This window comes from Flagellimonas oceanensis (genome assembly GCF_003992595.1).
In the GTDB taxonomy this organism is placed as follows: Bacteria; Bacteroidota; Bacteroidia; order Flavobacteriales; family Flavobacteriaceae; genus Flagellimonas; species Flagellimonas oceanensis.
Map to the genome: position 1 here is coordinate 173,015 of NZ_RZNA01000049.1, position 57,671 is coordinate 230,685.

49 protein-coding genes (2 of these 49 running past the window's edge) are annotated in these 57,671 nt (G+C 39.7%); 29 read left to right on the top strand and 20 right to left on the bottom strand.

Going from position 1 to position 57,671, the window contains the following annotated elements; genetic code table 11:
- From EO132_RS16665 to EO132_RS16710, 10 genes are all read left to right on the top strand, one after another.
- Positions 1-626 carry the 3' portion of a glycosyltransferase gene (locus tag EO132_RS16665; RefSeq protein ID WP_127138948.1) on the top strand. 385 nt of this gene lie to the left of the window's left edge, so the window shows 626 of its 1,011 coding nt (coding positions 386-1,011); its start codon lies beyond the left edge, outside the window; it ends in the stop codon at positions 624-626.
- A gap of 55 nt (positions 627-681) precedes the next feature.
- Positions 682-2,139 (top strand): lipopolysaccharide biosynthesis protein, encoded by a 1,458-nt coding sequence (locus EO132_RS16670; protein ID WP_205780379.1) that lies wholly within the window; start codon positions 682-684, stop codon positions 2,137-2,139.
- A complete protein-coding gene (locus EO132_RS16675; RefSeq protein ID WP_127138950.1) occupies positions 2,136-3,209 on the top strand; it encodes a glycosyltransferase family 4 protein in 1,074 nt (357 codons plus the stop codon). Before EO132_RS16670 ends, EO132_RS16675 begins: the two co-directional genes overlap by 4 nt.
- Entirely contained in the window at positions 3,206-4,405 is a 1,200-nt protein-coding gene (locus tag EO132_RS16680; protein WP_127138951.1) for an O-antigen ligase family protein, read from the top strand. Before EO132_RS16675 ends, EO132_RS16680 begins: the two co-directional genes overlap by 4 nt.
- On the top strand, positions 4,402-5,925 hold the full coding sequence (locus tag EO132_RS16685; RefSeq protein WP_127138952.1) for a DUF2264 domain-containing protein: 1,524 nt from the start codon (positions 4,402-4,404) through the stop codon (positions 5,923-5,925). Before EO132_RS16680 ends, EO132_RS16685 begins: the two co-directional genes overlap by 4 nt.
- 176 nt (positions 5,926-6,101) lie before the next feature.
- Positions 6,102-6,563 carry a serine O-acetyltransferase gene (locus tag EO132_RS16690; RefSeq protein WP_235856493.1) on the top strand — a complete coding sequence of 154 codons (462 nt, stop codon included), beginning with the start codon at positions 6,102-6,104 and terminating at the stop codon, positions 6,561-6,563.
- A gap of 4 nt (positions 6,564-6,567) precedes the next feature.
- The gene (locus EO132_RS16695) at positions 6,568-7,629 is read left to right on the top strand and encodes a glycosyltransferase (RefSeq protein WP_127138954.1); all 1,062 of its coding nucleotides are present in this window, start codon (positions 6,568-6,570) and stop codon (positions 7,627-7,629) included.
- Between the two features lie 7 nt (positions 7,630-7,636).
- Positions 7,637-8,782: a glycosyltransferase gene (locus EO132_RS16700; RefSeq protein ID WP_127138955.1), complete on the top strand. Its 1,146-nt coding sequence runs from the start codon at positions 7,637-7,639 to the stop codon at positions 8,780-8,782.
- A 10-nt stretch (positions 8,783-8,792) separates the two neighbouring features.
- Positions 8,793-10,694: an asparagine synthase (glutamine-hydrolyzing) gene (asnB, locus tag EO132_RS16705; protein WP_127138956.1), complete on the top strand. Its 1,902-nt coding sequence runs from the start codon at positions 8,793-8,795 to the stop codon at positions 10,692-10,694.
- Positions 10,695-10,712: 18 nt separating this feature from the next.
- Positions 10,713-11,846: a glycosyltransferase family 4 protein gene (locus tag EO132_RS16710; RefSeq protein WP_127138957.1), complete on the top strand. Its 1,134-nt coding sequence runs from the start codon at positions 10,713-10,715 to the stop codon at positions 11,844-11,846.
- Between the two features lie 30 nt (positions 11,847-11,876).
- Here EO132_RS16710 and EO132_RS16715 read toward each other — a convergent pair whose 3' ends face one another.
- The gene (locus EO132_RS16715; RefSeq protein WP_127138958.1) at positions 11,877-12,725 is read right to left on the bottom strand and encodes a formyltransferase family protein; all 849 of its coding nucleotides are present in this window, start codon (positions 12,723-12,725) and stop codon (positions 11,877-11,879) included.
- 111 nt (positions 12,726-12,836) lie between these two features.
- On the opposite strand from EO132_RS16715, the gene EO132_RS16720 reads away from it, so the two are divergent.
- The 8 genes from EO132_RS16720 to EO132_RS16755 all read left to right on the top strand — a co-directional run bounded on the left by EO132_RS16720 (position 12,837) and on the right by EO132_RS16755 (position 20,501).
- Positions 12,837-13,925, top strand: a complete 1,089-nt coding sequence (locus tag EO132_RS16720; RefSeq protein WP_127138959.1) for a hypothetical protein — start codon at positions 12,837-12,839, stop codon at positions 13,923-13,925.
- Positions 13,912-14,601 (top strand): sugar transferase, encoded by a 690-nt coding sequence (locus EO132_RS16725; RefSeq protein ID WP_127138960.1) that lies wholly within the window; start codon positions 13,912-13,914, stop codon positions 14,599-14,601. The genes EO132_RS16720 and EO132_RS16725 overlap by 14 nt, the downstream gene beginning before the upstream one ends.
- A 5-nt stretch (positions 14,602-14,606) precedes the next feature.
- The gene (locus tag EO132_RS16730; RefSeq protein WP_127138961.1) at positions 14,607-15,674 is read left to right on the top strand and encodes a GNAT family N-acetyltransferase; all 1,068 of its coding nucleotides are present in this window, start codon (positions 14,607-14,609) and stop codon (positions 15,672-15,674) included.
- Between the two features lie 223 nt (positions 15,675-15,897).
- Positions 15,898-16,866 carry an ATP-grasp domain-containing protein gene (locus tag EO132_RS16735; protein ID WP_127138962.1) on the top strand — a complete coding sequence of 323 codons (969 nt, stop codon included), beginning with the start codon at positions 15,898-15,900 and terminating at the stop codon, positions 16,864-16,866.
- The gene (locus EO132_RS16740) at positions 16,850-17,509 is read left to right on the top strand and encodes an HAD family hydrolase (protein WP_127138963.1); all 660 of its coding nucleotides are present in this window, start codon (positions 16,850-16,852) and stop codon (positions 17,507-17,509) included. Before EO132_RS16735 ends, EO132_RS16740 begins: the two co-directional genes overlap by 17 nt.
- Before the next feature lie 125 nt (positions 17,510-17,634).
- Positions 17,635-18,723 carry a hypothetical protein gene (locus tag EO132_RS16745; RefSeq protein WP_127138964.1) on the top strand — a complete coding sequence of 363 codons (1,089 nt, stop codon included), beginning with the start codon at positions 17,635-17,637 and terminating at the stop codon, positions 18,721-18,723.
- Between the two features lie 18 nt (positions 18,724-18,741).
- Positions 18,742-20,235, top strand: a complete 1,494-nt coding sequence (locus EO132_RS16750) for an amino acid adenylation domain-containing protein (protein WP_127138965.1) — start codon at positions 18,742-18,744, stop codon at positions 20,233-20,235.
- A 23-nt stretch (positions 20,236-20,258) separates the two neighbouring features.
- Positions 20,259-20,501, top strand: coding sequence for an acyl carrier protein (locus EO132_RS16755; RefSeq protein ID WP_127138966.1), 243 nt, complete (start codon positions 20,259-20,261; stop codon positions 20,499-20,501).
- Between the two features lie 28 nt (positions 20,502-20,529).
- Here EO132_RS16755 and EO132_RS16760 read toward each other — a convergent pair whose 3' ends face one another.
- The 11 genes from EO132_RS16760 to EO132_RS16810 form a co-directional block, all read right to left on the bottom strand.
- Positions 20,530-21,516 (bottom strand): hypothetical protein, encoded by a 987-nt coding sequence (locus EO132_RS16760; protein WP_127138967.1) that lies wholly within the window; start codon positions 21,514-21,516, stop codon positions 20,530-20,532.
- 3 nt (positions 21,517-21,519) lie between these two features.
- Positions 21,520-22,812, bottom strand: a complete 1,293-nt coding sequence (locus EO132_RS16765; RefSeq protein ID WP_313781236.1) for an MBOAT family O-acyltransferase — start codon at positions 22,810-22,812, stop codon at positions 21,520-21,522.
- A gap of 497 nt (positions 22,813-23,309) precedes the next feature.
- A complete protein-coding gene (locus EO132_RS16770; protein WP_235856494.1) occupies positions 23,310-24,488 on the bottom strand; it encodes an OmpA family protein in 1,179 nt (392 codons plus the stop codon).
- 114 nt (positions 24,489-24,602) lie between these two features.
- A complete protein-coding gene (locus tag EO132_RS16775; RefSeq protein ID WP_127138969.1) occupies positions 24,603-25,040 on the bottom strand; it encodes a hypothetical protein in 438 nt (145 codons plus the stop codon).
- Between the two features lie 26 nt (positions 25,041-25,066).
- Positions 25,067-26,209, bottom strand: coding sequence for an N-acetyl-alpha-D-glucosaminyl L-malate synthase BshA (gene bshA, locus EO132_RS16780; RefSeq protein WP_127138970.1), 1,143 nt, complete (start codon positions 26,207-26,209; stop codon positions 25,067-25,069).
- A 29-nt stretch (positions 26,210-26,238) separates the two neighbouring features.
- On the bottom strand, positions 26,239-29,151 hold the full coding sequence (locus EO132_RS16785; protein WP_127138971.1) for a glycoside hydrolase family 3 N-terminal domain-containing protein: 2,913 nt from the start codon (positions 29,149-29,151) through the stop codon (positions 26,239-26,241).
- 92 nt (positions 29,152-29,243) lie between these two features.
- On the bottom strand, positions 29,244-29,726 hold the full coding sequence (locus tag EO132_RS16790) for an ABC transporter ATPase (RefSeq protein WP_127138972.1): 483 nt from the start codon (positions 29,724-29,726) through the stop codon (positions 29,244-29,246).
- 56 nt (positions 29,727-29,782) lie between these two features.
- Positions 29,783-30,574: a (Fe-S)-binding protein gene (locus tag EO132_RS16795; protein WP_127138973.1), complete on the bottom strand. Its 792-nt coding sequence runs from the start codon at positions 30,572-30,574 to the stop codon at positions 29,783-29,785.
- Positions 30,575-30,584: 10 nt separating this feature from the next.
- Positions 30,585-31,910, bottom strand: a complete 1,326-nt coding sequence (locus tag EO132_RS16800) for a 4Fe-4S dicluster domain-containing protein (protein ID WP_127138974.1) — start codon at positions 31,908-31,910, stop codon at positions 30,585-30,587.
- On the bottom strand, positions 31,911-32,894 hold the full coding sequence (locus EO132_RS16805) for an MlaD family protein (protein WP_127138975.1): 984 nt from the start codon (positions 32,892-32,894) through the stop codon (positions 31,911-31,913). It abuts the gene before it with no gap.
- A gap of 66 nt (positions 32,895-32,960) precedes the next feature.
- The gene (locus EO132_RS16810; RefSeq protein ID WP_127138976.1) at positions 32,961-34,139 is read right to left on the bottom strand and encodes an N-acetylmuramoyl-L-alanine amidase family protein; all 1,179 of its coding nucleotides are present in this window, start codon (positions 34,137-34,139) and stop codon (positions 32,961-32,963) included.
- Between the two features lie 129 nt (positions 34,140-34,268).
- Here EO132_RS16810 and EO132_RS16815 point away from each other — a divergent pair, with 129 nt between their 5' ends.
- Together EO132_RS16815 and EO132_RS16820 are read left to right on the top strand one after the other, a co-directional pair.
- Complete coding sequence (locus tag EO132_RS16815; RefSeq protein WP_127138977.1) at positions 34,269-36,959, top strand: putative LPS assembly protein LptD; 2,691 nt, start codon at positions 34,269-34,271, stop codon at positions 36,957-36,959.
- 46 nt (positions 36,960-37,005) lie between these two features.
- Positions 37,006-37,386, top strand: a complete 381-nt coding sequence (locus tag EO132_RS16820) for a RidA family protein (protein ID WP_127138978.1) — start codon at positions 37,006-37,008, stop codon at positions 37,384-37,386.
- Here EO132_RS16820 and EO132_RS16825 read toward each other — a convergent pair.
- The 4 genes from EO132_RS16825 to EO132_RS16840 all read right to left on the bottom strand — a co-directional run bounded on the left by EO132_RS16825 (position 37,379) and on the right by EO132_RS16840 (position 44,934).
- A complete protein-coding gene (locus EO132_RS16825; protein WP_127138979.1) occupies positions 37,379-38,230 on the bottom strand; it encodes an N-acetylglucosamine kinase in 852 nt (283 codons plus the stop codon). The genes EO132_RS16820 and EO132_RS16825 overlap by 8 nt on opposite strands.
- 73 nt (positions 38,231-38,303) lie before the next feature.
- Positions 38,304-39,305 (bottom strand): type I glyceraldehyde-3-phosphate dehydrogenase, encoded by a 1,002-nt coding sequence (gene gap, locus EO132_RS16830; RefSeq protein ID WP_127138980.1) that lies wholly within the window; start codon positions 39,303-39,305, stop codon positions 38,304-38,306.
- A gap of 22 nt (positions 39,306-39,327) precedes the next feature.
- Positions 39,328-40,314, bottom strand: coding sequence for a 6-phosphofructokinase (gene pfkA / locus EO132_RS16835; protein WP_127138981.1), 987 nt, complete (start codon positions 40,312-40,314; stop codon positions 39,328-39,330).
- A gap of 144 nt (positions 40,315-40,458) precedes the next feature.
- Entirely contained in the window at positions 40,459-44,934 is a 4,476-nt protein-coding gene (locus tag EO132_RS16840) for a translocation/assembly module TamB domain-containing protein (protein ID WP_470299672.1), read from the bottom strand.
- 48 nt (positions 44,935-44,982) lie between these two features.
- Between EO132_RS16840 and tsaD the strand changes: the two genes are divergently transcribed.
- The 5 genes from tsaD to EO132_RS16865 all read left to right on the top strand — a co-directional run bounded on the left by tsaD (position 44,983) and on the right by EO132_RS16865 (position 49,750).
- Positions 44,983-46,014, top strand: a complete 1,032-nt coding sequence (tsaD, locus tag EO132_RS16845; protein WP_127138983.1) for a tRNA (adenosine(37)-N6)-threonylcarbamoyltransferase complex transferase subunit TsaD — start codon at positions 44,983-44,985, stop codon at positions 46,012-46,014.
- A 14-nt stretch (positions 46,015-46,028) separates the two neighbouring features.
- Complete coding sequence (locus EO132_RS16850) at positions 46,029-46,736, top strand: 16S rRNA (uracil(1498)-N(3))-methyltransferase (RefSeq protein WP_127138984.1); 708 nt, start codon at positions 46,029-46,031, stop codon at positions 46,734-46,736.
- A gap of 67 nt (positions 46,737-46,803) precedes the next feature.
- On the top strand, positions 46,804-47,454 hold the full coding sequence (locus tag EO132_RS16855) for a DUF4159 domain-containing protein (RefSeq protein WP_127138985.1): 651 nt from the start codon (positions 46,804-46,806) through the stop codon (positions 47,452-47,454).
- Between the two features lie 3 nt (positions 47,455-47,457).
- Positions 47,458-48,558, top strand: coding sequence for an AI-2E family transporter (locus EO132_RS16860; RefSeq protein WP_127138986.1), 1,101 nt, complete (start codon positions 47,458-47,460; stop codon positions 48,556-48,558).
- Positions 48,559-48,565: 7 nt separating this feature from the next.
- Positions 48,566-49,750: a class I SAM-dependent methyltransferase gene (locus EO132_RS16865; RefSeq protein WP_127138987.1), complete on the top strand. Its 1,185-nt coding sequence runs from the start codon at positions 48,566-48,568 to the stop codon at positions 49,748-49,750.
- Here EO132_RS16865 and EO132_RS16870 read toward each other — a convergent pair.
- From EO132_RS16870 to EO132_RS16885, 4 genes are read right to left on the bottom strand one after another with little or no spacing between them, the layout of a single operon-like run.
- Entirely contained in the window at positions 49,747-50,673 is a 927-nt protein-coding gene (locus tag EO132_RS16870; RefSeq protein ID WP_127138988.1) for an alpha/beta hydrolase, read from the bottom strand. The two genes, EO132_RS16865 and EO132_RS16870, sit on opposite strands and share 4 nt — an antisense overlap.
- A gap of 17 nt (positions 50,674-50,690) precedes the next feature.
- Positions 50,691-51,413: a M15 family metallopeptidase gene (locus EO132_RS16875; protein ID WP_127138989.1), complete on the bottom strand. Its 723-nt coding sequence runs from the start codon at positions 51,411-51,413 to the stop codon at positions 50,691-50,693.
- A gap of 6 nt (positions 51,414-51,419) precedes the next feature.
- The gene (locus tag EO132_RS16880; protein ID WP_127138990.1) at positions 51,420-52,139 is read right to left on the bottom strand and encodes a carboxylesterase family protein; all 720 of its coding nucleotides are present in this window, start codon (positions 52,137-52,139) and stop codon (positions 51,420-51,422) included.
- A 12-nt stretch (positions 52,140-52,151) separates the two neighbouring features.
- Positions 52,152-52,673 carry a 5' nucleotidase, NT5C type gene (locus EO132_RS16885; RefSeq protein ID WP_127138991.1) on the bottom strand — a complete coding sequence of 174 codons (522 nt, stop codon included), beginning with the start codon at positions 52,671-52,673 and terminating at the stop codon, positions 52,152-52,154.
- Between the two features lie 208 nt (positions 52,674-52,881).
- Here EO132_RS16885 and EO132_RS16890 point away from each other — a divergent pair, with 208 nt between their 5' ends.
- From EO132_RS16890 to EO132_RS16905, 4 genes are all read left to right on the top strand, one after another.
- On the top strand, positions 52,882-53,760 hold the full coding sequence (locus EO132_RS16890) for an aminotransferase class IV (RefSeq protein ID WP_127138992.1): 879 nt from the start codon (positions 52,882-52,884) through the stop codon (positions 53,758-53,760).
- A 21-nt stretch (positions 53,761-53,781) separates the two neighbouring features.
- Positions 53,782-55,071 carry a M20/M25/M40 family metallo-hydrolase gene (locus EO132_RS16895; RefSeq protein ID WP_127138993.1) on the top strand — a complete coding sequence of 430 codons (1,290 nt, stop codon included), beginning with the start codon at positions 53,782-53,784 and terminating at the stop codon, positions 55,069-55,071.
- Between the two features lie 161 nt (positions 55,072-55,232).
- Positions 55,233-57,434: a peptidase domain-containing ABC transporter gene (locus tag EO132_RS16900; protein WP_127138994.1), complete on the top strand. Its 2,202-nt coding sequence runs from the start codon at positions 55,233-55,235 to the stop codon at positions 57,432-57,434.
- Positions 57,424-57,671 carry the beginning of an HlyD family secretion protein gene (locus EO132_RS16905; protein WP_127138995.1) on the top strand. The gene runs 1,093 nt beyond the window's last position, so 248 of the gene's 1,341 nt are visible here — the first part of the coding sequence; the start codon lies at positions 57,424-57,426; the stop codon falls past the right edge of the window. The genes EO132_RS16900 and EO132_RS16905 overlap by 11 nt, the downstream gene beginning before the upstream one ends.

Sequence of the window (57,671 nt, forward strand, 5' to 3'; positions counted from 1 at the left end):
GGACAACCCAATTGGACAAAGTGGATACCTGCTTTGATTTTTCTAAAAGAATTGAGGATAGGGAAGTTGCAATGGAACGTATTATTGGAGAACGGCTATTTGCGGTTTGGAGAAGAATTTATCATCGAAGTTTGATTGAAGACCGATTTTTTATTCCATATAAAATTCATCAGGATGTGTTCTATACCATAGACACTATAAATATGGTGGAAAGGATAGGGTATTTAGACTCTCCCCTATATATCTATAATATGGGAAATAACGACAGTATTATAAGAGGAAAATACACCCAAAATAAACTCAACGCAAGAGATGCTGCTATGTATGTAATCGAAAAAACAAGGCATAGTAATGAAACCATTAGAAAAAATTCAAAAAAGTATTTGGTCCAATTTTTAACCTTCCACTACAATAATCTTTTTTTGAACAAAGAATTGGACAAAGATGGCAACATTCGTAGAGAAATAAGGGAGACAATTCGCACGGAGGCCCCCAAAATATCAATGTATGGGACTCTGATTGAAGTTTTGCCATTTTGGTGTTACTCCTTGTTCCTTCATTTGAATATATTTCGAATAGAAGCACAGATAAAATTGATTAAACTCGTAAGGAATGTCCAGGGTTAAAAATGCCATTAAGAATATTAAGTTCAGTATGTTCTTCTACATACTGTTCTTATTTGTGCAATTTTTTTCACGCAAAATATTTTTAGATGGACTGGGAGATGAATTTATTGGCTTGACAGGAACGCTTCAAAGCTTTCTAAAGTTTTTAAATCTTGCTGAGCTTGGTATTGGAGCTGCAGTTGGATATACGCTGTACAAACCATTGTTTGATGATGATAGAAAATCTATAAACCAGCTCATCACATTATTTGGCTTTTTATACCAAAAGATTGGTTTTATCATTCTTGGAGCAGGTGTGGTCCTTTCTCTATTTTTTCCCTTGATCTTTGACGACCTTTCCGTTGGTTTGTGGATACCTTATTACGCATTTTATACTTTTTTGGCCGGATTGCTCTTGAACTTCTTCTTCAATTATCATCTTTTTTTATTGGAAGCCGACCAAAAAAACTACATAATAACTTCCTATGCCCAGTCTATAAACCTAATAAAAATAATACTTCAGGCAGTAACGGTTTTATATTTCAAAAACATCTTTTTATGGATTACACTCGAATTATTGTATCATATTTCATTTAGTTTTTTCTTAAGAAAAAGGGTGTTCAAGGAATATCCATGGTTAGAAAGCAGCACCCATTCTGGAAAATCATTATTGAAAGTATACCCTGAACTCATCAAAAAAGTAAAGCAAATCTCTATACATAAGCTTGGAGGCTTTGTGACTAATGGTACTGATCAAATTTTAATCTTCTCATTCATAAGCGTTGAAATGGTGGCTTTTTATGGCAATTATCAACTGATTTTCAGCAGGCTACTGCAATTAGTAAATACCACCTTTGCCGGTACAGCAGCTGGAATCGGTAACCTTGTTGCAGAAAACGACAAGACCAACATAAAAAAGGTGTTTTGGGAAATGATGTCACTACGCTTTTTTATTGCGGGCACCCTATTCATGATTCTTTTTTATCTAGTTGAACCATTTATTGTCTTTTGGCTAGGAGAAAAGTATGTGTTAAAGCCAATGGTCCTAACAATTTTTTTGACCAACATGTTCATATCACAAATACGTGTTCCCGTCGATCATTTTAAAGACGCCTATGGGCTTTTTCAGGATATAGGAGCACCCATAGTTCAAAGCATTATTAACTTGACCTCTTCCATAATTTTGTTACACTATTTTGAATTAGCGGGGGTATTAATGGGTACTTTAATAGCTTTTTCCTTAGTAATTATGATTTGGCGTCCATATTATTTGTACAAACATGGTTTCAAAGAAAGTGTTTGGAATTATTGGATAGGGTTTTTCAGATTAACCATATCATTTATTATTTCATTATTTATTTCCAGATATTTAATATCCAATTACATTATATTACAATCCTCAACTCTTTTTGAATTAATGATTTATGGAATTAAATCATTTTTTACTGTTTTCCTAATCTATTTTCCCTGTATTTATCTATTAAACAAAGGGTTCAGAAATGTGATGGTAAGATTAAAAAAACTATTTAAATGAAAATTCATTTTATTATTTCTTCACTTAGAGGTGGTGGTGCGGAAAGAGTCTCTGCACTTCTAGCAAATGATTTTATCAAAAAAAATATATCCGTTACGTTTATCACGTTTAATCAAGGGGACCAATATGAATTAAACAATAAAATCAAAAGAGTAAAGCTTCATCATGGAAATATTCCCAATCATACAGTCAGAAGCTTATTTAATCTTTTAAGCTTCTATCGAAAAAAGGAAAATAGACCGGATTTAATCCTTTCATTCATAACTCTTACCAACTTGATATCCATCTTAACCGCCAAATTATATCGGATAAAAATAATAGGTTGTGAGCACAATAGTCATTTAAGGAATACCTTTCAAACTGACAAATTCACAAAAAAATATATTTATAGGTCTGCTGACGCTATTACTGTATTAACCAATTTTGATGTCCCTTATTATCGGAAATATAATGCAAATGTTGTGGTTATGCCAAATCCTGCAACCTTTAAAGGTTTACAAAAAAACACTCATGCTAGGGACAAAGTCATTTTAGCAGTAGGCTCTTTAAACAGGTATAAGACCAAAGGGTTTGATCAAATGATGTATATAGTAAAACCTATATTTCAAAAATTTCCAGAATGGAAACTTAAAATACTTGGCAAGGGAGATGAAGAAATGAAAACTTTAAAAACAATTGCAAATGAATTAAATATTTCCAATCATGTTGAGTTTATGGGATTTAGGAAGGATGTCAATAAAATCATGCAAAGTTCAGATATATTTATTCTCCCATCAAGGTACGAAGGATTACCAATGGTACTTGTAGAAGCAATGTCTCAGGGAATGGCTTGTATTGCTTTTGATTGTGTTACCGGCCCTGGAGATATTATACATGATCAAGTAGATGGCATTTTAGTTGAAGACCAAAATCAAGAGAAAATGACTTCGGAAATTCAAATGCTTATCTCTGACCCTGATCTAAGGAAAAAATTGGCTAATAATGCTATCAAAAATGTTGAACGCTTTCATATAGATAAAATAACTGAGCGATGGTTTGAATTATTTCATGAGATTATTCAGCGAGCATGAAAAGATTAGGAAAATTAATATTTGTTTACGCTTTCATATTTAATACATCTGGTGTTCAACGGTTCATTGGTTTAAATTATTCGCTTGTACTAGCCCAGTTAATAGCATACCTGAATTTATTTTTACTGCTTTTTGCAGCACTACAATTTATTAAAGAGAAAGGTGATTCATCTATTACAGTTAATTCTTGGCTGGTTTATAATTTCATATATTATGTGTTAGGGCTTTTGGCTTCCATAAGGTATAATTATTTTGAGTATATACCGATGACCGTAGTTCAATTAGTATATCTTTTTTCTTTTCTAATATTTTTCAAAAAGAAAAGTAATCGAGATGGTTTTCTAAATACCATGATACTTGCTTTTTTCCTTTACAATGTTTTAACAATTTTTCTTTTCCATATTGGCTATGATGCCGGGTCTAATACATTTTTGCCTTTTGGCGTAAATAGGGCTGAAGGAATGATCGGGGATGCAAACAATAGTGCTTTAATATCTATTATTGGGTATATCTTCTTATACACACACTATTATCCAAAAATTAAAATTTTGAGATATTCAGCATTGATACTAACGATCTATTCATTATTCATTACCTTTTCAACAACAGGACTATTCATTTTTGTAGTGGTAATTGCCATTCTTAATAATAAGTTCTTTACAAAAGAACGACTTTTATTTAGTGTAATTCTTATACCTCTTATCTATATATGCCTCATTAATATAACTTTTTTAGTTGAACCACTGAACCTTAAAGAGTTACAAATGATGAAAGTTAAGAATATAGAAAACCTATTGTCTTTTAATTTTAATCAAGTAGATAGCTCTGGTAGAGATGATTTAGTGTTACAAACAATGGGATATATTTACGACAATCCGTTTACGGGTTACGGTATTGGATTTGGTTCAGAAACAAGAAGCCATAACACATTCATTAATATATGGGCAGATTCAGGAATTTTGGCATTATTGACTTTTGTAGGTGTCACCCTCCTCCATTTTTTCAGGGCTTTTAAACTAAAAATTTACGAAAAACCATTAGTATTCTCCATTTTGATGACTCTTTTAATTTTCATGTTTAGTCTTCAAACGGTTATCAATCAACCATACATTATCGTACTCTATATTTATTTAGGATACTTTATTGATGAAAAAATACGTTATTCCAATCCCTCTATACATAATCAAGAATTATGAAGCAATTGATTTCAAAAATCAGTAATAGAAACTTATTTAAGTTACTAATATTGTCAGCTTTTCTTCTTTTGGGTTTATTTTTTTTGTACATAAAAACTCGTATAAAACCTGTAGAAGGATGGGATGTGAGGATTAGCATATTGAAAGAGCAAAAAACAAAAGACCAACATATCAAAGACTATTTTTTAGCAAGCAGGAATCAACATTCTAATTTTGAACGTTACAACCATTTGTTTAACTATTTCGTTGATGGTTATTTGTCATACAAAACAACTAGTGGAGCTCTAACTTATTACACTGGGGAAATAAGTACTCGAGGAAGAAAAATAAATGCTCTTGAAGGATTTGCACGATTTTTTCCTTTGGCTTCTGTATGGTTTTCAACAGGTAAAGATTACTTAACCGTGGATAATAAGAATATCAATTTAAAAGAAATTATAAGAGAAGCTATTTTATCGGGAACAGACCCAAACAATCCAGATTATTGGGGAACCATACAGAACAAAGATCAACGGATTGTAGAAGCAGCGGATATTGCTTTAGGGCTTTGGCTAAGTAAAGATCAGATATGGGTAACATATTCCGACAATGAAAAGTATCAGGTGATTGACTGGTTAAGTCAAGCTTTGGATAGAGAAATTGTCGACAACAACTGGAATCTTTTTCCCATTACAATTTATAAAGTAATGGAAAGTCTAGGTTTTAAAGATTATACTATTTCTGACAAGATTAATGCATTGTACCATAGATACAAAAAGAAACATTATTTAGGCTCAGGCTGGTTTGACGACCCCCCAAAAGGGATAGATTATTACAATGCATGGTCTATACATTACAGTCTTTTTTGGATCGATCAAATAGACCCTGAATATGATCATACTTTTATTAAAAACTCACACGCCGAATTTCTGTCATTTTACAAATACTTTTTTGGGGAAAAAGGTTTCCCTATTATGGGCAGGAGTGTTTGTTATCGATTAGCAGCTCCAGGCCCAATGCTTTCAGGAGCACTTCTTGTGCCCGAGGAAATTTCGCCAGGTCTTGCTTTTAGATCATTTGATTTAACTTGGAGGCATTTTATTGCTAACGGAGCACTGGAAAATGGTAAAGTTACACAGGGTATTTACCGAGATGATCTTAGCCTATTGGATTCTTATTCAGGTGCTGGAAGTTGCCTGTGGTCATTACGATCATTTATAATCGCAATTTACGTTAACCAACATGTCCCATTGTGGAATGCAGATGAGGAAAAATTGCCCGTAGAGGTTGCTGATTACTCGTTAGAGAACCCGACTATTGGTTGGCTGATACAAGGAAATCAAGGAACAGGCAACATAACACTGAAAATATTAGCAAATAAAAGTCATAATCGTATCTCCTTAAAACAATATTCTTTAAAGAATCAGTTAAAAGAAATCTTTTTTCAAAGACCTTTTAGACCAAAAAACCAAGATATGCTCTACAAAAATCACACATACTCAACTCAAGATCTGCCTTATCATTCTACTGATAAAAAATAGCATTACTACTTAAATTTAATGCTAAACCACTAATCATATAAGCCATGATCACATCCAAGAAAGAATACCTTCAATATTTAGAATTAGACCGGAAGGCTCTTGGTTTAAATCAACCAAATTTTAAAAGCAAATTAATAGGTCTTATTGTTCCCAACCATATCTATAAATTCCAAAGATTGTTGCGAAAAAAAGAGTATTTTCTAAATTGTAAAAAAGGTGTTTTCAATAAGCTTCGGCTCCAAGTGATTAAACTACGTTACAGAAGGATTGCATTGAAATTGGGGTTTTCCATCCCGGAAAATGTATTCGGTCCTGGCCTTGCCATTGTACATTACGGAACCATAGTGGTCAATAGAAATGCAAAAATCGGGAATAATTGTAGAATTCATGCCTGTACCAATATCGGTGCATCAGGAGGTGGGCAAAAAGCACCTGTAATAGGAGACAATGTCTATATAGGTCCGGGAGCTAAAATATATGGGGATATCACAATTGCCAATAATATAGCGATTGGTGCAAATGCCACCGTTTTTAAAGACTTTAAAGAACCAGGGATGATGATAGCAGGAAACCCGGCCAAAGAAATCAAAAGAATTGATATTTCAAGAATCATTAAACATATCCCTGAAAAAAGCTAAACCTATGTCCCACTCTCCAATAAAAATTGTTTTTGTAATACCTTCTTTAGTCGCCGGTGGGGCAGAAAAGGTTATTTCTTTCATTTCCCAGCATTTGAATGAAAAAGAATTCGAAACTACCCTATTGGTACTCTCTGGGCAATCGGAACAATCTTATACAATTAAAAAAATCGATGTAATATACTTGGGGCAGGACCGCGTATTATATTCTATTCCAAAGATTGTCCAAGTTTTGAGAAAGTTAAGTCCCAATATTGTGATGAGTTCAATATCACACTTAAATACTGCCATGGCAATTATATCCCCACTGTTCCGAAAAACAAAATTTGTAGGTAGGGAAGCCACTATTTTAAGCGCAAGAAAGAAAACAAAAAAAAGGTTTTACCCAAAAAGCTTAACCAAATACGCCTATAAAAGGCTTAATACCATTGTCTGCCAATCAAAAGATATGGCACAGGATATGGTCAATAATTTTTCCGTACCTAAACATAAAATTCAAGTCATAAACAACCCGATTTCCAACTACGGGGACATTAAACCCGAAACAAATAATCCATTTCTTAAATTCATTACCGTAGGCAGACTGGTCGAAATCAAAGGACACCTTAGAATCCTTAACATATTATCAAAACTGGATGAAGAGTTTGAATATACAATCATAGGTAATGGAAATCTTAGGGATGAGATTTTTTCAAGGGCAGAGTCTTTGGGCCTAAAGGACAAGATCACACACATTCCTTACACAAACGAAGTGAACAAATATCTTATGGAAAATGATTATTTCTTACAAGGTTCATATGTAGAAGGGTTTCCCAACGCACTATTGGAAAGCTGTGTGGTAGGAACGCCGGTAATTGCCTTTGATGTACCGGGAGGCACCAAGGAAATCGTCGAAAACGGTATAAACGGATGGTTGGTTAACACCGAGGAGGAATACATAGCAAAACTTGAAAAAAAAATAGATTGGGATCCCGAGGGTATACGAGAATCCGTTTTAAGAAAATTTAGTACGGATAAAATTATAAATGAGTATGAAGTTCTATTCAAAAGACTAGTTCAATCTTAGCTATACGATGACTAAAAAAAACCTCAGTATTTTAGACATAAGCCTAACAAGCGGTGGTGCAGAAAAAGTTATAAGCCTTTTGCTGAAAGAATTGATCAAGGATTACAATGTAACCTTATTTCTTTTTTACAACGAAATTCATTTTGATATTCCAAAGGAAGTAAACACAGTAATCTTCAACAAAAAAGGCCCTAAACAACCTGTACATTTAAAATTTTTCCATGCTATAAGTTTCTTGTTCAAATACAACAAGATGCTAAGGAAAGAGAAGATACAATATGCCATTTCCTTTTTGGCCTTTCCAAACCTCGTCAATGGTATTTTGTCGATATTCAACCCTTCCATCAAAATGTTTGTGAGTGAAAGGGGGTTTCCCTCGGATAACACAACAAGTAAATTATCACTATACATTTCCAAGGTGTTTTACCCAATGCTATATAACAGATGCTACAAACTGTTTTCAAATTCCGAATATATAAATCAGGATTTAAAAAAGAACTTCGGAATAAAAATTCCTATGGAAGTTATTTATAACCCCATAGATCTTCCGGAAAATACAATTGACCCAAAAAAATATCAAGAGCACACAAATACCTTAAAGGTTATAAATGTTGGAAGTATAAACACCCGGAAAAACCAGGAAATGATAATTAAAGCCTTGTCTAGTTTGAGCAGCAATGGTTTTAATCTGACCATATTAGGAGATGGACCTCTAAAAGAAAACTTGAAAGAACTTTCAGAAAAATATAATATCGAGGATAAAGTTGAGTTAAAAGGAAAGGTTAAAAATGTAAATGAACACTTGGTCAAAAGTGATTGTTTTGTATTGTCCTCCTATACCGAGGGATTCCCTAATGCACTTTTGGAAGCAATTGCTGCTGGCTTACCAAGTATTTCCACCAACTGCTTGTCGGGCCCTCTTGAGCTATTGAACAACAATGAAGATGTTGATATCATGCAAGGCTCCTTTTACAAAGCAAAATATGGGATTCTTGTTAACAATAATGATGTGGAAGGATTAACCAAGGCTTTGAATTATCTAAAAGAAAATCCAACAGAATTAGAAAAATACAGTCAATTAAGCCTCATCAGGGCTAAAGAATATGAATTAGGTAGTATTTATGCCAAATTCAATCAATTTATAATCAACTAACCAAAGGTATATGTGCGGAATAAATGGAATAATAACCGAACAGATAACTGCCGAAAATGATATGAAAACCATCTTGGCCAAAATGAACAATCTTATTATTCATAGAGGCCCGGATGAAGATGGTTTTTTTACCGAAGCCAATGATTCATTTTCTTTGGGAATGGCAATGAGACGTCTATCCATTATTGACCTGGCATCTGGTAAGCAACCCATTTTTTCGGATGACAAACAGATTGTAATCGTATTTAATGGTGAAATTTATAACTACCGTGAGTTAAAATCTGAACTCATAGAAAAAGGGGCAACCTTTAAAACAACCAGTGACACGGAAGTAATCTTGAAACTTTATGAATTGGAGGGCACAGCATCTTTTAAGAAGCTCGATGGTATGTTTGCATTTAGCATCTATGATAAAAACACTAACAAACTATATATAGCACGAGACTTCTTTGGAGAAAAACCCTTGTATTATACTGCGATGCAGAATCGTTTTATATGGGCGTCCGAATTAAAATCCATTGTTAACTTATTAGATTCCAAACCCGAAATATCAGCGAAAGGATTAAATCTTTTCCTTAGACTTACATATGTGCCCGCACCTCATACCATTTATAATGGTGTTTATAAATTGGAGGCCAATCATTTTATGGAGTATGACTTTAATACTCATCGCTATACCATAAAACCTATTAACAACGAACCAGAACCAAATCCTCAGAACATTTCATTTGATGATGCCAAGAAGAAAGTTAGGCAAATGGTTTATGATAGTGTTGATAGTAGATCCGTTTCAGATGTTCCTTTAGGAACTTTTTTATCAGGTGGTGTGGATTCTTCCATAGTTTCTCTATGTCTATCGCAAGCTACTGGTAAAAAAATAGAAACTTTTTCCATCGGTTTCAAAAAAACCCGTTTTGATGAGACAGATAAATCACAACTGGTAGCAAAACTTATTAATAGTAACCACCATGAATTTATAATAGATGAGGATGATCTAAAAGACAACATTCACGAGATATTGATAAATTTTGACGAACCATTTTCCGATACAGCTTCTCTCCCAACCTATTTGGTTTCTAAAAAAACAAGGGATTATGTAACTGTGGCACTAACTGGAGATGGAGGAGATGAAGTATTTGGCGGTTATAACAAATATTACATTGGAAAAATGAATAGCAGGTATACTAAATTGATTCCAAAAGGTATACATGAGCCAATTCGTAAAATGGCCAATTCGTTGTTGACCACAAAAGAGGACATTCGCGGAAAAAGATTCAAAATAAGAAAGCTACTGAATAGTATCGACTATGAAGGTGAATTTTATTGGGACATTATATCCTTGGCCAATACCCAAAATTTGTTGGAAGAAATCATGTTACCCAATCTTTTCGATTCCAATCTGTTTTCCGAATACAAAGAGAAACTCAACATAGACAAAGCAACGAGTCTTACCGACTATAGACAAATTGATAAGATTGTGAGTTTGGAAGGCGGTATGCTCCCGAAAGTTGACCGTACGAGTATGCTAAACTCACTTGAATGCAGAGCGCCTTTTTTAAATAGGGAATTATGGGAATTTGCCAACACACTTCCTGAAAACTATTTAATGAAAGGGTGGAATAAAAAGTATATTCTCAAAGAGGCCTTTAAGGATCAGTTCCCAGATAAGTTTTTAGAAAAGAGTAAAAGTGGATTCGGATCTCCGGTCGGAGACTGGCTTAGGCAAAGTCTTCGTAAAGAATTGGAAAGTTATATCGAAAAAGACAGATTAAAACTTCAAGCAATTTTTAAACTTGAGGAAATCACAAAATTGGTCCAAGATCATTTATCGGGGAAAAAGGACAATACGTTTCGGGTTTGGGCCTTTTACTGCTTTCAAAAATGGTATTGGAACACTTACATGAACATTTAAAACAAAAAAACATTCTGCATGACCAAACGTATTTTAATTATTTGTTCATACGATCTTTCTCTTACTCATTTTAGAGGTGACTTTATAAAAGATCTGATCAAAGCAGGGTATACTGTATTTACAGCCGCGCCTGAAATGACGGTAGAAGTAACCGAAAAATTAAACGAAATCGGGGCTATTCCTTTGGAGTACCAACTTCAAAGAACCGGAATGAACCCTTTCAAGGACTTGAGTTCCATTTTGGAACTAAAAAAGCTAATACAGGAGCATAACATTGACTTGGTCTTCCCTTATACCATTAAACCGGTAATATACGGTTCTATGGCCGCCAATATGGCTAAAATTCCTACGATTTCATTGATTACAGGTTTAGGTTTCACTTTTAGTGGTATGTCTCAAAGGGCAAGATTATTGCAAAAGGTTACTGAAACATTGTACAAGCTTTCTATTAGAAAGAACAAATTGATTGTTTTTCAAAATACGGATGATTATAAACTCTTTTGGGATAGGAATATAATTTCCAAAGATCAAAAAGTGGATTTTGTAGGGGGATCTGGTGTTAACCTGGATTCGTACCCAACAAGGGTAAACAACAATACCTCTAAAAAAATTATTTTTGTGATGGTTGCTCGGTTAATAAGGGAAAAAGGTATCCATCTATTTGTCGAGGCAGCACAAGTTCTTAAGGAATCCTACCATAACGCAGAATTCCATGTTATTGGCGCTCCCGATGTATCACCTTCAGCCATTTCCATGGACAGGTTGAACAAATTGCACGAAAAACAAATCATAGTGTATCATGGTAGACAAAACAATGTAGCTGAATTTTTATATAATTCAGATGTTTTTGTTTTACCCACATTTTACCGAGAAGGAATTCCTAGATCTATTTTAGAAGCGTTGTCTGTCGGTTTGCCAGTAATCACAACGGATTCTCCAGGGTGTAAGGAGACTGTTGTAAATGAAGAAAACGGTAGATTGATTACACCGAATGATTTTGATTCTTTACTAGTGGCTATGCGAAATTTACTCGAAAACACTTCACAAATTCGTGAAATGGGCATTAAAAGCCGAGAATTAGCTGAAAAGAAATTTGACGTTAAAATCATCAATAAGAAATTGATTGGTCTTATTGATAGCGTTTTGGATTAAACTAACACAAAAGAATGAGAATAATAATTCCTAATCCAAAATAGACTTAAATCGGTTCAATTTGATTAGACCATCTTTTGTTTTAACGAGAATTTTGTTATCATATTCCAAATAAACCGAACTGGGTTTCAGTTGTTTCACTTTTTCCAATAATGGCTGATGGACAACTTCTTCTGCACCAAATATTTTATATTTTTTATTGCCAAATTGTGCGTAACATCCTTGTGACTCAATACCAAAACTTCTAATCTTTTTTAATATTAGTTCAGTATTCATCGTGATAAAGTCGATAGACTGCTTTTCAATTGTTCTATTGAAATATGTTTTACCCTCAGGTTGGGGAATACCCGAATAAACAAAATCCTTTTCAGTCAATAATTGCCAGCCTTCCCTAAACACCTCGCCTTCAAGTTCCATAGACAAATGATAAATTAATCCGAGGTCAAGATCAGGAGTTAGAGATACTTTTTTTTGATGAATGATATTTCCGGTATCAATACCGTCATCAATAAAATGCATAGTTGCGCCATAAAACTCATAATTAAGATAAAAAACTCCATTTAAAGGAGTTTTTCCCTGTAAATGAGGTAGGTACGTCGGATGTATATTGATTAAAACTTGATTTTTCTTAAATCGATTTACAGGAAAAATGATAGGACATCCATTAGAAATTAAAATATCAAATTCTGAATTGATCAAATTGATAAGTACTTCTTCTTTATCGGAAACACTAAATGCTTCATAATAAATTTTATTATCAAGCAACTCCTTCTCCAAATAGCTTCCCTTTAAGGCAAAAACCTTTTCAAAATTTAAACCTAAAGAAATTGCAGATTTGTAAACATGTGTTCTAGATCCAATAAAAACGTATTTTTTCATCAAATAATGGTTTGTATAAAAAAACAATCTTACAACCGATTTTCCAACATTTCATCCTATTAAATTTTAAAGTTAAAAGCAATCCTTTTTTTTTGTGTAAAACACTAAGTAATGAAAAAGGAAATCATTGGCTACGGCTCATTTTTTCATAAAATTGATGAAACACAGATTAAAGAGTCCAGTACCATTACTTTTTTTCAAGACCATAAGCTATTCTACACTGGCAGACATGCCATAAAGTTTATTATTGAAACTATCAATGAAACAAAAGATGTCGAAACCATTTGGTTGCCCAAATACTATTGTCAACATGTTACCGCTTGGATAAAACATAATTACAATAATGTTGGGTTTTATGATATTGACCCTTTTCAAATAAATCACATCGTTCAACTAGACCCAAGTCTTTTTCAAAACCCCAATGATATTGTACTGTTAAATAATTTCTGGGGGATTTTTAATTATGACTTACCTAATAACCCAACAAGAGCAATTATATTGGAAGATCATTCTCATGGCTGGTTGAGCAATAGTTGTATAAATAGTTCTGCCGATATATGTATTACCTCTCTAAGAAAAACCTTGCCTGTTCCTTTAGGAGCAATGGCTTGGGTTCCGAAAGGGAGCAGTTTAAAAATAAACTGGGGAGATAATAGCACAAATGTTTCGGAAAAAACTACTCAAACATTTATAATTAATGCTTGGAATTCTATAGATAAAGCAATGGAGCTAAAGTCCAATTGTAGTATTGAAGAAAATAAACAAGAATATCTCGAGTTATATTCTTTGGCAGAAAATTATCTCCATAACCAATATGAGATAATTCCCGTAACAATTGAACATAGAGATTATATCAACGCCTATCTTACAAAAGACTATCAATCATACAAAACTGAAAATCTTAATTATTTACACTCAAGAATAAGTACTTTTAAAGACCTGGACATTCTTTGGCAAGATGGCAATACAACGTTTGGCCTTAATGTTCCATTTGAACGAAGAACCGATTTTGACAGACTTAAATCACATTTGATTGAACATAAAATATACCCTTCGGAATTATGGCCCGGTAACTCGGTTGACACTAAGTTCAAATACTTAATGAATATCCATGTTGATTTTAGATACAACAAAACTGATTTGGATTATTTGATGGAAACTCTTTCACATTTTTTTAGGTTTAAAAATGAATTGGTATAAAAATTATTTTAAACGTGCTATTGATTTCATAGCATCCCTATTTGGTTTATTGATCTTATCCCCTATCGTTCTAATAGTGGCAATACTCTTGGGAATCGATTTTAAGGGGAGTCCATTTTTTAAGCAAAATAGGCCAGGTAAAAACGAAAGAATATTTGGAATCGTCAAGTTCAAGACCATGAACGATAAAAAAGATGAGCAAGGGAACTTGCTACCAGACAACGAACGGATTACACCTTTAGGTAAATTTATACGCAAAACATCTCTTGATGAAATTCCACAGTTGATCAATGTCTTAAAAGGCGATATGAGCTTGGTTGGCCCCAGGCCTTTAAGAACTTTCTATCTTCCTTATTACAACCAAACAGAAAAGATGAGGCATCACGTAAGACCCGGAATTACTGGTCTTGCTCAAGTTTCGGGGCGAAATTTTTTAACTTGGGAAGAAAAATTCGCCTACGATATAACCTATGTCCAGAATCTAAGTTTTCTTTTGGATATGAAAATTTTATTTAAAACCTTCAGAAAAGCTTTTTTTGATAAAGATGTTGCAGATGACCCCAATGCTCATGTTGAGAATTTTGACATCTACCGAACAAAGCAACGCCAACAGAAAAATGAAGAAGAAAACATTGATGCTGAAGAATATATTAAAACCAACACAATCAACCAATAAGTTATATGAAGGCCAAACAACTAAGCGTATTCAAGATAAATACAGAAAGTGAAGTTCACACCTTCAAAAACTTCATTGACAAAATTAACACGGATAATCCATTTTACAAACCTGAACTTTTTAAGGAAGCAGGTCATATGGATGGTGAAATACACTACTTCATATATTTTGAAGAAGAAGTTCCATTAGTACTCATGTGTTTTTATTTAAGGCCTATTTTTATTAATGGTAACCTTTCCGAATATAAAGATGTTAGCAGCCCTTATGGTTATAGTGGACCTTTGTTTAAAAAAAATCTCAATCTGGATACAATCGAGAATTTCTGGGAATTAGTGGACAACTGGTACAAGGGTAATAAAGTAGTAACCGAATTCATTAGGTTCTCTCTCGATGGTAACCATTTAGGATATACCGGAGCAGCTATTTCAACGCTTGATAATGTGATGGGAAGGATTTTAACTGAAGAAGAGCAATGGCAAAGCTTTAAACCTAAAGTCAGGAATAATTACAGAAAAGCGCAAAAAGAGGAATTGAAATTTGAAATGTTCTATGGAAATATTCCAGATGAAATCATGGACGATTTCTATAACATTTACATTAGTACTATGAGAAGAAATAAAGCAACCGACTATTATTTCTTTCCTAAATGTTACTTTTCACAATACCTCGAAAACAATCCAGAAAACGCGACTATTGCAATGGTGTTCAAAAACAATATTCCTATTTCTACAGAGTTTATTTTATTATCAAAGGATACTGTATTCTCTTATTTGGGTGGAACTAATTCGGAATATTTTCATACCAGACCCAACGACTTTTTGAAAATAGAAGTAATGGATTGGGGAAGAAAGAATGGCAAGAAATTTTATGTCTTGGGAGGTGGAAGACAAAATGGCGACCCTTTGTATAAGTACAAGAAAAACTTCTTTCCAAAAGAAAACGACATTATATATTATACCGGAAGAAAAGTTTTGCTTCCAGAAGTATACAGAGAAATTGTAGAGAGTATCTCCAAAAACAGTGAAAACCTAGAAAAAATTGAAGAAGGTTACTTTCCTATTTATAGATCTTAGAACTTTAAAAATGAAAGTAAATTTGGAACGGCTACGTCTAAAACAGCATAATATTCGTAACTATATCATAGTAGCAAAATTTTTATTATCCATTTTAATTGACCAAGTCAATGATATGGAAAATACTGTACCCTATAATTTTAACATTAGTTAAATTAGTTTGCACGGAGCAGATAACCATTACAACACAAAATAAACCAGAACTTACAACTTTTCCCCAATAATGAACATCTTAATTACATCTGCAGGAAGACGGGTTTCATTACTCCAAGCATTTCAAAAAGAGTTAAAAAAAATTACACCGGATGGTAAAGTTTATGCCGCTGACGCCAACCCTATCCTATCTGCCGCATGTAGAGTTTCCGATGACTTTTTTATGGTGCCTAGACTTGATGACGAATCCTATGTTTCCACATTGATAGAAAACTGTAAACAAAGAAACATAGGTCTTGTAGTGCCTACAATAGACCACGAACTAATGTTACTTGCGGAAAATAAAGAGAGGTTCTTGGAAAATGGGATAACGGTATTGGTATCAAAGCCAGATTTCGTTAAAAAATGTAGGAACAAGAAAGTAACCCACGAGTATTTTGAATCAATGGGGGTTTCAGTGGCAAAGGAATTCAAGAAGGATGATTATCAGTTGCCCCTATTCATTAAACCGATAGATGGTAGTAGAAGTGTGGACACATTTATTATTAAATCCAAAGAAGAACTTACGAATTACCATTTCGAAAACGACAAGTTGCTCTTTCTTGAATATTTGGACCACCAAGATCATGATGAATACACATGTGACCTTTATTATAATAAACAACACGAACTAAAATGCATTGTTCCTCGTAAGAGAATCGAAGTACGGGATGGGGAAGTGAATAAAGGTGTTACTTGCAGGAATGAGCTGGTAGACCATTTAAAAGAAAAGTTATCCTTTATGGATGGTGCAGTAGGTTGTATTACCGCCCAATTTTTCATGCACAAGGAGTCAAATCAAATTTATGGTATAGAGCTCAATGCTAGATTCGGAGGTGGGTACCCGCTCTCCTATTTGGCCGGTGCCAATTTCCCTAAATGGATTTTCGAAGAATATTACCAAAAAAAAGAATTAGCAGATCAGTTTGATGTTTGGGAGGATAACCTACTCATGCTGAGATATGACAATGAAGTTTTAGTACATGGATATAAAGGTTGACAAAAATACGGTTGTTGTATTTGACTTGGATGACACCCTTTACAATGAAATCGAGTATTTAAAATCTGCCTATAAATATATAGCCAAACAATTAGATGCAAATAATTGGAAAAGGCTTTATATTCAAATGTTCTCAGATTATCGTTCTGGTAAAAATGTATTCGAACTTGTAAGCATAGAATATAAAACCAAAACAGCAGATTTACTGAAAATCTACCGTAACCATGTCCCGGACATATCTCCCTTCCCCGGGGTAACCGAGCTATTTGAAAAAATTAAAATAAAGGGCGGTAAAATCGCAATAGTTACAGATGGAAGATCTATTACGCAACGAAATAAAATTAAGTCACTGGGATTACAGAACCTTATCGACTTTATTGTAATCTCTGAAGAAATTAAATCAGAAAAACCCAATCTTAAAAACTTTACGGCCGTTGAAAATGAGTTTATGCTCTCATCATATTATTATATCGGCGACAACATAATTAAAGATTTTTACGCTCCCAAAAAATTGGGTTGGGAATGTATTTTGTTGGTTGACAATGGGCTGAACATCCATTTCGACCCCAACGTTTCTTCAATTGTCCGCGAGCAAGAGTTAAGTTTAATCTTTAATATGGAATCACTAAATATTATTGTGTAAACTAGTTGTAAAAAGTCTTTTCACACGGATATACATCGATTAAATCTACCCATACAACTTTTTTAAAAAAATAAATTTCATGAATTTATTTTTTTAATGTTTTTTCGGACAAAAATTATTCCTTCATGGATTATAAAGATTTAAGAGTACTTCATATTACCAAAAAGGAATTAAAGTCATATTTGCTTTGCCCCAGTTCCGAACGCTCCTTTGACCTTCCCTTATCAGATAATAAAGCTATGTGGCTTTTGGAAAAACCAAACATGTCCGATGATGACTATTGTGCCATTATTGCTATCGGAAATAAAGATTTATTGAGCTTTTGCTACCTTGTTCCAGAATCAATTCCATCCATAGACGGCAAAACGTACTGGATGCCTCAATGGTGGGTCTCAAAATCCGTTCAAAACCCTGTCATTTCAACGTTTGTGTTTAGGGAAGCCTTAAATGCCATAGATAAAAAAGTAATCACCAAAGCATATGAAGAAAATGCAGCTGCTTTTTATAAAAAGCAGCCCTTTTCTATTATTGGAACAACAGTCAGGCATAGTATTTTTATTGCCTTTGATAGCAATATGGCCACACAAAAAATTTCCTTTCTAAAACATTTTAAATTCTTTTCAAAGTTCTTGGAAAAAAGTTCATTTCGAATCAATACTATCCTTAACCGTTCCAAAATCAAGCGCCTATCCAAAGATTTAAAAATAAAATATATACATAAAATAGATGTGGACGGATGGAGTTTTGTGAAACCATTTTTACAAAATGATTTTATCCCCAAAACTCAGGAATATTTAAATTGGCAAATAGACTCCAGACAATACCTATTGACCCCCTTAGAGACAAAAAGAAAAAATAAAGCCGTGATCAAAGGGTTTGGAAAAAATATTGGCATAGTCAATTACCAAATCTTTCATCATGATAAAATGATTGGGTTTGTTTCCCTGCACTACTATAAAACCATTGCATATCTCAAATATAGCATCGCTGAACAGGAGTATATGGCCCAATTATCCTCCACAATCTATGAACACATGTCCGAATTGGGACTTACATATTTATTTACGGACAATCAAATATTATCAGAAAGTTTTAATGATAACCTCTTTGTCTTTTTTCACCATAAACAAACGAAAAAGGCAATGGCACATAACTCCATACACAAACAACTCAAAACAAACCAGTTAATGGAGCAAGACGGACATTTTAATTAAACAACCTCTAAACTAATCATGAAATTTATTCATACACTTCAAGATTCCATCTTGAAACACTCTAACCTGAACGCATTTTTCATAAATGAAAAATATTACACTTATGGAGAATTAAGCCAAAAAATAAACATAATCAGGGGTTTGATCCAAATGGAAATTCCTGCTTCTGAAAAGTATGTTGGTTTGATTACAAATGATGATTTGGAGACCTATGCCGGTATAATTGCATTATGGTTTGAGGGAAAAGCTTATGTGCCAATCAACCCTATTTATCCCAAAACAAGAAATAAAGAAATTCTGGAACAAACTAATAGCACGTTTGTTTTGGACTCATCATCGTTACCCTATTTTGAAACAGGATTTGAAACCTTAGATACTCGAAATGTCCAAAACGTTTTAGAAAAACTTCATTTAGAACCCAAGTCCCCAAATAAGGATGACTCTGCCTATGTAATATTTACATCGGGTAGTACAGGAATTCCAAAAGGTGCGCCAATCAGTTACAAAAATCTAAACGGTTTTGCCACAGCAATAGATAACAACCTTGATTTTTCCATAACCTCATCAGATAGATTTCTTCAAATGTTCGAATTAACATTTGATATGTCCGTGGTGTCCTTACTTGCTCCTTTACTTAAAGGCGCATGTGTATATACGGTATCAAAAGAAAGCATGAAGTATTTTCAAATCATTAAATTACTTTCGGAACATCAATTAACCGTGTTGATAATGGTTCCCTCCATTATTCATTTTCTTCGCCCTTATTTTAAAGAAATAAACAGTGCCAGTGTAAGGTATTCATGCTTTGCAGGAGGTAAACTCTATGGGGATATCGGTAAAGAATGGAATGCTTGTATCCCAAATGCCCAAATAATAAATTATTACGGGCCTACGGAAACGACTATATACTGTGGGGGGTATTTATTTGACAAAAATGGAGGTAACAAGCAAGAAAACGGAGTGGTCTCTATTGGTAAACCTTTTGACAATACTTACTATTTAGTGATTGATGAGGACGAAAATGAGCTGGCTCAAGGCCAAACAGGTGAACTTTGTATTGCTGGTGAGCAACTATTCAATGGCTATATCCAAAACGAAGAAAGAAACAAGCAAGTTTTTTTTGAAAAAGAATATAATGGGAAACCAATGGTTTTCTATAAATCTGGAGACCTTTGCTATAAAGATCAAGATGGTGATTATTTATATGTTGGCAGATCTGATTTTCAAGTGAAAATAAGAGGGTTTCGGGTAGAGTTGGGTGAAATTGAATACCATGTCAAAAAGGTTTTGGATAAAGTTGATATTGTTGTGATAGATATCCCTGACAAAACTGGAGACATAGAACTTGGTTTAGCAGTTTGCAGTAAAAAAATGGATTTGGAACCTGTACTTTCTTATTTAAAAGAAGCATTGCCCGCTTACATGATTCCTACACAATTTTTATTTGTAGACCAATTACCGCATAGTGTAAATGATAAAATTGACATGAAAGCACTTAGGTCCTTATTCTAAATTTAAATAAACAACTACATATCATGGAAAAAGAAACAATAATGGCAGATTTAAGAGGTATTTTCATTGAAACATTAGGACATGAATCCTTTGAATTAAATGATGATACAAGTGCAAAAGATGTAGATGGATGGGATTCAGTAACCCATATGATGCTAATAAATGAGATAGAAGAAAAGTATGACATCAAATTCTCTTTAGTAGAACTCATGGGTCTAGAAAATATTTCAGACCTGATTAAGATTATACTCGAAAAAAAGAACTAAACAGATAAGCCACTTAAAACCAATAAGGTTAAGGTTTATCTTGTTTGTCAAGGGAAGAAATCCTATGATATTTTAATATGTCATAGGAAATTACTCGTGCAAGCACTTCCCTCCCTTGATTATTCCAATGTTTGATTGGATCATACTTCAATACAGTATTTTCTTCTGATTTTTGTAAAGGAACTCCAAAATCCACATAGCGATATCCATGGGCTTTACAATAACTAAAGAATGATTCACTGGTTATGCTCTTGTCTATCAAGAAAACGGTTTTTCCTTTATCTATGGGGTAGCATTCCAATAGTTTATCCAAATTAGATATATACTTTTTGTCGACAACACCGGAATCAACGGATTTTGTTTGTTCTGGCTTTTGTCCCTTAATAAATGACTTTAAATTACCTGGCAGTTCGGCAATCGGTGCAATTAATCCTATTCCCTTCAAGTACGAGAGCAATTTTACTTCCCTCTTAATTTTAAACGCTATACTATTCTCTAAATTAGCACGGGTATTGACTTCATACCTATCCCTAGCTAAATCCTCATCAAACTTCAAATAAAGATAGATTGCATCAATTAACTCCATTTCTTTTTCAAGCTGATCAATTAAATATAATTGATCTGCCAAGTCGTTTCCAGAAAACCCATATTCATAAACTTGAACTTTTTCCTCCAGATTTCTTTCTATCTTTTTGCCTATTGAATTATAATAATCTTGATGAAGGCCCTCGATGAAAGAATCCCCAACTAAGGCTACTTCAAAATCTTGACTAGTTGGTAAAAACTCCCTAAATGAATTGAAACCAGTGTTATTTATATTATACTCTGTAAAATTCATTCGTCGGTTACCTATAACGAATGAGCCGGATTGACCAGGCTCATAATTCACAACTTCATTTTTATTCAGAGTGACAATCGGATATTCAAAATATAAATGAAAAATCCTGATCAAAACCTCAAGAACCAAGGCCATCATCAAGCCATATACAAGAACCTTAACCAACAATTTTCTCATGACTTAAAATTGAAAATATATGAAAGAACGATTATTCATAGAATCGTCATAAAATAATAACAATAAGAATACTACCAAAGTGTATGCAGCAAATCGCACACTTTTCCATTTGAAATTAAAAGGTCTTCTTTCATCCTTTCGGATCCTATATTCATAACATATAAAAAACAATAAAAGAAAGAAGTAATCAATCATTCTATAACCAAGGGGATGTTCGTATGCTCCCCCACTAAACTCAAAAAACATTTTTTGAAGATATAACAGGGAATCTGAAAGTGTTTCACTTCGAAAAAACACCCAGCCAATAATGACCAATAAAAATGTGATAACGATTTTTACCGAATCATTTAAAAAGTTTTTGGGAGAGGCGAACAAATTTATATTTTCTAAATGATTACGATTAACGTTTAGGTAGAATAGGGGAAGAAACAAAAGTGCATGGTACAGCCCCCAAACCACAAATGTCCAGTTTGCACCATGCCATAATCCGCTTACCAAGAAAATAGCAAAAATATTACGTACCGCCTTTGATCTTTTTACACGTGAACCGCCCAACGGAATGTACAGATAATCCCTGAACCAAGTTGAGAGTGAAATATGCCAACGTCTCCAAAACTCTGCAATACTCCTTGAAAAATAAGGGAACTTAAAATTGGACATTAGTTCAATCCCTAACATTTTGGATGTGCCAATTGCTATATCGGAGTAACCGGAAAAGTCTCCATATATCTGAAAGGCAAAGAACACAGTTCCCAATACCAATGTGGATGAAGGGTAAACCTCATAATTAGTAAATATGTCATCGACCATGATTGCCAAAGAATCAGCTATGGCCACCTTTTTGAACAGCCCCCATAGAACTAACTTCATCCCTTGAACCACTTGTTGGTATTTAAACTTTTTGATGGCCTCTAACTGCGGTAATAAATTAGATGCCCTCTCAATAGGCCCCGCTACCAGTTGAGGAAAGAAGGCGACATAGGTGCCAAATGCCAAAAGATCATTGGTCGGTTTTAATTTTCCTTTGTGAATGTCTAAAGTGTATGATAGCGTCTGGAACGTATAGAAAGAAATACCAACCGGTAATATAATGTTCAAAGTCCATACATTGACTATGTCAGCACCAAAAAACGAAAAGGAACCCACAAAAGATTCAACGAAGAAATCGAAATACTTGAAAAACCCCAACAAGCCTATATTGAACAGGATACTTACCCACAATAAATTCTTTCTTTTCCTGTCATCATCAGTATTATGAATAGCTTTACCTACATAGAAATCCACCAGAGTGGACAAAATTATCAATGACAGAAAACGATAATCCCACCAACCATAGAAAATGTAACTGGCAATAAAAAGTATGGTATTCTGAACTTTGGATTTATCCCTTCCAAAAAGCCAATAAAGAAAAATAACAATAGGAAAAAATATAAAAAATTCTAAAGAGTTAAATAACATTACCTTATTATTTGTTCCTATTGCGTGATTTTACATCATCTAAACATTCATACTTTCCTCCATACATTTAAGCTTTGCACTTCCTTGCCTGATTTACAAAATTAAAAAGTCGATATCCTAAAGTTGAAATTTACCAGAATTTCTGCTTTGATTCGTTGCAATAACTTATTAACCAATGGCAATACAAACAACACATATTGATTTTTTTTTAAGCCAAAGCATATTCAAGTGGCCAAAGCTTTTACCAACTTAAAAATAAAACAATACTCCAAAAAAGGTTATGAATATCGGTGTGTTAGGTATTTAATCGACCATTTGCGCAAAAAATCGACTTCTTAATACTGCCCAATGACAAACTCCGACCTTCTGTTCTTGGAATGCTCTTCCTCAGTACAACGCACCCCATCGGAACATTCATTTACCAATCTAGTCTCCCCAAAGGCCTCATGAGTGATTCTATTTTCCGAAATTCCTTTTGAAATCACATAATCCACAGTTCGTTCCGCTCTTCGCTCAGATAGCCATTGATTATACTTTTCAGTTCCCCTTGAATCGGTATGTGCCGTTACCTTAATGGTCAAACTGGTTTCATCTTCCATAATAGCGACCAATTGATCTAATAATTCTTTATCTGAGGCTGTCAAATAAGATGAATCAAACTGAAATAGCACATTCCCTAACTCATTGATTCTATTTTGAAGCTTAGCTCTTCTGGCCTCTTCCGCTTCCCGTTTGGCCTTCTCCGCAGCTGCCAATTCAGCCGCTTCTTTCTCTTTTTGTAATCGTTCAGCAAGGAGTCTTGCCTCCTCTTCCGCCTTGGCTATGGAATCTTGAACTCTTTGCTGTTCCTTTTCCATTTCTTTCAACAAAGCCAATTTCTCCATCCCTTTCCTGGAAAGCCCTTTTTCCACTTCAAATCGATACGCCACACCCACGGCATGCTGAATATGGTTTGTAGCATTTTCTGTATCCATGGCCCACTTCCCTGTGGAATTAAAATCCATTCCCCAATGGTCGGAAAACCATGTTCTGAAACCTAAAACGGCATTGTAGGTGCCCCTGCCCTGGTTGTTGGCATCCGTATATCCTGCTCCGATTCCAATGTAAGGGTCAAAAAACCCGGTCTCTCCCAAAATCATATTGAGGTCATAACTGACCCTAAAGTCAAGTCCCAAATATGGAATATCTTCGGAGTTGACCGCATTATCAACGATTTTCCCCTCTTTATAACGGTTATAAGAACCTATGGCTTCAAGTCCGATACCATTCTTGAAATATCTTCCGATACTTACCCTAGATGGGTAGGGAACCATGTTCCAACCATCCTTAAAATCAAACAGTTCTCCGAATTCATCGCCGGAATCATCCACAGCATTGGCACCAACGGTCACCAACCAGAAACTTTCGACAATACTATCCTTTTCGGTCATTTCAAGATTTTGATCTTGGGCAAAGGTCAAAGCATAGGAGAAAATTACCATGACAAGCATGGTTAAAGGTTTTGAAATGTTCATTTTATTCGATTTGAGGTTATCGGATTCAAAGCTAGGTCAAGCTTTTAGAAATTGGAATTTTGAACTTCGAAGTGCGTTTATTTTCGATGAGCAGTAATATTTTTTTTGAAAACCTTAGTTATCAATCCTTTGAAAAGTCAAGTCTTTATCGACCAACGGCATTTTATAGAGGTAGAACGGAAAATACATGGGCTGAACCGCTATTTCTCCGTCTTTTTCCTTCTCCAGAACTTCCACGGCAATTGTCATCCCTTGATCGGTCTCCGTTAATTTGGACAACACCAGTTTTTTTTCTCCTTTTTGTTCGCCCAGACACACCAATACCAACATATCCTTGGAGAAATCCACCATGGGAACGGGTAATCCCGGTTTACGGGTCTTATTGATTTCCCCATAAAATTTATTCAAGGATTTCGCATCACGAATGACGCGGGTTTCAAAAGCATCGATATTCGTAAAATCTTCATGAGCCAACAATACCATGTCTTCCATGGGTTCTCCTACAGAAGTATGTACTTCCCTTTGGGCCTTACAGGAAAGTAAACAGGTCAATGCTATGAAAAACAGATATCTAATGGCTAAAAGGTGTTTTTGAAACGGGATTTAAATGCCTTTTCGTAAAGGTCTTCGTACAATGGTAGAATGTGAACGATATCAAACTTGGATGCCACATTGAATGCGTTTTCCTTGAATTGATCCAAGGTATCATCATCCTTTAGTATCTCAATGGCCTTGTTGGCCATGGTCTCCACATCCCCAACATCGGCTAAATAACCGGATACCCCGTCAATGTTCACTTCTGGGATACCTCCCGTGTTACTGGATATAATGGCCACTTTATTGATCATGGCCTCCAATGCCGCCAATCCAAAACTTTCAGTCTCGGATGGCAATAGAAACATATCAGAGAAGCAAAGGATACGGTCAATTTCATTACTGTTCCCCAAGAACAGTACTTTATCCTTCAGCCCTAAAGCGTCACACATATCTTCCGCTTTCTCTTTCTCAGGGCCCTCCCCTACCATAATAAGTTTGGCAGGTACTTCTTTTTGAATTCGATTGAATATTTTAATGACATCGGGAATACGCTTTACCTTCCTGAAATTACTGATATGGGTAATGATGCGTTCATCCTCTTTTGCCATCATGGTACGTTGGCAATCGGTATAGTTGTTCTTGTATTTGGTGGTCTCTATAAAATTGGGAATCACCTCAATATCCTTTTCAATATCGAAAATCTTCAAGGTTTCCTTTTTCAGAGCTTCTGAAACGGAAGTGACCACATCGGATTTGTTGATACTGAAGGTAACCGCAGGCTTGTAAAATGGATGTTTACCTACTAAAGTTATGTCCGTACCGTGTAAGGTTGTGATCATCGGAATGAAAATACCGTATTCCTGCAGCATCTTTTTGGCCATATAGCCCGCGTAGGCATGGGGTATGGCATAATGTACGTGCAAGAGTTCGATATCATACAATTTGATGGTATCCACTAGCTTACTGGAAAGTGCCAGTTCGTAGGGTTGATAATGAAATAAAGGGTACTCAGGTACATGCACCTCATGAAAATGGATATTGTTGCCCAAAAGCTCCAAACGCACCGGTTGACGATAGGTAATGAAATGTACTTCGTGTCCCCGTTCTGCAAGGGCAATACCCAATTCCGTGGCCACAACACCACTACCGCCAAAGGTCGGGTAACATACAATCGCTATTTTCATAAGAACAAATCTACTGCAATATTTTATACCTAATTGATAATGGAATCATAAATGGCCTGCTGAATACGGGTTCGCAGACCAGATTTGATCAACAATGTATTGGTCGCGGACGGATAGGTTCGGTTGGACAGGAACACATACACGATTTCTTCATCTGGGTCAGCCCATGTGTAGGTGCCCGTAAATCCACTGTGTCCAAAACTCTTTCGGGAAACACAACCACAAGTGGGACCGCTTTCCTCCAATTGCGGCTTATCGAACCCTACGCCACGCCTCACGTTCTTATTGCAGAAATAACAGGTATTAAAACGTTTTACCGTGCGTGCATTGAAAAAACGCTCTCCCCCATAATAGCCGTCCTGCAAATACATCTGCATGATCTTTGCCACCTCGTTCGCCGTACTGAAAAGCCCAGCATGCCCTCCTACTCCACCTTGCATGGCCGCGCCCATATCGTGGACATAGCCCTGGACCGTCTGATATCTGTAATAGTCGTCCTCTTCCGAAGGAACTATCGTTTCCTTGGAAAATTTTTTGAGCGGGTTAAAGGTGGTCCGTTGCAATCCCATGGGTTGGTACAGGAATTCATCGATCAATTCATCTATCGGCTTCTGATAGGTCTTCTCTATATATTCCTTAAAAACGTAGTAGCCCACATCACTGTATCGATAACGGTTGGATTTTAGACTTTGTCGACCTATCCGATTGTATATGGAATCCTTGTAAGACCGCGTCAAATACAAATGCTCCGCCACTTTGTACGGAAAAGCTTCAGATGGGTTCTGCCTATAAAATTCTGAGGAAGGTTTTCGTTCCTTGTTCAGAGTGTCCAGATAAAAGGCAATCCAAGAAGGCAAACGCCCATAGTGGGACAGGGCCTTGAGTACGGACACATCCTTCAAATCGGTGTCGGCATACTCGGGAATCAAATCTTTAAAGGTATCGTTCAAGGCAATCTCCCCCTCTTCCTCCATCTTCATGATCATGGGCAAAGTGGACAAGATCTTGGTCAATGAAGCCAAGTCATAAATGGATTCCTCAGTGATACTGTCCTTGGATTGATAGGTGGGCTTCCCAAAATTCTTATTGTAAATGACCTTCCCCCGTCTGGCAATGAGTACCTGAGCTCCGGGAAACATCAAAGAATCCAATCCATCGTTGACCAAAGTATCCACCTCGGCCAACAATTCCGAGCTCATGCCCACACGCTCAGGAATACTATACCCCATACGCTGAATCGGCGCTACGTCCAATCCGGTCCCCACAGGAAACTCGCCATGGGCAGATACAGGTAGTTTTCCCGTTGCACCAATGGCACCAAAAATGACCTCGGCCACTTTTTCCTGCGCTATTTCACTGTTCTGATAACCCACCACAACCCCATCCATCGTATCAAAGTTGAGCACATCCAACATTGCATAGGGTCTGGCAAACAGCGCTAAAATCGTGTTGCTAGTTCGTAATCGTGATATCTCCTCTAACCAAAAAAGCTCATTTTCAGAGAATTTATAGCCTTTCCATGGGCTGGAATTATCTTTATGAAAACCAATGATCACCAAGTTGTAATTCGCCAATTCCTTTTTGTACTCGGCAATGTCCTTGGCCTTGATATGGGTCACTTTGAAATACTTATTGAGCGATTCATGGAAAACGCTGCCAGAATCATCCCCAAAATGCACATAGGCTATTTTTTTGTTGTCCAGTTTTTTGATGGGCATCAAGGAAAAATTGTTCTTGGCGACGGTAATGGCCCCTTCAATGGCCTGCTCATAGACCACATCATTTTCAACGCCATTCAAATCGGCCACAAGGTTTTCCAATTTCACCGGCTTGTAATCGTAAAGACCTGCCTTGTATTTGGCCATCAATATTTTTTTGACGGATTCCGACAATCGTTCCTCTGTGATTAGACCTTCATTGTAGGCCTGCACAAAGGTCTCCTTGGCCTTGAGCACATTTTCGGGCATCAAGAGCATGTCGTTTCCAGCCAGAAAGGCCTCCAATTCCACTTTTCCCTCAGGTGCAAACTCAGAGACGGCCTTCATATTCAACGCATCTGTAATGACCAGTCCTTCAAAACCCAATTGATTCTTCAATACACCGGTAATAATGCTTTTTGACAAAGTTGAGGGATGTCCTTCCCTAGGTTCCAGACTGGGAACATCCAAATGGGCCACCATGGTAGAGCTCAAGCCTGCCTCCATGGTTTTTTTGAAAGGATATAGTTCTATGGAGTCCAATCGTTCCAAAGAGGAATTAATAATGGGCAAAGACGTATGGGAATCCGTTGCGGTATCACCATGACCAGGAAAATGTTTACCACTGGAGAGCACCCCGGCCCTTTCCATTCCACGAACAAAGGCACGCCCCTTTTGAGCAACATTTTTTGGATCCTCTCCAAAAGATCGGTTCCCGATGATGGGGTTTTTAGGATTGTTGTTGACATCCAAATCCGGCGCGAAATTGATGTGCACTCCCAAACGTTTAGCGTGTTTGCCAATTTGATAGCCCACTTTTTCAACGATAGTACTATCCTGAATGGCACCCAAAGTCATGTTCCAAGGAAAAGCATAGGTGGAATCCAATCGCATCGCCATGCCCCATTCGGCGTCAGACCCAATGAGCAATGGAACTTTGGAAGCTTCTTGATATTCATTGGTCAATCGCGCCTGTTGTACAGGACCTCCCACCAAAAAAATAACGCCTCCAATACCTTCTTCCTTGATCAGGTCTTTAATCCTATCGGCAGCTGTTTTCCCTTGATTGGATGCCACACTTACCATAAACAATTGTCCGATTCGTTCCTCCAACGACAGGTTCGCATAACGGTTCTCGACCCAGGCCATCTGGGCCACGGAATCTTTGACGACCAATGGATTATCTTGCCCGAAGGATTGTAAACAAATGAACAGTAAAAGGGGGAGGAAAAGGTTTATCCGCATAAATATGGTGTCTATGACCTGAACTTAGTGCCAATAAAAATATTGCATTTCATCGAAGAACGTATGCAAATTAAGATAAATTAAGCGTTTTACTATACAAATCGAGCGTGCCAACTTTCACTTGCTGGAACCTCCCAATTTTCAAGATATTCCTGTTTTGTCGCCACCAGATTATTGAACACAATGGTGTTCGCGGAAACCGATTTGGCCTTGGCCATCTTTTTGAAATCCTTTAGGGGCTTGTAAGCGATATATTCCCCTTGTTTAAAGGAAACGTTCATTCTATCCAACAGCTCCACCTTATACTTTTGTTCCAAACTTTGTATGAAATGCACGGATGCATCAATGGAACAGCCAGATGCACTGGCATTGGTCTGGTCCAATCCAATCACAATGAACCGTTTGTATTTTATTTCGAACCCCGCATGTAAATCACTACCATGAGCGGTCCATTCCGTTAGGAATGCCGTTAGGCTCTCCTCCAATTCCTGTAATTCTTCCTCGGTAAAACTCCTATTGGCCTGATAAATCCAAATTCTGGAGTGATCAGGTAATTCATTAAAATCCGCTAGCATATTTTTTTATTCATTTTGGTCTCGACTGCTCTCGACCTGATATTCGTAAATTAAGACTATAACCCTTGGGAGTTCGCCAATACCTCGGCCACATCCAAAACGGTCACACTATCTTCTTTTTCATGGGCCTTGATTCCATCGGTCATCATCGTATTGCAATACGGACATCCCGTGGCAATGATGTTCGGGCTGGTCTCCAACGCATCCTTGGTACGCAGTACATTCACGTCCATGTCCCCTTTTTCGGGTTCCTTGAACATTTGCGCACCTCCCGCACCGCAACACAGGGCGGTCTTCTTGTGGCGTTTCATTTCCACCAACTCCGCATTGGATTTGGCGAGTACTTCCCTTGGGGCGTCAAAAACTGAATTGGCCCTTCCCAAATAGCAAGGGTCGTGAAAAGTGATTCGTTTGCCCTTGTACCCTTCCCCTGAGAGGGTCAACCGACCATTGTCAATAAGTTCTTTTAGATATTGGGTATGGTGAATCACGTCATAATTGCCTCCCAGACCGGGGTACTCGTTTTTAATGGTGTTGAATGAATGTGGATCACAGGTCACTATTCTTTTGATCTCATAACCGTTCAACAGTTCAATGTTCATCATCGCCTGCATCTGGAACAAAAATTCATTTCCTGCCCTTTTGGCCACGTCCCCGGTTGAGCTTTCCTCGGTACCCAAAACAGCGAAATCCACTTCGGCCTTGTTCAATAACTTCACAAAGGCCCTTGTTATTTTTTTGGCACGATCATCGTAACTCCCGGCAGAACCCACCCAGAACAATATTTCCGGCTGTTTTCCTTCCGCCATAAACTCCTGCATGGTCTTGACCTTCAGTTGTTCGCTCATCCTTCTTGATTTATTCGTTAACCCAGTTTAAACGGTCCATTTGATTGTATGGCCATGGTGCTCCGTTGTTCTCAATATTGGACATCATGTTGTTCAGTTCCATTGGTGCTGCGGATTGCTCCATGACCAGATACCTTCTCATCTCCACGATAATGGACAAGGGGTCAATGCTCACGGGACAGGCTTGCACACAGGCATTACATGTGGTACATGCCCATAATTCCTCAGGACTGATATAATCGCCCAATAACTGTTTACCGTCAGGAACAAACTCGCCCTTGTTGGCATCGATGTTCTTTCCTACTTCTTCCAATCGGTCACGGGTGTCCATCATGATCTTACGTGGCGATAATTTTTTTCCGGTCTGATTGGCGGGACATTCCGAAGTACAACGACCACATTCGGTACACGTATAGGCATTGAGCAACTGTACCCAGTTCAAATCCATCACATCGGAAGCACCGAATTTTTCCGGCTCTGCACCATCGTCCTCTGCTGGAGCGGCAAAAGGGTCGGCATCGGGATCCATCATCAATTTTACCTCCTTGGTCACCGAAGCTACATTATTGAATTGCCCCTGGGGCTTTGTTTTTCCATAATAGGTGTTCGGGAACGCCAAAAGGATATGAAGGTGTTTTGAATAATAGAGGTAGTTCAAAAAAGCCAGGATGCCCAAAATATGCAACCACCACGCTGTACGTTCCACCATCACCAAAGAAGATTCCGATAGTCCTTCCAACAAAGGCACAATAAACTGACTTACGGGAAATGCCCCTGCCTGCGCATAGTGCTCGGCCCCCAACTGTTGCAATTGGTAATCCGCAGCGTTCATGGTCAAGAACAAAAGCATCAATACAAACTCAATATAAAGAATCAAGTTCCCATCTGTTTTGGGCCAGCCCTTCATTTCGGGCTTAATGAACCGCTGTATCCTGATGATATTTCTTCTGATCCAGAATACGACTACGGCCACGATGACCAAAAGTGCAAGGATTTCAAAGGAGCCTATCAAGAAATCATACACGGCACCCAAAGGCGAAAACAATCGGTGTGTTCCTAAAATACCATCCAGCATGATTTCCAACACCTCAATATTGATAATGATGAAGCCCACATAAACGATTACGTGCATCAAACCGGCTATGGGCCTAACCACCATCTTTGTTTGCCCTAGGGCAATTTTTGCCATGTTTTTCCATCGTTGCCCTTTGTTATCGCTTACATCAACATCTTTACCAAGCTTGATGTTTCGAGACAGCTTTTTTACGTTACGGGCAAAAAAACCAATGCCCAGGATAAGGGCCACGGCAAATATGATGTTGGGTAAGTAGTCCATCTATTGATTTTCTTTTTGTTGAATGGAATCCCGCTCAGCGGGATCGTTCTCTGGAAGGGTGTAGTCCTTTTGTTTTTTGCCAAAGACGGAAACGTTGACGTACCGCTTTGGATTCAGTCTAAAGTCCTGCAACAGTAAATCCAGCTCTCTTGATGCCTCGGCCAAGTTATTATAGAGTGCATCATCCTTGTGCAACTTGCCCAAAGAACCTTCGCCCTCCTCGATTTTGGCGAGGATTCCGTTCAATTTAGTAACAGTGCTCTGGAATTCTGCCAAGGTTCCGCCCAAATCGGCATTGACCAAGGAGTCTGAAAGTTTGGAGAAATTGGAGGTAATGTGGTTCACATTTTTCAAAGAACTGTCCAATTGCACTTTGTTGTTCTCCAACAATGCATTCAAGTTATCGGCGCTTCCTTTGAATGATTTGACCAATTGGTTCAAAGAGACTATGGTTTCCTGAAGTTGTTTCTTTGTTGGGTCGTCCAATATCTGATTGACGTTCATCAATAGGGAATCCGCATTGGACACCGCACCTTCAACCTTCATTTGTAAAGGGGTTAGCTTCTGTTGCACCAATTCCGTGATTCCCGGTTTTATCTTGGACTGCAAGGTATCCCCGGACTTTGCCTGTGGGGCCTGATCAAAAACAGGAACGATCTGGACGGCTTTTCCACCGATGATGCCCGTATCAAATAGTTCAGCTATGCTGTTTTCGGAAAATTCAAAATCGTTGTTGACCGTAAGTGTGACCAACAGCTTCCCCGAGCCGTCCTTGAAACCGATATCGGTCACATTGCCCACATTGAATCCATTGATGGAGACCTGGGTACCGGGTTGAAGCCCACCGACATCATCGTATACAGCATAAAATGTCTTATTGTTCTCAAAAAGAGGAGAGGATTTCAAGTAGCTCAGCCCAAAAATAAAGGCCGCGATTCCCGCGACTACAATAATCCCAGTTTTAATTTCCCTGGATAGTTTCAAAAGATTCGGTTTATGGTTTGAACAAATTTAGGAATAATTATAACAAGAGTGCTTTTTGAAATGATTCTACTTCAATGCATCCGTGATTGGAACCCTTACCCCATTTTTATAGGCCACGATATACGATGTGGTATATCCCTTGGCATCGGCATCCTGTTTTAATTTCTTGGCAGCCTCGAAGGTACTTGCGTTACCGTACATATATCGGAACATATTTTTGTAGGGTTCCCTGGACAGTTCGCTCAAGCCATTGAAGTTACTTCTCTCCAAAGCAATGTTTTTTCCGCTGGCCATCAACTGTACTTTAAAGACCACGCCTGATTCCTGGACCTTATCGACAGGTTTTTCGTTGGTTTGTTTCGGGGGGTCCGCTTCAACCACTTCTTCTTTTGGAGCCTCCTCCTTTATATCCACATCGACCTTGGTATCTTCAATTTTTGGGTTATTTGTAACCGGAGATGCCGTGAACCCCATATCTTCTTTATAGGCAATGACGGCATTGGCTATGGCGGTTCCCATTTCATTCTGCCCTTTTTTGGAGTTCAGGTAGCTTCCCTCGTTTTTATTGGTCAAAAAGCCTGCTTCCACCAAAACACTGGGCATAAAGGTCTGGTGCAGGACAATGAACCCTGCTTGCTTTACTTTTCTGTCTTTACGCCTGAGGCCCTTGGTAAAATTATCTTGGAGCTTCTTGCCCAACTGAATGCTTTGATCCAAAAATTCCTCCTGCATGATGGTCAGCCCGATGACGGACTCCGGGGAGTTGATATCATACTCCGCATAGCGCTGTTCGTAATCATCCTCCAGATAGATCACGGAGTTTTCCTTTTTGGCCACTTCAAAGTTTTGACGGTTGGCATGAAGCCCCAACACATAGGTCTCAGTTCCGTAGGCATCCGAATTATGGGCATTACAGTGCACCGACACAAAAAGATCGGCATTGGCCTGATTGGCTATTTCGCCACGCTCGAACAGGTCTACAAAAGTATCATCGTCACGGGTGTACACCACTTTTATATCCGGATGCTTCTCGAGTTCCTTTCCCACGTTGAGCACAATGGCCAGCGCTATTTTCTTCTCCAGATAGCCGTTTCCGATGTTTCCAGGGTCATGTCCACCATGGCCCGCATCCAAAACAACGACAAATTTATCCTTGAGTTGAACCTCGGTATCATTTTTGTTGAAAGAGGTCAAAGGGAGGACCAGTAGTAGAAAAACTAAAAATGTCAACCGGCTTTTATTCATAAGAACTGAGTAATTATAGCGTTCCGAATTGGTTAAAAATATTGTAATCCCCAATTAGTAGAACAAAAAATATATGTAAGTTTGACCCCAAAAACTGGGCCGACTAGCACAAAAATAGGATTTATCACGTTGCAACCAAATAAACATCTTTCACTTTTCCTATTTGTTCTTCTTTGTGGCATCGCTACTTTAAGTGCTCAGGAAGATCCAATTACACCTTTGCCCATTAAGGCTATCAAGGACACGATCTATGCTCCTTTGCTCCCCCCGAACATTCTCAACGATTCCATCAGGACCGATTCCATCCAAACAGATACTGTGCCAAAAAAGCAACCTTTACTGTTGGACAACATTCAATACAAAGCGAAGGATTACGTAAAACTCAGCCAAAAAGACCATAAAATCTATCTGTACAACGAAGCCGAGATCTATTATCAGGATACCGAGCTCAAAGCAGGTGTGATCGTCATGGACTACGTTACCAATGAGGTCTATGCCGGACGGATGAAGGATTCCTTGGGCAATTATTCCCAATTGCCCTATTTCAAACAAGGGAGTCAAGAAGTTCGCCCCGATTCCATCCGCTTTAATTTCGATACCGAAAAGGCATTGATATGGAACTCCAGGACCGAACAGGAAGCGGGTCTGGGACAATTGGGAAGTGATGCCATGAAGGTTTATGCGGAGAAGACCAAGAAGGAGAACGACTCGGTCTATTTCCTGAATGAGGGAAAACTGACCACTTCCAAGGATACGGTGAACCCCGACTATTATATCAGGATAAGAAAGGCCAAGTTCGTCCCCAAAAAGAAGATCATTGCCGGCTACAGTAATATGTACATCATGGATGTGCCCACCCCCATAGCCCTACCATTTGCCTATTTCCCATTAACCACCGGGAGAGTGGCGGGAATATTGTTCCCCACCTTCGGAAACGATCCCAGAAGGGGGTATTTCATCCAAAACGGTGGGTACTACCTGCCCATTAGCGACTATGTGGACCTGAGTGTCACAGGGGATTACTATACCAACGGTAGTTATGGCCTGCAGGGAAGATCCATTTACTCCAAACGGTATAAGTTCAAGGGCAATATCAACATCAGTTACGAAAATCTGGTGACCAGCCAAAAAGGGTTTGATGATTACAGTCGGACGAGCAATTACAACATCCGGATTTCACACTCCCAGGATACGAAGGCCAGTCCAAATTCCAGGTTCTCGGCATCGGTCAACTTGGGGTCCAGTCAGTATTACACCAACTCACTGAACCAGGTCAACAGGAACAATTCGCAGACCAATACCTTTGCCTCCTCCATAAGTTATTCCAAGACCTTTCCTGCCTATCCATCGGTAAACACAAGTTTAACAGTAAGCCATACCCAGAACTCCAGGACACAGACCATCAATATGTCCTTGCCCACCTTTCAGGCCAGTATGGAACGTATTTACCCTTTTGTAAAGCGGGACGCGGTCAAAAAAGGGGTTTTCGAGAACATCAACTTCCAATACGATGTCAATGCACAGAACAGCATTACCACCACGGAGGAAAACTTCTTTAAAAGCGGGATGTTCGATGATGCAAGAATAGGTGCCCGTCACAGAATCCCGGTGGCCACCAACTTCAAGCTGGCCAAATACCTCAGTGTGAGCTTAAACGGAAACTACGAGGATGTATGGACCATGGAGACCATTCGCCGAAGCTATGATGAAGAAAGGGAAGAAGTGGTTACCGATACCATTGCCGGCTTCGACCGCTTCAACCGATATAGTTTTGGTACCAGTATAGGGACAACGGTCTATGGAACTTGGAATCGAGGCGAAGATAAAAAGATACAGGCGCTGCGACACGTGATGCGACCATCCATCAGTTATAGCTACACGCCTTCTTTTGAGCAGTTTTATGAGTCCTATGTGGATGGGGATGGCGAGGAAGTGGAATACACCCCTTATGAAACCAGTATTTATGGCAGGCCTTCGCTGAACAAGGGAAGCTCCCTTAGTTTCAGCCTTCAAAACTCATTGGAGGCCAAGGTCAGGGACAAGGATTCAACGGCCACCGAACCCAAAAAAGTCAAGATACTGAGCAACCTCTCCTTTTCTGCAAGCTATAACCTTGAGGCCGATTCCCTTAGATTGAGCCCCATAAGTATGAGCGGTGCCACGGAGATCATCAAGAACGTGCCCATCAACTTCGCCGCCTCCTTTGACCCCTACGCGATCGACAACAACGGAAGGAGAATCAACACATTGAACATCAAAAACGGTGGGGGCCTTGCCCGTTTGACCTCTGCCAGAATAAATACCGGTTTTTCCCTGAACAGTGAAATGTTCCAAAAGGGAGGTGCAAAGGAAATGGATGATGAGGAAAGGCAGTCAAATTTCAGTGACAACCCGTTTGCCATGGATGATGTAAGGGGGGAACGATCTAATTTTGACAGGGGAAACAACAGGAGGCGTAATGACGATGATACAGACGAAGACCAACCCATCTACAACAACAAACTCCCCTGGGATGCCCGCTTTACCTATGTGGCTTCGTACAACAACAATAACCGACAAAGTGAAATTACCAACCACTCATTGATGTTCTCGGGCAACGTACAGCTCACGCCCAAATGGGAGGTCGGTTTCAACTCGGGCTACGATTTAAAGAACAAGGGCTTTACCGATACCCGATTTGCCTTTAAACGGGAGCTTGGAAGCTTTCACCTCAGTTTTGACTGGACCCCTTTCGGCCGATATGAGCGCTGGTACTTTTTCATAGGGATAAGAAGCTCTATTTTGCAAGACCTCAAATGGGAAAACAGAAGTCAGCGCTAGTAGCTATTGCTTTTATTCGTTACCTTCATCCTTCAAAATTCGAAACATGAAGAAAATAATACATACCTCAAAGGCTCCGGCTCCGATCGGTCCGTACAACCAAGCGGTCCTTATCAAGGATACACTCTATATTTCCGGACAGATACCCATCGATCCGGCAACCGGGAAATTGGTGGAGGGAGACATAAAGGCCGAGACCAAACAGTCCATGGAAAACCTAAGGGCCATTCTGGAAGAGGCCGGGATGACTTTTGAGCATGTGATCAAGTCCTCTATTTTTATAAAGGACATGAACCAGTTTGCCCAAATCAATGAGGTTTATGGAACTTATTTTGATGCCGATACCGCTCCGGCAAGGGAAACCGTGGAGGTTGCGAACCTTCCGAAGTTTGTCCGTGTGGAAATATCGATGATAGCGGTTAAATAGTCTCCCTGTGAAATTCCACGAGACCTTCGATGGGCCTTCTGCGGATAACACCTAAAATCAAATCGTTTCGCTCCAAACAGGCGGTAAGTTCATCTCGTAGGAAATGTGCTATACTGCCCACAAAGCTCACAGGCACTTTAGTGGCCAATTCGTATTGCATGATGTAATTGTTGACGAACTGTTGTAGTCCTTTTTCAATCACGCCCTTACAGTACGGGTGCTCTTTGTTCTCGATGATAAATCTGGCAAAAGTGGCCAAATAGGTATTGGGGTTGGGCTGCTTGTAGAGATGTTCTTTGATCACATCTGCATCCAGATCGTATTCCTTGGCGAATTTCATTCCAAGGTCCTGTGGCATTTTATGGAAATAATAATCCCTGATGAGTTTTCTTCCGAAGAAATTACCACTGCCATCGTCCATTAGGATATATCCCAAAGAGGTTACTTTCTGAATCAATTGATGCCCATCGTAATAACTGCAGTTGGAACCTGTTCCCAGAATACAAACGATACCTTGTTTGCCAATCTTTGTGGTGGAGTAAATTGCCGCATAGGTATCTTCTCGAACCTCTGCCTTGGCATTTGGGAAGAAATCCTTGAAAATGGATTTCAGGAAATTCTTCATTCTATCGGTCCCGCATCCGGCCCCGTAGAAATACAACTGACGTACTTTGTCCTTGTTTTTGGAAAGTTCAAAATTGTTGGCCAACCGGTCCTCTATCACTTCTTTGGTCAGCACCTCTGGGCTAAGGCCCAAAGTTTGGGTTACAAACAACTGCTCCCCTTTTTCGTCCAGGGCAATCCAATCGGATTTCGTGGCACCACTATCCACAATTAAAACCATACGTCGAGATTATTATATTGAAATCCTGAAGAGCGGGGTCCGCCCTTCAGGATAAAAATTTATGAGATAAAAATTATAGGCTAGCTGCGTGCAGTGCCAAATCAACCAATTTGTTGGAATAACCTGTTTCGTTATCGTACCAAGATACCACTTTGAAGAACTTGGAACTCAATTCGATTCCGGCCTCTGCATCGAAGATACTTGTTCTGGCATCCCCAACGAAGTCTTGGGAAACCACATCTTCATCAGTATAGCCCAAAATACCGGCCAATTCTCCTTCAGAAGCTTCTTTCATCGCTTTCTTAATCTCGTCGTAGGAAGTCTCTTTTTCCAATCTTGCCGTAAGGTCCACCACAGAAACATCAGCAGTAGGAACCCTAAATGCCATTCCAGTTAGTTTACCATCAAGATCGGTAATTACCTTACCAACAGCTTTTGCTGCTCCTGTTGACGTTGGAATGATGTTCAACATCGCGGAACGACCCAATCTGAAATTTTTTCTGGATGGGGAATCCACGGTAAACTGTGTGGATGTGGAAGCGTGGATGGTGGTCATCAAAGCCTCCTCGATACCGAACTTGTCGTTAAGTACCTTGGCAATAGGTGCCAAACAGTTAGTTGTACAAGAAGCGTTTGAAATGATGGTGTCCGTAGCTTTCACGTCCTTGTGGTTAACACCCATTACAAACATTGGGGCATCTTTGGATGGCGCGGAGATCACCACTTTCTTGGCTCCTCCGTCGATGTGGCTCTGGGCCATATCCAAAGTAGTGAAGATACCGGTACACTCGGCAACGATTTCAGCGCCCACTTCGTCCCACTTCAAGTTTTTTGGATCACGCTCAGCAGTTACCCTGATCGTTTTTCCGTTTACTACAAGATTACCATCCTTTACCTCGATAGTCCCATCGAACTTACCGTGTACCGAATCGTACTCCAACAAATAAGCAAGATGGTCTACATCCAACAAATCATTGATGGCCACAACATCTACGTTGTCCCTGCTTACGGTTGCCCTAAATACCAACCTTCCAATTCTACCGAATCCGTTGATTCCTATTTTCAAATTTGACATGTTCTACTGTTTTATATTTACATTAAGTTGTCATTATATCCGAAACTCTAATGAGTTCTTCGTCGATTTCCGTATGTGCCTTTATGGCCTCGGCCAATGGGGTAAGTACCAATTTGGTATCCCTGATACCCACCATTTGATTTGATTTGCCTTCCAATATACTCTCTACGGCCTTCACTCCCATCCTACTTGCCAAAACACGGTCAAAACAGGTTGGGTTACCGCCACGCTGCATGTGTCCCAATACAGACACCCGCACATCGTAAATGGGCAAATGCTCCTCTACATATTCTTTCAGTTCAAAAACATTTTTACCGATCTTATCGCCTTCGGCAACAATCACGATACTGGAGGACTTTCCGGAAGCCTTACTTCGCTTCAGGGAATCCAACAACCGTTCCAGTCCAAGGTTCTGCTCTGGTATCAAGATTTCCTCCGCACCGGCTCCTACGCCTGCATTCAATGCGATATGGCCAACATCCCTACCCATGACCTCAACAAAAAAGAGGCGGTTGTGGGAACTTGCCGTATCACGGATTTTATCGATGGCATCCACAACGGTATTGATCGCTGTATCGAAACCAATGGTAAAGGATGACCCTAAAATATCGTTATCAATGGTCCCTGGAATCCCTATGACCGGGAAATCAAATTCCTCGGTAAACAAAAGGGCCCCGGTAAAGCTTCCATTTCCCCCGATGACCACAAAGGCCTCGATACCTTCCTTGGTCAATTGGTCGTATGCTTTCTTCCTTCCTTCCTTGGTCCTGAATTCATCACAACGGGCGGACTTCAAAATGGTACCTCCCTTATTGATGATGTTGTTCACGCTACGGGCATCCAAGGTCTTGAAATCACCTTCCATCATACCTTGGTAACCTCGATAGATACCAACACATTCAATGTTCAAATATGCGCAAGTACGGACAACGGAACGAATCGCGGCATTCATTCCTGGAGAGTCTCCGCCAGAGGTAAAAACCCCTATTTTTTTAATTTCTGAAGCCATTCAAATTTTTAAGAGATCAAAGCTAGGAAACTTTATTCATATTTTGAATATCTTAATAATTTATTTGTTTTAAAGGGCTCCCTCAAACGTTTTCGTAATAAATTAATACAAAAACCCTTAAAAATATAAAATTTAGTGGATTGATTATGGGCGGTTTATCGGCTTTTCCGAAAAACGGATCAAGCTATCTTTTCCCATGACCTGTGCAGGTTGGTTTTCACTGGATGGCCCTTCCTTTTTTTCTTCCTTTTCTTTTTTGTTGAAGACCTTGTGCATCAACTCCTTGAAACTGTCAAAATCAACTTGATAGGATAGGCCCACTCCTTGGGTATATCCCTGTCTTTCAGCCAAAAATTGTTGTATTTGATTTTCCCTATTGAAAATCTTGGCGCTCAATGTTCCCTCATCGTTCAACAATACCTGTACCTCGACATCACCTGCCACCACGGTTTCGGATACACCACCTACCGGCACCCCTACCCTTCCATTGACCAAAATACGATCGGACAACTGGGTGGAAACCGTTACCCCTATTCTATCTTCCGTGGCTATGTCAGCATTGGGATCGTTATAGCCTTGCTCATAAGAGACCCCAAAATTAAGTTTGTCGTTATTGCCGGACAAAATTTGATTGAAGAGCCCTGAGGCTGTCTGTATAAGGTTTCCAGTAACGGCCTGCTGGTTGATACCGCCGGATTGCGGGTTGACGAAAGTGCCTTGGGCCAACAGGAAAAAGGCGTTCCTTTCCTTAATGGTAGGATCCTGTAGTCGATATTCCAACTCGGACTGTACCACGGAATTGGTTCCTGGAAATTCAATCCCAAAGTTGATGTTGGGACTTTCCAGTTCCCCATCCAGGCGAACGACAACTTCGGTGGGTATTCTTCCCCGATATCCAGCATTGTCCAATAGCGGTGCTGGATTGGCATTGAGTTCGTATACCGCTTCCAAATTCAATTGGGCGGCCAAGGGATCCTGCTCCCAAAGAATGGTGCCCCCGGGGCGCACTTTGAACTTCTTATCGATCACCCCTCCATATTTAAAGTTGTACTCTCCGGTAACCACAACAAAGTCCCCGTACATATTGAACTTTCCGTTCGTATTGATTTCTATCAATAAAATCCCCTCTCCTGTTCCCTTCAGGGAACTACCCGTGGTTTGGTCCACCACGATCTCCACTTCGGCTTCAGGGGTCACAGCAAGGTCAAAGGCCATTTCCAATCCTTGGTAATCCTCCAAAACACGCTCTTCCTCAAAGGAACCCGTCCCGTCCTTTTCTATAAAGTTGATAAAGGAGTAATCCCCAACGCTGGTCACATCGCTCAAAGGAATCTTGAGTGAAGAGCCTCTTGCCGTGGTGGCATCCACGGAGATGGTCAGGGCATCGGTCGGGCCATAGATACTTCCCGTACCATTGATAAATCCAGTACCGTAGTACAGGGATTCCTCATCGTATTCGGTATTGAGGATCATAAAACGGTCGTTTTGGGTATCCAAATCAAGGCCCAGGTACCAATCATCAAAACCTGTGTGGCTTATGGTACCGTCCAAGATTGCGGTAGTGCCCTCTTCCACATCCGACAGTTCTACATTTTCAAAATAGAAGGTTTGGTCGAAAAGCCGGACCTGGGAACGTGGCGCAAAGTCGTAGTCCACGTTCAGGTATGGGATTCCAAGACCCGCATCGTTCAGGGTCAACAAGCCGTTGATGGAGGGGTTGTTGACATCCCCTTTGACCACGGCGTCCCCACTGACCTTGCCCCTGATATTGGAAATGATCTCCTCCCCCAAGGGCCTAAAGGGCTCTAAGGCAAAATCCGTGAAATTGGCCGTTAAATCGAGTTCTTGCTTATCATTAATATTGGTAACCTTACCATTGATGCTCATACGTTCCTTGTCGTCATCGATAAGCCATGTGCTCACCCCGAATTCCGTAAGGTCGTTGTTTCCATAGATCCCGACTTCCAAATCGCCCATGCGCAGTTCATTGACACTGAAATTTTGGATGTTCAGACTGGACGTGGGGAGGTAGTTACCATCTTTCTGTAAAATATTGAGAAAACCGTCCACTTGCCCGTTCATTTTCAAGCTGTCAATGGCGGGCGTTATTTTCTCGAGGGACACCAATTTGAATTGAAGGTCGATATCCTTATAAGTGGAATCGGCGAACTCCCCCCTCAAGCGAATCTGCTCCTCATTGTTGTTGTCCATGACCACATCCTCTATCCGAATACTGTCCAGGGAACTGTTGAAGATCACCTTGTTCTTATTGTTCCCGTTTTTGTTGAGTACCCAGGTATTGCCCTTGAAACTCACATCGGATTTTTTGAGTCCAATCACGGAACGGTTATTTTGATTGAAAGTATGGTAAAAGTTCAGGTTATAGCTGTCATTGTACTCGCTCCCCCCCTTGAATTCCGTTCTAAAGAAGAGGGTATCCTTGATTGTGGTATTGATCAGACTGAAATCCTTGATATCGTAGTAGACGGTGGACATATCCTTTACCGATACGAAAGTGTTGAAGAGCGGGTTCTTGTTGTCTATTTTCAACTCAATATTGTCGAAGGTATTGCCAAAGGCCTCAATACTCGGCGATTTAAAGGTAAGTTTAAAGTCACTTTGGTCCGCCTGAATGGAACCCCTGATGTAGGTATTGGGGTCAAAAGCGATCTCGGGCACGAAAACATCCACGATCTTGTTGTAGATCTTGAAATTGAAATCCAGGTACTGCCTATCGGAAATCTCAAAGGGCTGGTAGTTGGTATAAATGCTACCAATGGAGTTCTGGACCAATTTGCCCAATTCGTTCACTTTGAAGCTTCCCCGCATATAGCCTGTGATGATATCGGGGGAATTGATTTCCACCGTTCGGATAGTGTCGCGTTCAAAGGAAGAGGTCACACTGAAATCCTCAAAGTAATAAGTGTCGTTTATATTTTGATAGGTTGTATTGGTAAACTGAAGCTGCCCAGCCATATCATCCAGGTTATTGCCCTCGATGTCCATATCCACATGACCTTTGAAAATGGAAATACTATCGTTGATGAGGTTCAGTTTCTTTAGGTCGGCATAGTCCACAGCGGCCACGAAATTAAACTTGTTCTGCCGTGCCCCAAAGTTGGCCAATCCCTGAAAATCGAACCTAAAGTTTTCATCGTTGCACAAAAGAACTCCGTCGAACAGTTGGTTCCTCAAAACACCCGAAACCTTTATCTTATTGTATTCGTAGTCGTTGAACTCGAATTTGTAAACATCCCCTGAGATTTCAGTGTTCAAGCTCTCTGCCACAAACCCTTTCCCTTCCACGTTCATGTCCATTGAGGCCAGTCCAAAGTCTTCATTTTCAATAAAGCTGCCCAGGTCAAAGTCGATCAAGGAAATAAAACCAATGTAAGAGGCTTCGTCTATGGTCTGTACGTTGGTCATCTGCAGATCCACGTAGCTATCGCCCACGGCAGTGTTCAGGTTAACGGTAACATCGATGGAGGTTTCGGTGATCTCAGCATCGCCACGAACGGTGAACTGCCCCAGCTTTTGGACCGATTCAGGAATATTACGCCCTAGAATCTTGGGCAAGATGCTTCTCAATTGATAATAACTCGATGTGAGGTTGTCGATATCGCCCCGTAGCACAAAGGGGGCATGTTCACTGAACATATTATCGAACCTGAAATCCCCTCGGATTCCCGTATTGTCAGTGAACAAAAACAGATCATCCACCTGGAGCTGATTGAGCACTCCACTGAAACCCCCTGTAAAGGTCACTGTCTTATCTTGACCAAACTCATCGTAAAACGCATTGATTTCATTGAGAGACACGGAGGATTCCGTGAAATTGGCATCGATGTTCACCAAATTGATGAAATCCGCCAAATCCTCCCGTTCATAATTGAACACCAGATTTCCTTTCAGTTCGGATTGTTCGGTATCGATGAGCAAATCATCAAACCGCATCTGCTGTTTGGTATATTTGAAATCCGTTGCCAGTTTTTTCAAGCGTATGCCGCGCTTGGCCAATGTGGAAAGGTCGTCGATTTTCAGGGAAACATCCGGCCCCAATATTTGGAAATCGTGTGAAGCGATCTCGATTTCAGAGAAATTCAATACTTCGGGCTTCTCTAAATTTTCATCAATCAGTCTGAACTTTCCATTATGTATTTCGATTTCATCTGAAGAAAGAAAAAATGGTGGAGTTCCCGGGGCGCGGGGTTTACCATCATCCAATTTGGCCACGAACACATCCAAGTTGGTATCCTTCTCCCCCTCGTAGGTTTTCAGGTTAAAGGTCAGTCCATCCAACTCCATGCCACCAAACTCCATTTTATTGTTGGCCATGTTACGTAGATTGAGAATCGACGTGGATAATTTATGGATATGGAAAAGGGTGTCCAGTCTGTAATCCTCCACATAAATGCCCTTGATGTTCGCATTCAGGTTGAAGAGGGACATACTGATTCGCTCAATCTGTATATTGGTCCCGAACTCCTCGTTCAAGGTATCCGTGGCATATCGGCCCAATCTGGTCTGCACGGCCGGAATGGAAAGTACCAGCGAACCCAATACCAAAATAAGGATGATGGCCAGCAGGATGCGCAACAGTATTTTACGAAGTTTTTTGATAGGGCTTTTATGTTTTACCTTTGACGACCAATTTTTGTTCCAAAACCTGTGGAAAATCCAAAAAAATACATTCTTGCGATCGAATCATCCTGCGATGATACCTCTGCTGCCGTTCTTTGCGGTACAAAAGTACTGAGCAATGTGGTAGCTACCCAAGAAATCCACAAGCAATATGGAGGTGTTGTGCCAGAGCTTGCCTCAAGGGCACACCAACAAAATATTGTTCCCGTGGTACACCAAGCCTTGGCAAAGGCAAATATCGACAAAAAACAACTATCCGCCATAGCCTTTACCAGGGGCCCTGGACTTATGGGCTCTCTGCTGGTGGGCACCTCATTTGCCAAGTCACTGGCATTGGGGCTGGACATACCTTTGATCGAGGTCAACCACATGGAGGCCCACATCCTGGCCCATTTTATCGAAGATGAAAACCAGACCGCACCCACATTTCCGTTTTTGGGAATGACCATTAGCGGTGGGCATACACAAATTGTGAAGGTAACCGATTACTTTACCATGGAGGTCTTGGGTGAAACTTTGGACGATGCCGTGGGCGAAGCCTTTGACAAAAGTGCCAAATTGATGGGGCTTCCCTATCCCGGCGGACCATTGATCGACAAATATGCGAAGCTCGGTAATCCCGAAGCGTTTCCATTCCCCAAACCAAAAGTGGATGGACTCAATTTTAGTTTTAGCGGACTCAAGACCAGTATTCTTTACTTTTTACAGCGAGAGACCCAAAAGAACCCCGATTTTGTCCCAGAGCACATGAACGATATCTGTGCTTCGGTGCAGCATACGATTCTGGAGATTTTGATGGACAAGTTACAATTGGCCGTAGAACAGACGGGCATCAAGCAAATAGCCATTGGTGGAGGGGTTGCGGCCAATTCCGGAATCCGCGCCAGGCTCAAGGAAGCTGAAGAAAAGTTGGGCTGGCAAACCTTTATTCCTAAATTTGAGTATTGCACGGACAACGCGGCCATGATCGGAATCGTGGGTTACCTTAAATTTGAAAAAGGCAAGTTCACGGACCAAAGCATAGCCGCCAAGGCTCGTTACGCCATCGGTGCCCATTAATATAAACTTTACGTATGCAGCTTTTCTACAATGCCAAATTGGATCACAGTGCCAAGCAATTTGTTTTTCCGCCGGATGAAAGCAAACACATTGCCCGGGTACTCCGAAAATCCGAAGGGGATATTGTGCGCATTACCAATGGCAAAGGTTATTTGTTCGAGGCCGAGATTTTGGAGCCTGACCAAAAAAGGTGCAAAGCACGTATCATTTCACAAACCAAATCCATACCCAGAAGGTACAAGCTTCACATGGTGGTCGCCCCCACCAAAATGAACGACCGTTATGAGTGGTTCTTGGAAAAGGCCACGGAAATAGGGGTGGATGAGATCACTCCCATCATTTGCGATCACTCCGAGCGAAAAACCATCAAACTGGAGCGCATGGAACGCGTATTACAGTCTGCCATGAAACAATCCTTGCAGACGTTTTTACCCAAACTCAACCCACCCATTTCCTGTCAGGAGTTTTTAGAATCCGATACTTCCATAGGCTTCAGGTTCATTGCCCATTGCCAAAATGGTGAGAAGATGGAGTTGAAGCGCAAAGTAATCGCTGATAATGATGTTACTATTTTAATCGGCCCGGAGGGAGATTTCTCCAAAAAGGAAATAGATACCTCGAAGGAAAAAGGATACATACCCGTTTCCTTGGGAAGGAATCGACTACGAACCGAGACAGCTGCCATTGTTGCCTGTACCACGGTGGCGATTATCAACAACTAAAAGGGACTACCCCCCATTGGTTACAAAGTAATGTCCTATTTTTGAGGGGTTGGTTAACCACTTTTGCATGAAACAACGCAATCACTTTCTTTGCTTACTACTGTTCTTCGCAGTAACGGTCACACAGGCCCAGCAGATTGCCATACTCAAATATGGTGGTGGTGGCGACTGGTATTCCAATCCTACGGCACTTCCGAACCTGATTCAATTTTGCAATGACAACATTGAGACCAAAATCGATCCAGAACCTGAAACCGTAGAAGCGGGAAGTGTATCTCTCTTTAAATATCCTTTTTTGCACATGACTGGGCATGGCAATGTCTTCTTCACTGATGAAGAGGTACAGAACCTGAGAACCTATCTGTTGTCTGGCGGTTTTCTCCATATTGATGACAACTACGGCATGGAACCCTACCTACGAAGGGAACTGGAAAAGATTTTCCCCGATAAACCATTGGAGGAACTAGGTGCCGACCATCCCATATTTTCACAAAAATTCAACTTTCCGGACGGACTGCCCAAAATCCATGAACACGATGGCAAACGCCCACAGGCCTTTGGCATATTTGAACAAGGCAGGCTGGTTTTACTGTATACCTTCGAATGCGACCTTGGGGACGGCTGGGAAGACCCTAGCGTACACAACGACCCACAAGAGGTCAGGACAAAGGCCTTGCAAATGGGGGCCAATATCGTGGAATATGCTTTTAAAAGTTAAGTTATGAATGCAAAAACAATTGCCAACGGAATATTAAGGGCCGTGGCCATTATCACAGGGGTCGTGGTATTGGGTTGGTTCTTCTATAAAATCCAATCCGTCCTGGCCTATTTGGCCATTGCAGCGGTATTGGCCTTGCTGGGCAGGCCCATAGTATTGTTTTTACGTAAAAGGCTCAAATTCCCCAACACCTTGGCAGTTGTGGCCACCATGGTATTCATGCTGTCCATTTTCCTGGGGATTCTAGCCCTTTTCATCCCATTGGTGGCCGAGCAGAGTAAAAACCTGTCCCTGCTGGACATCGAGGCCCTTAAAGGGGACTTGAATACACTTTACTTGCAAACCCTGGATTATTTCGGTGCCTCCACTGGGAGTTTCAACACCTTGTTGAACGAATCCCATATCGAGGAAAATGTGCTACAAGGATTGGATTTGCGTTTTATCCCAAACTTTCTGAATTCCTTTGTCAATGCATTGAGCAATTTCAGTATCGGACTTTTTTCCGTGCTGTTCATTTCCTTTTTCTTTTTAAAGGACAGTAAATTAATGCAAAACGGTATCTTGACCTTTGTGCCCAATGACAAGGAAAGCAACTTGGTCAAATCCATAGACAAGATCAACAACCTGCTCTCAAGATACTTTGCTGGAATTTTGCTTCAGCTATTCATTCTCTTTGTGATCTACACCATTGCCTTGTTGATCGTCGGGGTCGAAAATGCCATTGTGATCGCATTCCTTTGTGCCCTGTTCAATATCATTCCATACATAGGTCCGATCATAGGTGGAGTGATCATGATCACCCTGACCATGACAAGCTCACTGGGAGCGGATTTCAGTACGGTCGTTTTACCCAAGGCCATGTATGTTCTAATCGGTTTGACCATAGGTCAATTGATCGACAATTTCTTTTCACAACCCTTTATTTTTTCCACCAGTGTCAAGTCGCACCCCTTGGAAATCTTCCTGATCATCATCATAGCCGGATTACTTTTCGGGGTCATCGGAATGGTAGTTGCCGTACCGGGATACACCGCCATAAAAGTTATTTTAAAGGAATTTTTAGCAGAATATTCATTTGTGAAAAAATTGACCAAAAACTTATAGTTTCACTTTGAATAAACTAATACTAAATACTGGTTCACAAGACTTTATTCTTGATAATTTATCATCTGACATCATGGCAGTTTTGCTTGCGAGACCTATTTTTGAAGGAATTTCCCAAAAAGAGTTGGCCGAGCAGATTGAAGCGAAGAAAAAGTGCCAGGACAAGCTTCCTACTTGGTTCAACACACCCAAAATTTATTACCCCAACAAACGCAACATCGAACAGACCAGTTCGGAAATCACAGCGACCTACAAAGCTGGAATCGTGAGCGGGAGATCTTTGGTTGACCTCACGGGGGGATTTGGTGTTGACAGTTATTTTTTTTCCAAAAAAATCGATAGGGTACTGCATTGTGAAATCAATCCGGAATTGAGTGATATTGCCCGTCATAATTTCAAGGTTTTCGGGCAAAAAAATATGGAATGCCATGCAGAAGATGGGCTGTCATTTTTAAAAAAAACAACAACGAAATTCGATTGGATCTATGTGGACCCATCCCGAAGAAATGATAAAAAGGGCAAGGTATTTTTATTGGAGGATTGTCTCCCAAATCTGCCTGAACACCTTCCCTTACTTTTTGATAAAACAGAAAAAATTCTTGTAAAAACCTCTCCGCTTTTTGATATAAAAAAAGGAATCGGGGAATTGGATTTTATAAAAGAGGTTCATGTTGTGGCCGTCCACAATGAAGTAAAGGAACTCCTCTTTGTTTTGGAAAAAGGATACAGGGGAAGCATCGAAATAAAAACCGCCGATCTATATCAAGAACAAATCAATTCCTTCGATTTTGAACTGGGGGATGAGCAGGAAGTCCAAACCCATTTTGGAGCACCTTCCTCCTATTTGTATGAGCCCAATGCGGCCATTTTGAAGTCCGGTGGCTTTAAGTCGGTGGCGAGTACCTTTGGTTTAAAAAAGCTGCACCCCCATTCCCACTTGTACACATCCGATAAATTGATTGAGTTTCCCGGAAGGCGGTTTTACATTGAGCGATCACTCCCCTATTCCAAAAAGTCTTTTAAGTCAATGGGGATATCTAAAGCGAACATCACAACAAGGAACTTCCCCATGTCGGTTGCCGAGCTTCGCAAAAGGCACAAAATCAAGGATGGCGGCGATCGTTACCTCTTTTTCACAAAGACCACCGGTGATTCGTTATGGCTCTTGGACTGCAAAAAAGCAATGGATTAGTCCAAGTTCCCCAACCAATCAAAAAGGAGATTTATCCAGTTTTTCAGTTTTTCATCATGCAGGGCCAAGGAAAATCCATGTCCCCCTGTGGGATAAATGTGCATGGTCGTGGGCACCTTGTGTGCTCTCAGAGCATCAAAAAACATGGTGGTATTCTCAACGGGCACTGTTTCATCGTCCATGGCATGTAACAAAAAGGTAGGGGGTGTTTTATCATCCACATGCTTTTGGTTGGACAGGTAATCGACCTCTTCAACGGTCGGGTCCTCCCCCACCAAGGAAACCCTGGATCCGGTATGGGTGCTGGGCACCCCCAAAGTTATCACGGGATAGATCAACGCCATAAAATCGGGTCGTGCGGACAGATCATCGGCTTCGTCTTGTTTTTTGTATACCTTCTCATTGTAATGGGTTCCCAAAGTGGATGCCAAGTGGCCTCCAGCTGAAAACCCCATGATTCCGATCTTGCTTTCGGAAATATTCCAATCCGCTGCCTTGGACTTTACCAATCTAATGGCGCGTTGGGCATCTTGCAAGGGCACCACGTTCTTACCTTCGGTAATGGATTTGGACCACGGCAGGCGATACTTTACCACAATGCCCGCGACTCCTTTTGCGTTGAGTGCCTTCGCGATTTCCGTACCCTCCCAATCATAAGCCAACCCGTGGTAACCACCTCCGGGGAAAATGACCACGGCCTTGCCATTGGCGTTCCGTTTTGCGGGCAGATATACCTCCAAAGTTGGTATTTGCACATTGGTGATCCATATGATTCCATCCTCGGTATGTTCCACTACTTCCTTTTCAGGAGATTCCACTTGGTTCGGTATGGATTTGGGCCATAGTGATATAATGGTATCTTGAGCTGACATTCCCATGGAGAACAATATAAGCAGTAGCGTTAATTTTTTATGTTTTTTCATGCTGTTTGATTTTTAGCTCAGTCGTTGCATTCCCATTTAAAATTGGCCACAGGGTCATTGGAGGCCTCAGAGAGGTTATAATGCCACCATTCCGTCCTGATGGACCAAAAACCATGGGCCTCCATGGTCTCCTTCAGTAATGTTCGGTTGTCCAATATCTCTTGGGGCAAATCCATATTATCGTGATAGGCCCTTTTTCCGAAGTAATCAAAATCGGTACCCATATCCAGTTGGTTGCCTTCCATATCCACTAAGGTAATATCCACGGCACCCCCCTTGTTGTGGATGGAACCTTTGTCAGGGTTCGCCACATATTGGGGATTGGGAACGATTTCCCACATTTTGTATTGAACGGAGTTGGGGCGGTAACAATCGAAAAACTTGATTTTTACGCCCTTCTCCAAAAAGTCCTTATTGGCCTCGATCAAGGCCTTTGCCGTTTTCACTCGGGTGTAGCATTCGGCACAATCATAGACCTTGGCTTTTAAAAAATTGTTCTCGGTGGCATACCGCATATCGTAGGCAAAATCCTCACTGAAATCCGCCAATCGTACAAAAGTGGTGTCGGCCAGCCCTTCAAAGGTTTTCAAACTTGGTGCTTCTTCCTTTTCAATGCCTTCTGCAATAGAATCCACAACTACCATCTCTGCTTCTTGAGCAGATTCTTTTCGGTCGGTTTTGGGCTTTTGTCGGCAACTTAGCGTCAAAATGACAATCAATACAACAATTGGGTATTTCATCTGAATTTAATTTATGCGTTTTTGTTTGGCGATCCAAGTGTAGAGGGAATCTGTGGTATAGGCCCTGTCCCAGGCATTGTGCCCCACGCCTTTGTATCTGGTATAGCGCACATCGTGCCCCATTTCCCGTAATTTTTCGACCATTTTATCGGATTCCTCCACATCGATCACATCGTCCTGATCCCCATGAAAAACCCAAATGGGCATAGCCTTATCCATCCAATGGGCATAGGGTAAGGGCGTCATCCCACACACAACGGCCATAGCAGCGAACTTTTCAGGATATTGTGTGGCCAACTCCCACGATGCGCTACCTCCCCTGCTCAATCCGGTCAAATAGATCCTTTTTTTGTCCACACGGTTGGCATCGACCACGGAATCCAATAATTTAACCACTGCATCGGTATTCCACCATTTTTTTGCATGGGGGTTTTGAGGGGCCAATATCAAAAATGGAAAATGCTTGCCTTCAGCTAACATTTTGGGTGGCCCGGTATCTTTGATTTCTTCCACATTTCTCCCGGATTCCCCTCCACCATGAAGAAAGAGCAACAAACCAAAATCATCATCGGAATCAAAATAATCTTCGGGATAATACAAATAGTATTTTAGGTTTTCCTTGGTTACCGTCTCCAATTCGTCCTGCACCAAATGGGATTGTGCGGCACAGGCCTGAAGCACAAGTGTAGTGCCCAGTAAAAAAAGGTTGAATAATTTCTTTTGCATTGTGGCTACAAGTTACAAAAGTTTGTCCGCTATATCCCTCCAGGTATCGGCCCTTTCGAAAAGGGTCACTTGGGTATTGTGCGGTGATGTAAACATAATGGACCTGCCTTCAAAAGGCCCAAGGTTTTTGCTTCGATCATCAATAAGAACATCGCCTTTCAATACATGCTTGTTACCACATAGGATTCGATTTTGCCATGGGATAAAGGGAAAAAACTCATCCAACCAATCCGATTTTTCCCGTAGGGACTGTGGAAATTCCATGGCTGCGGAGGCAATGTACACATCGTGCTTCTTGCTCAACGCCTCAAGCACTTCTTGACTATCGGGAATGATCTTTAAATTTTGGAAAAAACCATCACGTCTGGTATGATCTTTTATGGACTGTTGATGCGCTTCGGGAACACATTGCCAAAACTCTTTGCCATAGCATTCATCTACTTTTATCTCGGCATTGTACTCTTGATTATAAATATCTATGTGGGCATGATAGGCATCGGCAATTACCTCATCCATATCTACAAAAATGGTCATGTATTCTCTTTTTTTGTGAAGTACGATAAAACTCTTCAAAGATTAAAATAAATGTATGGACTACTGTCATGGATTCCATAAAAAGGCGCTTTGTTTTTATGAAATTTCACAAAATCAACCAACGTATTTTCTAAACACAATGGCTGAATTTTTATTTATATAAATAAAAATTACCTTCACAGGAAGAATCACTCAAAACCAACCTTACATGCTCCCTAAAGGAAACTTTCCTGAAAAAGTCTATTTAAACGGCGAAATAGTGTCGGCAGAAGATGCCCAAATCTCGGTTTTTGATCGCGGATTTTTGTTCGGCGACGGCATTTATGAAGTCATGGTACAATTGGAAAATGGCATTTTTTACAAAAAAGCACATCTTGATAGATTACAAGAGAACCTGGATAAAATCGGTATCCATTATGACGTAAACGAAATCGATGACCAGCTGCATACACTTCTAGAATCGTCCAATCTCACAAATGATTCCTGTTTGGTCTATATGCAGGTCACTCGTGGAACAGCTCCCAGAAAACACTCCTACCCCAAAGGGGTGCCCGCCACCGTAATGATGTACGCCCTTCCGTATACACTGCCTGCGATCAATCCAAAACACATGAAAGCCATTCTGGAACCCGATTTCAGGTGGCATCGATGTGACATTAAATCCATTTCACTGCTCGGCAATATCATGACGAATGAATCGGCGATGGAGGCACATACGGATGAAGCTGCCCTGGTGCGAAATGGAGTGATTGCAGAAGGTTCACATACCAACATCTTCTTTGTGAAAAACGGGACCGTGATCACACATCCTGCCAATGAGCATATTTTGAACGGTATCAGTAGGCAGATTGTGCTCCAACTTTGCAAGAACCTGGAAATCCCTGTGATTGAAAAACCCGTGGCAGAAAACGATGTCAAGGATATGGATGAGGCGTTTTTCACGGGCACTACGACCCAAGTGGCTTCCATAGCGCAATTGGGCGAACATACTTTTTACACCAATGATAACCTGGGGAAGGTAACCCAAAAATTACAGGAAGCCTTCGCTGAGCTAAGAACAGTGGACTCCGCACAATCGACATTGTAAATATGAAGAAATGATGAAATCATGAAAAAAATCACATTCAGCATCTTTTTGGTTTTGGGCGTTTTTTCCAGTTCCATAACTGCCCAAGAAATTCAAAAAAAATATGCTAAAGAAGTAGCGCGTTTGGCTCAAAAAAAACAGGTCAAGGAAGCGTTTGCCCAGATTAAGGCACAAATGGATCAAACCACGGCCGACCTTATTACCTTGACAGAGATTTTAGCTCCTCCGTTCATGGAAGAGGAAAGAGGCAAAGTGTTTGCCAAGATGCTTGAAGAAGCTGGGGTTGACAGTATCTGGACAGATAAGGTGGGAAATGTTATCGGGTTGCGAAAAGGCACCTCAGGCGAATCCGGCTATGTAGGCGTGGATGCCCACTTGGACGTTGTTTTTCCAGAAGGAACGGATGTGACCGTCAAAAAAGTCGGAGACACCCTAAAAGCTCCTGGCATCGGGGACGACACCCGAGGTTTGGCAATGGTCATCAGTATGCTCAAGGCCATGAACAAATCCGGGATAAAGACCGAAAAAGACATCTTGTTCGTTGGTACGGTGGGCGAAGAAGGTCTCGGTGACCTACGCGGCATGAAGTACATGTTCAACGAATCCGGATTGGATATTGATTCCTGGATCGCCATAGATGGTGGTAGTCTGGGCCGTATTAGCAATGCTGGATTGGGTTCCAAACGATACAAATTGCACATTAAAGGACAGGGCGGGCACTCATGGGGTTCCTTTGGATTGGCGAATCCGCACCATGCTCTTGGCAGGGCCATTACCGTTTTTTCTGATGCGGCTTGGGAATACACTTCCAGCACTATGCCAAAAACCAGTTTCAATGTCGGTAGAATCGGTGGGGGTACTTCTGTAAACTCGATTCCGTTTGAATCTTGGATGGAAGTGGATATGCGTGCCATCGAACCCAAAAACCTCGATGAAATTGAAATCATTTTCAAGGAATCCGTGGAAAAGGCCATAACGGAATACAATGCCAGTGGAGTGCGTGGCGAGGTTACTTATGAACTCATTAAAATCGGTGATAGACCATCAGGGGAATTACCCGCTTCCCTCCCCTTGATTCAAAGAACCATGGCTGCGACCAAGCTTTTTGGTGCAACGCCCAGACTGGGACGGGGTTCGACCAACATCAATATTCCCGTTGCCAAAGGAATTCCCGCTGTTTGCATCGGCAGGGGCGGAAAAGGTGGTGGCGCCCACTCCCTGCACGAATGGTACTTGAACGATGAGGAAAGTGATGAATCCATACAATTGGCACTATTGATAACATTGGCTCAAACAGGTTTAGTCAAATAAGACAAAGAATTTTATTTTTTTAACTTGTCATTTCCAATGACGCCATTTCAATTTAAAATTTGAAAAATTTTTTATAATCAATATATAACCTAATAAAATGAATAAGGTAATTAACAAATACCAAAATTATAACTCTATGCTTAATAGTTTTATATTTAAGCATGCCATATAAATCATTCCCTTTTTATCGTCAATTAGATCAAATGGATTGCGGCCCAACCTGTTTGCGTATGGTTGCAAAACATCATGGAAAATCCTATTCTGTTGATTATTTAAGGAAAAAATCAAATATTACCCGTGAAGGAGTTTCAATAGGTGATATTGCAGAAGCTGCAGAGTCAATTGGTTATCATACTTTGGCAGTTAGTCTGGACTTTAAAACCGTAGTAGAAGAAGTCCCTCTTCCTTGCATTGCTCATTGGCGGCAACGACATTTTATAGTGGTATACGCAATAAAAAAAGATATAGTTTATGTTGCTGACCCCGCACATGGTTTGATAGAATATTCAAGAGATGAATTTCTACAAGGCTGGATAGGCAAAAATACCAATGAGATTTCTGAGGGCTTCCTGCTTTTATTAGAGCCTACTCCCAAATTTTATGAAAATGAAATAGAGAATAAACACAAATATGGTTTCAAATTCCTTCTATGGTACTTTAAGCCCTATAAAAAGTATATAATTCAACTTTTTTTGGGATTATTTGTTGGAAGCCTATTGCAATTGATATTTCCGTTTTTAACCCAAGCTGTAGTAGATTATGGTATAAATTATCAGAATTTAAACTTTATTTATTTAATTCTAATCGCCCAGCTTACTTTATTTATATCTCAAACAACAGTTAATCTTATACGTGGTTGGATTCTATTACACATGACAAGCAGAATTAATATTAATTTAATCTCCGATTTTTTAATGAAGTTAATGCGTTTGCCAATCGCCTTCTTTGATTCGAAAAATACAGGGGACATTATTCAAAGAATTTATGATCATGACAGAATTCAGGAGTTTTTATCAAACACTACTTTAAACACTCTATTCTCTGCTTTTAACTTAATTGTATTTGGGTTTGTACTGGCATATTATAATCTTTCAATTTTTGCTATATTTTTTATTGGATCCTTTGTTTATATTGGATGGACTCTTTTGTTCTTAAAGAAAAGGGAAGAGCTTGATTATAAACGTTTTGATCAAGCGGCAGATAATCAAAGTAGTATTTATCAATTGATTTCTGGTATGCAGGAAATAAAATTGAACGGCTCGGAACGAAGACGGCGTTGGGAGTGGGAAGCCATACAGGTAAAATTGTTTAAGGTTTCAATAAAGAGTTTGACCTTGTCACAGGCACAAAATACTGGAGGGCAGTTTTTTAACGAACTCAAAAATATCTTAATCACATTTATAGCTGCTAAATCGGTAATTGAAGGAAGCCTTACCTTGGGTATGATGCTTTCAGTACAATACATCATAGGGCAGTTAAATCTTCCTATAAATAACCTAATCACTTTTATTCAAACGGGTCAGGATGCTAAAATAAGCCTGGAAAGACTAGCCGAGATACATTCTAAAGATGATGAGGAACTATTAGACGATAATATTACCAATGATTTTCCTGAGAGTAAAGATATTAATATAAGGAATCTGACCTTTCGTTACGGCGGTAAAAGTTCTCCAAAAGTGTTGAACAAGATTAACTTAACAATACCTGAAGGAAAAGTAACAGCTATTGTAGGTGCCAGTGGAAGTGGTAAAACAACACTTATCAAACTGTTGTTGAAATTTTATGAGCCGACCAAAGGTGATATTCTGATTGGAAAAATCAATTTAAGGAATATAGGGACTAACTTTTGGAGAAAAAATTGTGGCAGCGTAATGCAGGATGGATTTCTGTTTGGAGACACTATTACCAGGAACATTACCGAATCAGATTCAGAAAGTCTTGTTGATAAAACTAGACTTTTAAATGCTGTGGGTGTTGCCAATATCGAAAATTTCATTGAACAATTGCCTTTGGGGTTCAATACTAAAATTGGCAGTAGTGGCGCCAACATTAGTGGAGGACAAAAACAACGAATTTTAATCGCAAGATCTGTTTATAAAAACCCAGATTACATATTCTTTGATGAGGCTACCAGCGCATTGGACGCCAGTAACGAAAAAATTATTATGGATAAATTAGAAAAATTTTATAAAGGAAAGACTGTGGTGGTGGTGGCACACCGATTGAGCACCGTAAAAAATGCAGACCAAATTATTTTTTTGGACAATGGTAAGATTGCAGAAAGTGGGAATCACTTAGAATTAACAAAAAAGAAAGGTCTATATTATAATTTAGTAAAAAATCAATTAGAACTTGGTAGCTAAAATGACAGATTACCAAAACGATATAAAACAAAAAATCAACCTGCTAGACGAACGTTCCGACCAAGTAAATGAGATTTTAGGCAAAGCCCCTAGTTGGGTGGTTCGGTCTGGTATTACAGTAGTCTTTATTATTGTACTTTTGTTAATTTTTGGATCTGCCCTCATAAGTTATAATGACATTATTCCTGCAGAGATTACCATAACCAGCAAAAATCCTCCCGTATACCTTAAATCGAA

Excerpts from the sequence above, each read along its gene's own strand:
- EO132_RS16675 (WP_127138950.1), top strand. The coding sequence starts at position 2,136 with ATGAAAATTCATTTTATTATTTCTTCACTTAGAGGTGGTGGTGCGGAA.
- EO132_RS16680 (WP_127138951.1), top strand. The coding sequence starts at position 3,206 with ATGAAAAGATTAGGAAAATTAATATTTGTTTACGCTTTCATATTTAAT.
- EO132_RS16685 (WP_127138952.1), top strand. The coding sequence starts at position 4,402 with ATGAAGCAATTGATTTCAAAAATCAGTAATAGAAACTTATTTAAGTTA.
- EO132_RS16695 (WP_127138954.1), top strand. The coding sequence starts at position 6,568 with ATGTCCCACTCTCCAATAAAAATTGTTTTTGTAATACCTTCTTTAGTC.
- EO132_RS16700 (WP_127138955.1), top strand. The coding sequence starts at position 7,637 with ATGACTAAAAAAAACCTCAGTATTTTAGACATAAGCCTAACAAGCGGT.
- asnB (WP_127138956.1), top strand. The coding sequence starts at position 8,793 with ATGTGCGGAATAAATGGAATAATAACCGAACAGATAACTGCCGAAAAT.
- EO132_RS16710 (WP_127138957.1), top strand. The coding sequence starts at position 10,713 with ATGACCAAACGTATTTTAATTATTTGTTCATACGATCTTTCTCTTACT.
- EO132_RS16715 (WP_127138958.1), bottom strand. The coding sequence starts at position 12,725 with ATGAAAAAATACGTTTTTATTGGATCTAGAACACATGTTTACAAATCT.
- EO132_RS16720 (WP_127138959.1), top strand. The coding sequence starts at position 12,837 with ATGAAAAAGGAAATCATTGGCTACGGCTCATTTTTTCATAAAATTGAT.
- EO132_RS16725 (WP_127138960.1), top strand. The coding sequence starts at position 13,912 with ATGAATTGGTATAAAAATTATTTTAAACGTGCTATTGATTTCATAGCA.
- EO132_RS16730 (WP_127138961.1), top strand. The coding sequence starts at position 14,607 with ATGAAGGCCAAACAACTAAGCGTATTCAAGATAAATACAGAAAGTGAA.
- EO132_RS16735 (WP_127138962.1), top strand. The coding sequence starts at position 15,898 with ATGAACATCTTAATTACATCTGCAGGAAGACGGGTTTCATTACTCCAA.
- EO132_RS16740 (WP_127138963.1), top strand. The coding sequence starts at position 16,850 with ATGGATATAAAGGTTGACAAAAATACGGTTGTTGTATTTGACTTGGAT.
- EO132_RS16745 (WP_127138964.1), top strand. The coding sequence starts at position 17,635 with ATGGATTATAAAGATTTAAGAGTACTTCATATTACCAAAAAGGAATTA.
- EO132_RS16750 (WP_127138965.1), top strand. The coding sequence starts at position 18,742 with ATGAAATTTATTCATACACTTCAAGATTCCATCTTGAAACACTCTAAC.
- EO132_RS16755 (WP_127138966.1), top strand. The coding sequence starts at position 20,259 with ATGGAAAAAGAAACAATAATGGCAGATTTAAGAGGTATTTTCATTGAA.
- EO132_RS16760 (WP_127138967.1), bottom strand. The coding sequence starts at position 21,516 with ATGAGAAAATTGTTGGTTAAGGTTCTTGTATATGGCTTGATGATGGCC.
- EO132_RS16770 (WP_235856494.1), bottom strand. The coding sequence starts at position 24,488 with ATGAACATTTCAAAACCTTTAACCATGCTTGTCATGGTAATTTTCTCC.
- bshA (WP_127138970.1), bottom strand. The coding sequence starts at position 26,209 with ATGAAAATAGCGATTGTATGTTACCCGACCTTTGGCGGTAGTGGTGTT.
- EO132_RS16785 (WP_127138971.1), bottom strand. The coding sequence starts at position 29,151 with ATGCGGATAAACCTTTTCCTCCCCCTTTTACTGTTCATTTGTTTACAA.
- EO132_RS16790 (WP_127138972.1), bottom strand. The coding sequence starts at position 29,726 with ATGCTAGCGGATTTTAATGAATTACCTGATCACTCCAGAATTTGGATT.
- EO132_RS16795 (WP_127138973.1), bottom strand. The coding sequence starts at position 30,574 with ATGAGCGAACAACTGAAGGTCAAGACCATGCAGGAGTTTATGGCGGAA.
- EO132_RS16800 (WP_127138974.1), bottom strand. The coding sequence starts at position 31,910 with ATGGACTACTTACCCAACATCATATTTGCCGTGGCCCTTATCCTGGGC.
- EO132_RS16810 (WP_127138976.1), bottom strand. The coding sequence starts at position 34,139 with ATGAATAAAAGCCGGTTGACATTTTTAGTTTTTCTACTACTGGTCCTC.
- EO132_RS16820 (WP_127138978.1), top strand. The coding sequence starts at position 37,006 with ATGAAGAAAATAATACATACCTCAAAGGCTCCGGCTCCGATCGGTCCG.
- EO132_RS16825 (WP_127138979.1), bottom strand. The coding sequence starts at position 38,230 with ATGGTTTTAATTGTGGATAGTGGTGCCACGAAATCCGATTGGATTGCC.
- gap (WP_127138980.1), bottom strand. The coding sequence starts at position 39,305 with ATGTCAAATTTGAAAATAGGAATCAACGGATTCGGTAGAATTGGAAGG.
- pfkA (WP_127138981.1), bottom strand. The coding sequence starts at position 40,314 with ATGGCTTCAGAAATTAAAAAAATAGGGGTTTTTACCTCTGGCGGAGAC.
- EO132_RS16850 (WP_127138984.1), top strand. The coding sequence starts at position 46,029 with ATGCAGCTTTTCTACAATGCCAAATTGGATCACAGTGCCAAGCAATTT.
- EO132_RS16855 (WP_127138985.1), top strand. The coding sequence starts at position 46,804 with ATGAAACAACGCAATCACTTTCTTTGCTTACTACTGTTCTTCGCAGTA.
- EO132_RS16860 (WP_127138986.1), top strand. The coding sequence starts at position 47,458 with ATGAATGCAAAAACAATTGCCAACGGAATATTAAGGGCCGTGGCCATT.
- EO132_RS16870 (WP_127138988.1), bottom strand. The coding sequence starts at position 50,673 with ATGAAAAAACATAAAAAATTAACGCTACTGCTTATATTGTTCTCCATG.
- EO132_RS16875 (WP_127138989.1), bottom strand. The coding sequence starts at position 51,413 with ATGAAATACCCAATTGTTGTATTGATTGTCATTTTGACGCTAAGTTGC.
- EO132_RS16880 (WP_127138990.1), bottom strand. The coding sequence starts at position 52,139 with ATGCAAAAGAAATTATTCAACCTTTTTTTACTGGGCACTACACTTGTG.
- EO132_RS16885 (WP_127138991.1), bottom strand. The coding sequence starts at position 52,673 with ATGACCATTTTTGTAGATATGGATGAGGTAATTGCCGATGCCTATCAT.
- EO132_RS16890 (WP_127138992.1), top strand. The coding sequence starts at position 52,882 with ATGCTCCCTAAAGGAAACTTTCCTGAAAAAGTCTATTTAAACGGCGAA.
- EO132_RS16895 (WP_127138993.1), top strand. The coding sequence starts at position 53,782 with ATGAAAAAAATCACATTCAGCATCTTTTTGGTTTTGGGCGTTTTTTCC.
- EO132_RS16900 (WP_127138994.1), top strand. The coding sequence starts at position 55,233 with ATGCCATATAAATCATTCCCTTTTTATCGTCAATTAGATCAAATGGAT.